This is a genomic window from Frankia sp. R43 (assembly GCF_001306465.1).
Classification (GTDB): Bacteria; Actinomycetota; Actinomycetes; order Frankiales; family Frankiaceae; genus Parafrankia; species Parafrankia irregularis.
The window spans coordinates 634,385-692,055 of record NZ_LFCW01000003.1 but is presented as its reverse complement, the minus strand read 5'-3'; the positions used below and the strand labels follow the sequence as shown (position 1 = coordinate 692,055).

At 70.8% G+C, this 57,671-nt stretch carries 45 protein-coding genes and 1 pseudogene (2 of these 46 running past the window's edge); 20 read left to right on the top strand and 26 right to left on the bottom strand.

Translation table 11 applies throughout. From position 1 onward, the window contains the following. On the top strand, window positions 1–915 hold the 3' portion of the coding sequence (lhgO, locus tag ACG83_RS16425) for an L-2-hydroxyglutarate oxidase (RefSeq protein ID WP_054567039.1). Its footprint begins 369 nt before the window's first position; 915 of the gene's 1,284 nt are visible here — the last part of the coding sequence; its start codon lies beyond the left edge, outside the window; it ends in the stop codon at window positions 913–915. 49 nt (window positions 916–964) lie between these two features. On the opposite strand, the gene ACG83_RS16420 is transcribed toward lhgO, so the two are convergent. Continuing rightward, on the bottom strand, window positions 965–1,990 hold the full coding sequence (locus tag ACG83_RS16420; protein ID WP_083473288.1) for a 2-dehydropantoate 2-reductase: 1,026 nt from the start codon (window positions 1,988–1,990) through the stop codon (window positions 965–967). A 233-nt stretch (window positions 1,991–2,223) separates the two neighbouring features. Here ACG83_RS16420 and ACG83_RS16415 point away from each other — a divergent pair, with 233 nt between their 5' ends. Then, a complete protein-coding gene (locus ACG83_RS16415) occupies window positions 2,224–3,603 on the top strand; it encodes an aminotransferase class V-fold PLP-dependent enzyme (protein ID WP_083473287.1) in 1,380 nt (459 codons plus the stop codon). Between the two features lie 205 nt (window positions 3,604–3,808). Beyond that, window positions 3,809–4,450 (top strand): response regulator transcription factor, encoded by a 642-nt coding sequence (locus tag ACG83_RS16410; RefSeq protein ID WP_006539233.1) that lies wholly within the window; start codon window positions 3,809–3,811, stop codon window positions 4,448–4,450. Window positions 4,451–4,847: 397 nt separating this feature from the next. On the opposite strand, the gene ACG83_RS16405 is transcribed toward ACG83_RS16410, so the two are convergent. Beyond that, complete coding sequence (locus ACG83_RS16405; RefSeq protein WP_054567287.1) at window positions 4,848–5,630, bottom strand: hypothetical protein; 783 nt, start codon at window positions 5,628–5,630, stop codon at window positions 4,848–4,850. Between the two features lie 207 nt (window positions 5,631–5,837). Further along, window positions 5,838–6,791: a hypothetical protein gene (locus tag ACG83_RS16400; protein WP_152991398.1), complete on the bottom strand. Its 954-nt coding sequence runs from the start codon at window positions 6,789–6,791 to the stop codon at window positions 5,838–5,840. Window positions 6,792–9,631: 2,840 nt separating this feature from the next. Between ACG83_RS16400 and ACG83_RS16390 the strand changes: the two genes are divergently transcribed. Then, a complete protein-coding gene (locus ACG83_RS16390; protein WP_054567036.1) occupies window positions 9,632–10,138 on the top strand; it encodes a pyridoxamine 5'-phosphate oxidase family protein in 507 nt (168 codons plus the stop codon). 296 nt (window positions 10,139–10,434) lie between these two features. Here the strand turns inward: ACG83_RS16390 and pyk are convergent, their stop codons facing one another. Continuing rightward, window positions 10,435–11,850 (bottom strand): pyruvate kinase, encoded by a 1,416-nt coding sequence (gene pyk / locus ACG83_RS16385; protein WP_076825605.1) that lies wholly within the window; start codon window positions 11,848–11,850, stop codon window positions 10,435–10,437. Between the two features lie 287 nt (window positions 11,851–12,137). On the opposite strand from pyk, the gene ACG83_RS16380 reads away from it, so the two are divergent. Next, window positions 12,138–12,326, top strand: a complete 189-nt coding sequence (locus tag ACG83_RS16380) for a hypothetical protein (protein WP_054567034.1) — start codon at window positions 12,138–12,140, stop codon at window positions 12,324–12,326. Window positions 12,327–12,377: 51 nt separating this feature from the next. Here ACG83_RS16380 and ACG83_RS16375 read toward each other — a convergent pair whose 3' ends face one another. The 3 genes from ACG83_RS16375 to ACG83_RS42440 are packed head-to-tail and all read right to left on the bottom strand — an operon-like array spanning window position 12,378 to window position 15,295. Continuing rightward, window positions 12,378–14,264 carry an ABC transporter ATP-binding protein gene (locus ACG83_RS16375; RefSeq protein ID WP_054567033.1) on the bottom strand — a complete coding sequence of 629 codons (1,887 nt, stop codon included), beginning with the start codon at window positions 14,262–14,264 and terminating at the stop codon, window positions 12,378–12,380. 33 nt (window positions 14,265–14,297) lie between these two features. Next, window positions 14,298–15,074, bottom strand: a complete 777-nt coding sequence (locus ACG83_RS16370) for an enoyl-CoA hydratase/isomerase family protein (RefSeq protein WP_054567032.1) — start codon at window positions 15,072–15,074, stop codon at window positions 14,298–14,300. A gap of 2 nt (window positions 15,075–15,076) precedes the next feature. Beyond that, window positions 15,077–15,295 carry a helix-turn-helix domain-containing protein gene (locus ACG83_RS42440; RefSeq protein ID WP_006545344.1) on the bottom strand — a complete coding sequence of 73 codons (219 nt, stop codon included), beginning with the start codon at window positions 15,293–15,295 and terminating at the stop codon, window positions 15,077–15,079. Window positions 15,296–15,821: 526 nt separating this feature from the next. Between ACG83_RS42440 and ACG83_RS45800 the strand changes: the two genes are divergently transcribed. Then, window positions 15,822–17,258, top strand: a complete 1,437-nt coding sequence (locus ACG83_RS45800) for a hypothetical protein (RefSeq protein WP_054567031.1) — start codon at window positions 15,822–15,824, stop codon at window positions 17,256–17,258. A gap of 135 nt (window positions 17,259–17,393) precedes the next feature. Here ACG83_RS45800 and ACG83_RS16360 read toward each other — a convergent pair whose 3' ends face one another. Both ACG83_RS16360 and ACG83_RS16355 read right to left on the bottom strand, forming a co-directional pair. Continuing rightward, on the bottom strand, window positions 17,394–18,359 hold the full coding sequence (locus ACG83_RS16360) for a cation diffusion facilitator family transporter (protein WP_054567030.1): 966 nt from the start codon (window positions 18,357–18,359) through the stop codon (window positions 17,394–17,396). Between the two features lie 164 nt (window positions 18,360–18,523). Further along, window positions 18,524–20,137 (bottom strand): ABC-F family ATP-binding cassette domain-containing protein, encoded by a 1,614-nt coding sequence (locus ACG83_RS16355; RefSeq protein ID WP_006544811.1) that lies wholly within the window; start codon window positions 20,135–20,137, stop codon window positions 18,524–18,526. Window positions 20,138–20,451: 314 nt separating this feature from the next. On the opposite strand from ACG83_RS16355, the gene ACG83_RS16350 reads away from it, so the two are divergent. Further along, the gene (locus tag ACG83_RS16350; RefSeq protein WP_054567029.1) at window positions 20,452–21,006 is read left to right on the top strand and encodes an HdeD family acid-resistance protein; all 555 of its coding nucleotides are present in this window, start codon (window positions 20,452–20,454) and stop codon (window positions 21,004–21,006) included. 32 nt (window positions 21,007–21,038) lie between these two features. Here the strand turns inward: ACG83_RS16350 and ACG83_RS16345 are convergent, their stop codons facing one another. The 3 genes from ACG83_RS16345 to ACG83_RS16335 form a co-directional block, all read right to left on the bottom strand. Continuing rightward, on the bottom strand, window positions 21,039–21,737 hold the full coding sequence (locus ACG83_RS16345) for a tyrosine-protein phosphatase (RefSeq protein WP_255354752.1): 699 nt from the start codon (window positions 21,735–21,737) through the stop codon (window positions 21,039–21,041). A 117-nt stretch (window positions 21,738–21,854) separates the two neighbouring features. After that, complete coding sequence (locus ACG83_RS16340; RefSeq protein WP_054567028.1) at window positions 21,855–22,826, bottom strand: SOS response-associated peptidase; 972 nt, start codon at window positions 22,824–22,826, stop codon at window positions 21,855–21,857. 30 nt (window positions 22,827–22,856) lie between these two features. Next, entirely contained in the window at window positions 22,857–23,600 is a 744-nt protein-coding gene (locus ACG83_RS16335) for a M50 family metallopeptidase (protein WP_054567027.1), read from the bottom strand. Window positions 23,601–23,896: 296 nt separating this feature from the next. Between ACG83_RS16335 and ACG83_RS16330 the strand changes: the two genes are divergently transcribed. After that, complete coding sequence (locus ACG83_RS16330) at window positions 23,897–24,619, top strand: 1-acyl-sn-glycerol-3-phosphate acyltransferase (RefSeq protein ID WP_054567026.1); 723 nt, start codon at window positions 23,897–23,899, stop codon at window positions 24,617–24,619. Between the two features lie 103 nt (window positions 24,620–24,722). Beyond that, window positions 24,723–25,829 (top strand): annotated as a pseudogene (gene add, locus ACG83_RS16325) (adenosine deaminase); the annotation flags it as partial. Between the two features lie 12 nt (window positions 25,830–25,841). On the opposite strand, the gene ACG83_RS47955 reads toward add, so the two are convergent. The 3 genes from ACG83_RS47955 to ACG83_RS16315 all read right to left on the bottom strand — a co-directional run bounded on the left by ACG83_RS47955 (window position 25,842) and on the right by ACG83_RS16315 (window position 29,233). Continuing rightward, entirely contained in the window at window positions 25,842–25,892 is a 51-nt protein-coding gene (locus ACG83_RS47955) for a hypothetical protein (RefSeq protein ID WP_369812895.1), read from the bottom strand. A 99-nt stretch (window positions 25,893–25,991) separates the two neighbouring features. After that, entirely contained in the window at window positions 25,992–27,509 is a 1,518-nt protein-coding gene (locus ACG83_RS16320; protein ID WP_054567025.1) for a cation:proton antiporter, read from the bottom strand. A 392-nt stretch (window positions 27,510–27,901) separates the two neighbouring features. Then, entirely contained in the window at window positions 27,902–29,233 is a 1,332-nt protein-coding gene (locus tag ACG83_RS16315; RefSeq protein ID WP_076825533.1) for an alkane 1-monooxygenase, read from the bottom strand. Window positions 29,234–29,444: 211 nt separating this feature from the next. Between ACG83_RS16315 and ACG83_RS46725 the strand changes: the two genes are divergently transcribed. The 4 genes from ACG83_RS46725 to ACG83_RS16295 all read left to right on the top strand — a co-directional run bounded on the left by ACG83_RS46725 (window position 29,445) and on the right by ACG83_RS16295 (window position 33,097). Continuing rightward, window positions 29,445–29,801 carry a hypothetical protein gene (locus ACG83_RS46725; protein ID WP_235497947.1) on the top strand — a complete coding sequence of 119 codons (357 nt, stop codon included), beginning with the start codon at window positions 29,445–29,447 and terminating at the stop codon, window positions 29,799–29,801. A 57-nt stretch (window positions 29,802–29,858) separates the two neighbouring features. Continuing rightward, a complete protein-coding gene (locus ACG83_RS16305) occupies window positions 29,859–30,761 on the top strand; it encodes an AEC family transporter (protein WP_054567024.1) in 903 nt (300 codons plus the stop codon). A gap of 225 nt (window positions 30,762–30,986) precedes the next feature. After that, window positions 30,987–31,907 (top strand): 3-hydroxybutyryl-CoA dehydrogenase, encoded by a 921-nt coding sequence (locus tag ACG83_RS16300; RefSeq protein ID WP_369812891.1) that lies wholly within the window; start codon window positions 30,987–30,989, stop codon window positions 31,905–31,907. A 26-nt stretch (window positions 31,908–31,933) separates the two neighbouring features. Then, complete coding sequence (locus ACG83_RS16295; RefSeq protein WP_054567023.1) at window positions 31,934–33,097, top strand: acyl-CoA dehydrogenase family protein; 1,164 nt, start codon at window positions 31,934–31,936, stop codon at window positions 33,095–33,097. 106 nt (window positions 33,098–33,203) lie between these two features. Here ACG83_RS16295 and ACG83_RS46055 read toward each other — a convergent pair whose 3' ends face one another. The 3 genes from ACG83_RS46055 to ACG83_RS16275 all read right to left on the bottom strand — a co-directional run bounded on the left by ACG83_RS46055 (window position 33,204) and on the right by ACG83_RS16275 (window position 35,778). Then, entirely contained in the window at window positions 33,204–34,226 is a 1,023-nt protein-coding gene (locus ACG83_RS46055) for a hypothetical protein (protein ID WP_054567022.1), read from the bottom strand. A 649-nt stretch (window positions 34,227–34,875) separates the two neighbouring features. Then, window positions 34,876–35,373 (bottom strand): GNAT family N-acetyltransferase, encoded by a 498-nt coding sequence (locus ACG83_RS16280; RefSeq protein ID WP_054567020.1) that lies wholly within the window; start codon window positions 35,371–35,373, stop codon window positions 34,876–34,878. A gap of 102 nt (window positions 35,374–35,475) precedes the next feature. Beyond that, complete coding sequence (locus ACG83_RS16275; protein ID WP_054567019.1) at window positions 35,476–35,778, bottom strand: DUF1778 domain-containing protein; 303 nt, start codon at window positions 35,776–35,778, stop codon at window positions 35,476–35,478. A 176-nt stretch (window positions 35,779–35,954) separates the two neighbouring features. On the opposite strand from ACG83_RS16275, the gene ACG83_RS16270 reads away from it, so the two are divergent. Next, a complete protein-coding gene (locus tag ACG83_RS16270) occupies window positions 35,955–36,350 on the top strand; it encodes a YkvA family protein (RefSeq protein ID WP_083473286.1) in 396 nt (131 codons plus the stop codon). On the opposite strand, the gene ACG83_RS16265 is transcribed toward ACG83_RS16270, so the two are convergent. The 6 genes from ACG83_RS16265 to ACG83_RS16240 form a co-directional block, all read right to left on the bottom strand. Then, window positions 36,326–39,109 carry an aconitate hydratase gene (locus tag ACG83_RS16265; RefSeq protein WP_054567285.1) on the bottom strand — a complete coding sequence of 928 codons (2,784 nt, stop codon included), beginning with the start codon at window positions 39,107–39,109 and terminating at the stop codon, window positions 36,326–36,328. The genes ACG83_RS16270 and ACG83_RS16265 overlap by 25 nt on opposite strands. A gap of 428 nt (window positions 39,110–39,537) precedes the next feature. Beyond that, window positions 39,538–40,899, bottom strand: a complete 1,362-nt coding sequence (locus ACG83_RS16260) for a glycosyltransferase (RefSeq protein ID WP_054567018.1) — start codon at window positions 40,897–40,899, stop codon at window positions 39,538–39,540. Window positions 40,900–41,222: 323 nt separating this feature from the next. Further along, window positions 41,223–42,599, bottom strand: a complete 1,377-nt coding sequence (locus ACG83_RS16255) for a nucleotide sugar dehydrogenase (protein WP_054567017.1) — start codon at window positions 42,597–42,599, stop codon at window positions 41,223–41,225. A 27-nt stretch (window positions 42,600–42,626) separates the two neighbouring features. Further along, on the bottom strand, window positions 42,627–43,802 hold the full coding sequence (gene wecB, locus ACG83_RS16250; RefSeq protein ID WP_054567016.1) for a non-hydrolyzing UDP-N-acetylglucosamine 2-epimerase: 1,176 nt from the start codon (window positions 43,800–43,802) through the stop codon (window positions 42,627–42,629). After that, complete coding sequence (locus tag ACG83_RS16245; RefSeq protein WP_054567015.1) at window positions 43,799–43,999, bottom strand: hypothetical protein; 201 nt, start codon at window positions 43,997–43,999, stop codon at window positions 43,799–43,801. The genes wecB and ACG83_RS16245 overlap by 4 nt, the downstream gene beginning before the upstream one ends. Before the next feature lie 45 nt (window positions 44,000–44,044). Beyond that, window positions 44,045–46,525: a bi-domain-containing oxidoreductase gene (locus ACG83_RS16240; RefSeq protein ID WP_235497946.1), complete on the bottom strand. Its 2,481-nt coding sequence runs from the start codon at window positions 46,523–46,525 to the stop codon at window positions 44,045–44,047. A gap of 234 nt (window positions 46,526–46,759) precedes the next feature. Here ACG83_RS16240 and ACG83_RS16235 point away from each other — a divergent pair, with 234 nt between their 5' ends. The 6 genes from ACG83_RS16235 to ACG83_RS16210 all read left to right on the top strand — a co-directional run bounded on the left by ACG83_RS16235 (window position 46,760) and on the right by ACG83_RS16210 (window position 55,313). After that, complete coding sequence (locus tag ACG83_RS16235) at window positions 46,760–47,950, top strand: glycosyltransferase family 4 protein (protein WP_054567014.1); 1,191 nt, start codon at window positions 46,760–46,762, stop codon at window positions 47,948–47,950. Window positions 47,951–48,052: 102 nt separating this feature from the next. After that, complete coding sequence (locus ACG83_RS16230) at window positions 48,053–49,567, top strand: glycosyltransferase (protein ID WP_054567013.1); 1,515 nt, start codon at window positions 48,053–48,055, stop codon at window positions 49,565–49,567. Then, a complete protein-coding gene (locus tag ACG83_RS16225; RefSeq protein ID WP_054567012.1) occupies window positions 49,564–50,475 on the top strand; it encodes an NAD(P)-dependent oxidoreductase in 912 nt (303 codons plus the stop codon). The genes ACG83_RS16230 and ACG83_RS16225 overlap by 4 nt, the downstream gene beginning before the upstream one ends. Beyond that, window positions 50,472–52,439: a heparinase II/III family protein gene (locus tag ACG83_RS16220; protein ID WP_054567011.1), complete on the top strand. Its 1,968-nt coding sequence runs from the start codon at window positions 50,472–50,474 to the stop codon at window positions 52,437–52,439. Before ACG83_RS16225 ends, ACG83_RS16220 begins: the two co-directional genes overlap by 4 nt. Further along, window positions 52,432–53,961, top strand: a complete 1,530-nt coding sequence (locus ACG83_RS16215; RefSeq protein ID WP_054567010.1) for a DUF362 domain-containing protein — start codon at window positions 52,432–52,434, stop codon at window positions 53,959–53,961. Before ACG83_RS16220 ends, ACG83_RS16215 begins: the two co-directional genes overlap by 8 nt. Further along, window positions 53,913–55,313 (top strand): phenylacetate--CoA ligase family protein, encoded by a 1,401-nt coding sequence (locus ACG83_RS16210; RefSeq protein WP_235497945.1) that lies wholly within the window; start codon window positions 53,913–53,915, stop codon window positions 55,311–55,313. Before ACG83_RS16215 ends, ACG83_RS16210 begins: the two co-directional genes overlap by 49 nt. A gap of 448 nt (window positions 55,314–55,761) precedes the next feature. Here ACG83_RS16210 and ACG83_RS42430 read toward each other — a convergent pair whose 3' ends face one another. Next, window positions 55,762–56,652, bottom strand: coding sequence for a glycosyltransferase family 2 protein (locus tag ACG83_RS42430; protein WP_083473285.1), 891 nt, complete (start codon window positions 56,650–56,652; stop codon window positions 55,762–55,764). Window positions 56,653–56,860: 208 nt separating this feature from the next. Beyond that, a protein-coding gene (locus ACG83_RS16205) for a hypothetical protein (RefSeq protein ID WP_161934768.1) crosses the window boundary here: on the bottom strand, window positions 56,861–57,671 show its 3' portion. 614 nt of this gene lie beyond the right edge of the window; only the last 811 of its 1,425 coding nucleotides appear in the window; the start codon falls outside the window, past its right edge; its stop codon occupies window positions 56,861–56,863.

Here is a 57,671-nt window from a genome sequence, read left to right as displayed (position 1 = left end):
GCCGAGCTGCGCGCGATCGAGCCGCATGCCCGGGGCGTCGCCGCGCTGCACTCCCCCACCACCGCGATCGTCGACTACCCGGCCGTCGCGCGGGCCCTGCGCGCGGACATCGTCGACGCCGGTGGCACGGTCCGCACCGGTGCGGAGGTGATCGGCGTCGACGACGGCGCGGCCGGTGTGCGGCTGCGGGTGCGGGTCCGGGGCAAGGCATCGATCAGGCCGAACGGCACCCGGCACACGGCCACCAACGACAACGGCCTGGTGGAGACGGTCTCCGAGTCGGTCGGGCCGTTCGACCTGCTGATCTCGTGCGCGGGCCTGCACTCGGACGAGGTCGCCGCGCTCACCGGCGAGGACAGCTCGCCGCGGATCATTCCCTTCCGGGGTGACTACTGGCTGCTGCGGCCCGAGCGCCGTGGTCTGGTGCGTGGCCTGATCTACCCGGTGCCCGATCCGCGCTACCCGTTCCTGGGCATCCACCTGACCAAGCGGGTGGACGGGGAGATCCTGGTCGGCCCGAACGCCGTCCTCGCCACCGCCCGGGAGGGCTACACCCTGGGCACCTTCGACCGGGGCGACCTGCGCCAGACCCTGGCGTGGCCGGGCTTCCAGAAGATGGCGCGGACGCACTGGCGCACCGGCGCCAAGGAGATGCTGCGCACCGCGAGCAAGCGGGCGTTCGTCGCCGAAGCACGGCGGTATGTGCCCGAGCTGCGGTCCGCCGACGTGGTGCGCGGGCCGGCCGGCGTCCGCGCCCAGGCGGTCGCGCGGGACGGCAGCCTCGTCGACGACTTCGTGCTCGCGGTGCGCGGGCGCGTCGTCCACGTGCGCAACGCGCCGTCACCGGGCGCCACCGCGTCGCTGGCCATCGCCGAGCACATCGTCGCCGACGCCGTCCCCGAGCGCGCCTCCTGATGCTTCTCCCTGCCTGACGTCAGCCCTTCGGGCGTCGATGTTCCTGCCGTCACTCCTCGGGGCCGGCGGCCACGTTGATGGCGGCGAGCAGGGGCAGCAGCGCGGAGCAGGTCGGGGTCGCCACCCCGACCTGCGCACCGATGCGGACGACGGCGCCGATCAGCGCCTCATGTTCCAGCGGGCGCCCCGCCAGCCGGTCACGAAGCATCGAGGTCCCCGCGCCCGCCGGCTGGTTGCAGATCCGGTCCAGGGTGCGTTCGGGGGCGTCCGCGGGCAGCCGTGCGCCGTCCGACCGGCCCACCGCGGCGGTCTCCCGCATCACCGCCAGCGCGAGCGCGCCGACGTCGGGACGCCGCATCACCTCCAGGCCACGGCTGGTCAGGGCGGTCAGGGAGTTGGCCGCGCTGTTGCTGAGCAGCTTCGACCAGGCGGCGGTGACGACGTCGTCGACGAGGCGGACGTCACCCACCGGCAGGACCCGGGCGAACCGCTCACCGAGCGCGCAGTCGGGCACCTGGAGCACGCCGTATGCCAGATGCCGCACGACGCCCGGCCCGGCCAGCTCCGCGTTGATGTAGACCACGGCGGGCAACACGCTGTCGTGGGGCACCGGCGGGCTGACCTGATCGGCCTGGCGCACACCGTTCTGCGCGACGACCACGCCGACGTCGCGACGAAGCTCCAGGGCCGCGTGCAGCCAGCCCAGGGCGGCGGGGGTCTGGTGCGCCTTGGTGGCGACCACCACCCAGTCCACCGTCTGGCCCAGCTCGGCGGGATCCGTGATCACCCGCATCGGCCGCTCGGTGGCCGGGCCGTCCGGCGCGCTGACGACCTGGACCCGCTCGAAGCCACCGCGGCGGGCGCAGAGGACCACCTGGGCGCCGGCCTCGCTGGCGCGTGCGGCGAGGTAGGTGCCGACCGCACCGGCCCCGACGACCGCCACCCGCGCCGGCCGCGGGCGCTCCGCTTTCAGACGCTCATCCAGCAGGCGCTCCGGCCCGTTCCCCGGCCGGTCGCCCAGCACCACCCGCCCCTGGAACACGGCGGCGTCCCGCCCTGGCGCCGTCGCTGTCATACCGCCCGCCCCCGCCCGAGGAGCCCCGCCGGCGGCGTGGTGGTCTCCGCCCCGAGGCGGTACGGCGATCCGGGCCGGACACAGACAGACATCCGCGCAGAATAACGAAGCTCCGGGCTCCGATCCGCCCGCGCCGTCGCCCCGGGCGACCTGGGCGGCGCGCCCACCTGCCGCCATGGACAACTCCGACGACAGGGCTTTGCGGCCACACGGACGGCTGCGAGACTGACGGGGTGGATCAGACGCCACCCGAACCGGACGTCGTGGCAGCCCCGACCGGCCGGCCGGACAGCGCGACGCCGCTGGTGCCGCAGGCAGAGCTCGGCCGGCGATGGCGCGCCGCCCGGGCGCAGGATGGCGTTCTCCACCTGGATGCGGCGGCGGCCAGCCGGCCGAGCATCGCCACGATCACCGCCCAGGTGGACCATCTGCACCGGGAGGGCCTGGTCGGCGCGTATGTCGCCGAGATGGAGGCCGCCGAGGCCCTGGCGGAGGCACGCGGCCGGCTCGCCGCGCTGTTGGGACCCGGGCTCACTGCCGACGATGTGGCCTTCCAGTATTCGGCCACGACGGGTTTCGGGGCACTGCTCGCCGCGTGGCCGCTGCCGCCCGGATCACGGATCGGGGTCGTGCCCGGTGACTACGGCGCCAACCTGTTGCTGCTCGCGTCCCGGGCGGCTCGGGACGGGCTGGAGCTGCTCGAGCTGCCGGTCGACGAGCTGGGGCGGATCGACCTCGGCCGGCTCGACCGCGCGGGGCTGCGCCCGCCGGGCGGCGGTGCCGGCGGGCGCGGCGGTACCGGCCTCGAGGATCTTGACCTGGTGACGTTCCCGCAGGTTCCCAGCCAGCGTGGGGTGGTCCAGCCCGCGGTGGAGGTGGCAGCCCGCTGCGAGGCGGCCGGAGTCGATCTGGTTCTCGACGTCGCGCAGTCACTCGGCCAGGTCGACGTCACCGGGATCGCGGCGTCAGCCTGGACCGGCACCTCGCGCAAATGGCTGTGCGGCCCGCGTGGCGCGGGCTTCGTCGCGGTGCGACCCGAGGTCGTCGAGCGGCTGGGCGTCGGAGCCCCCAGCCTGTACTCCGCGCATCCGGTGGGCATGTGGGATCCCGGCGGGCGTCCCGAGTCAGCCGGGGCAGCCGGGCGTCCGTTGGCGGGCATGGCGAGGCTCTCGGTGGGGGAAGCCTCGGTGGCGAGCCGGGTCGGGCTGGCCACCGCGCTCTCGGAGCTGTTCGCCGAGGACCTCTCGGCGATGCGCACCCGGATCGCCGCACTCGCCCGGCACGCACGCCGGGCGCTGGACGGGGTCGCCGGCTGGCGGCTCGGGGAGGAGGCCGACTCCCCCAGCGGGATCGTCACGCTGCGGCCGCCGCCGCACGCGGACCCACTCGCCACCTCGCAGGCTCTGTACCGCCGGGCACGGATACTGACCAGCCCGATCCCGGTCGGCCGGGCGCCGGAGCTGACCGGGCCCGTGCTGCGGATCAGTGCCCACGTCGACACCATCCCCGCCGAGATCGATCAGCTCGCCGAGGCGCTCGACCGGTGGGGCCGCCCGGACGACGACCAGGAAGCCACCCCGGAGACAACCTCCGTGCGACAAATCTCCCCGTAGCATTTCAAACCGTCTCGGCAGCGATGGCACCCAGGAACCTGTTGGTGGCATCCAGCGGAGATCTGCTGAAATGACTCCCCTACGGACATGGTGTCCGGTGGCGGACCTCTGTGGGGGGCGGACACGTCATGCCTAATGCCGCGATCGGGTAGAACCATGGAGGGATCGTGATCGACAGAGCGGCGAAGCAGGAAGCGGCGGCGCGGTGAGCACGATCGTCCCCGTCGCAGCGGTCGACGATCACCCCATCGTGCTGCGGGGCCTCGCCGACGTCCTCGCGGGCGTCGAGGGCCTGGAGCTGGTGGCCACGGCGACGTCGATCCGCGCGCTGCTGGCGGGCCCTGGCCGCGACGCCGCCGTCGTCCTGCTCGACCTCGATCTGGGCGACGGGTCGCAGGCACCTGACAACATCCGGCGCCTCATCCAGGCTGGCACCGCGGTGATCGTCTTCAGCGCGCTGGCCGATCCGGACGGCGTCCGCGCCGCCATGCGCGCCGGCGCGTGCGGCTTCGTGACGAAGACCGATGACGTCGAGGAACTGGGCACGGCGATCCGCGCGGCCAGCGAGGGCAACGGCTGGGTCTCGCCCCAGCTGGCCTTCATGCTGCTCACCGACAAGGCACCCGATCGGCCGCAGCTCTCGCCGCAGGAGCTGGAGGCCCTCCGGCTCTACGCCACCGGGATGCCGCTCAAGACCGTCGCCCGCAAGATGGACGTCTCTCCGGAGACCGCCAAACAGTACATCGACCGGGTACGGATGAAGTATCGCCGGGCCGGACGCCACGCCGACACGAAGGTCGATCTCTATCGCCTCGCGGTAGAGGACGGTCACCTCGACGGAACCTGACCAGCCAGCCCCCAGCCTCAGCCGACCTCGCTGGCTCGGCATGTGAACGTACAGGTATGTGAACGTACAGGTGGATGTGTGCTGGGCACCGGCTCGGGCGGCCGGTGCCCACCACCTGGCGCACGCCGGATCCCCGCATCCGGCGCATGCCTCGCGCCCCTCTCTGCCCGACAGAGTGCGCGCCCGAGGCCCACGAGTGTGACCAGAGCCCGGATCCCCCCCCAGGCCCGAAACTCCGATTCCCCCGTCACCCGTGTGCCTTGTTACGAAGTCTTCCCGATCGGCCCCACGCCGTCATGACCCAAATCCGGCCCTCACCGGACCCCTGTTCGGGGGTCATGCGGGTGGGGGCAACCCCGGGTGCGCGGCCCTGGTTCTCCTGCGCGTACGCGGTCGGTCAGCTGTCCGTCGGCGGGTCGGCCCCGCGTACCAGCGTCGTGTAACGCACCAACACCCCCACGAGGACCAGCACCACCCCGCTGGCACCGACCACGAACAGACCCGGGCCCAGATCGACGGTGGCGTCGATCCCCGAGCCGACGAGCACCCCGCCCGCGCGCAGCCGGGCCACGTCGACGACGGCGGTGACCGCCAGCATCAGACCCGCGACCGCGGCCAGCATCCGCCCCCAGTCGACCCGCCGCCCGGCCAGCAACAGGCCCGCCGCCATCGCGAGGATGCCCAGCAGAATCGTGAGGTGGCCATGCTGGTCCGGATCCGTCCCCCGGACGGCGAACTCCATCAGGCCGAACGCGTGCACCGTCGCCCAGGTCATCGTCGAGCCGATGACCGCCGCACCACCGGCGACAACGACCAGCGGCGGGCACAGCGCCGCGAAGGTGTGTCTCGCCCGGTGAGCGGACCGGGCCGACGCCGGATCGGCCTCGTCCCCGACCGGTGCTCCGCGGACCGGTGCTCCACGCTCTCCTTCGGAAACGTACGCAGCGCCGGGGCGGTGGTCATCGCCCGCCGACTGCCACTCCCACTCAGGGAGCGAGAGCCCAGGGCCACAAGGTTGCTTCGCCCACCGGGGATCGGCCGTGGCGGCCGCCGCCGCCCGCCAGGCGGCCAGGCGACCGTCGCTCTCCGTCGCCTCCCCCACCTGAGCCGCCTCCATCGGGACCGCCCGCTGTGCCCCGGCCGGGCGGGCCCAGGGACTCGCCTGCTGCTGCTCACCCACCGTTCCTCCCCCATCGACGCGGAACCGGCGTGCCCGCCAGGCGGCCGTCTCAACCGGTCCCGACCCCGAATCACCCCGCGGCGCGGTGAGCGCCCGGGCGCGACCTGGATCGGCCGCGACCGGCCGACGCGACCGGCCGAGCGGCTCCACCATCCGCGATGGTGGTACCACGCGGCGCGACCAGTCCCCGGCGCGTTGGAAGAGTGGTCAGCGACGCTTCGCGCGCCCGCCTCGACCGCGGCGGGTCGACGCGAACAGTGCGACAAGACCGGCAACCAGCGTGACACCCACGCCCAGTTCCGGGCGGAGCTCGAACACATCCGCCGAAATCGCCCGGAAGGACGCCAACGGCGGCGGGCCGAACGCCAGGTCGAAACCGGACACAGCGACGATCAGCAGGGCCGCCAACCGGGCCATCGCGGTTCCGGCCGAACTCCCGTCGCCCAGCCATCCCACCCCCGGACGTCCCGTCCCCGGACGCGCAGCGCCGCGCAGCCAGCTGACACCGACGGCGATGAGCACAAGCCCCGCGACGAGGGACAGCCGGCCGTCACCGGCCGTCACACCGTCGAAGGTCCGCGTCTCGTCACCGCCCGTCAGGGTGCTCCACGGCAGAAACGCCGCCACGGCGGACGCGCCACCGGCGAGCAGCAGCAGGCCCCCTTCTCGCCGCCGGGACGGTGGTGGCGAGGTCCTGGCGTGGGCCGGACCCGGACGGGTCTGCTCGGAGCGCGGCTCCACCTCGGCGGACTCGGATGGACCATCGAAGTCGTCGGGGGTCTTCGTGGTCGGCTCGGGTCGCGTCCGAACCGCCGGCCGATCCGCCGGCCGCGGGTGCTCCACGGGCCGCAGTTGCTCCCCGGTCCGCGGCTGCTCCACGGGCCGCGGCTGCTCCACGGGCCGTGACGGGACGGGATCGGCCGCGGTCGCCTCGGTGTGATGCCACGAATGGGCGACAGCGTCCCGGCTGACGACGGCACGTGGAACGCCGGTCGTGGGCGGCGCGTCCGCACCCGTCTCGCCGGCGCCGCTCCCGCCCCCGTTGCCGGCGCCACCCCTGCTGGCGCCGATGCCGGGCTGTTCGGGTACCGGGACCGCACCCGGCTCGACAGCGGCGGGCGTGGCTTCCGGGCGGCGGGCACTGACGCGACGCAGGTCCACCCGCATCGTCGGAGGGTCGACCGCACTGGCCCCGGGCAGCGGCGCCGGCCCGGGTTCCGCCGCGGGCGCCGTCCTGCCGCCACCCGACGCCGCTGGCGGCCGATTATGTGCCGCACCCGCACCCGCACCCGCTGTCGCGCCGGGCGTGCCCGTACCGGTGCGCTCGAACCACGTCGGGCGCGCGTCCGGGGAGGAGCGGCGCGCGGCCTGGTCATCGCTCCGTCCGGGCCGCACCGGTGGCGCGCCGGTTCCGGTGGACGAGGTGGGCGCCGCTGAAGGCGGGCGTGCGCCCGCGGACGGCGCCGGCCCCGAGGGCGCGCGCGGCGGCGCTGCCGGCGCACCCGGCGCCGGCTTGGCACCGGCTGCGCCACCCGGGGTGGAGGCACGGTTGCCGGGTGACGCGTCGGCGTGGCCCGGTGGTTCGGGCCGGGCGCCCCTGGACGGCGTGGTGGGCGCCGCAGGGGTGGTGGCGGCCGGGGGTCTGGGGGCGAACAGGGACTGCCGCGAACTGTCGCCGCGCTCACCCTCTGGGCGCCTGACCGGCTCCTGCGGGGCGGATCCCGCCTGCGGGCCAGCAGCCGAGGACCCGCCTGGCGCAGGCCGCGCCCCCTGCCCTGGGCCCGCGGACCGCGCCGGTGGCCGGTCCGGTGTCGGCGCTGCGGGCGCCGCGGGCACACCGGGAGTGCGCCCGCCTGCCGGCGGAGTCTGTGTGGTCTGCGGCGGGCGCACCGGGTCCCGCATGCTCTGCCCGGATCGGGCGGGCGGCTCAGGGGCGGCCGCGGAGCCTGTGCCCGCCCCGGGGCGCAGCGAGTCGCTCCGACCTCCGTCGGCGGCCCGCTGCGTCGGCCGCAGCGGCGAGGGCCACGAGGCGCGGTCGGCCGCGCCGGGCGTCTCCGACGGCCTGTTCACCGGGGACTGCGCGGCGGCCCCCCTGCCGACCGATGTCGCCGGCGGTCGATCGGCCCCGGCCGGCTTCCCGGATTCGCCCTTGGAACGGGCAGGACGCGCGCCCGAGGCCCCGGATCCGCCACCCGCGCCAGGTGAGGCCGGTGCGGCGGTCCGCCGGTCGGGTGGCGTCGCCGACGCCGGCGGTTTGTTCGCGCCCGCGGCTCGGGTGGGCGCGGCCGAAGCGCCCGATGGCGATGCCCCCTGCTTCCCCACGCCCTCGGGCGCGGCAGGACGAGCCGGCGCGGCCGGCTGAGCGGGTGCAGCGGGGGCGGCCGGTGCGGCGGGACGAGCGGGTGCGGCCGGTGCGGCCGGTGCGGCGGGACGAGCCGGCGCAGCGGGGGCGGCCGGAGGCTTGCCCCCCTGCGCACGCCCAGCCGGCCTGGACGGATCCGCCGAACGAGGCGGCACCCCGGCCTGACCGGGGGGCGCCGGCTGAGGAGGCGGCACCTGCTGAGGAGAACGTGGCGGCACGCGGCCAGCCGGCGCGGACGGACCGGGAGCGGCGGGACGCGTCGGCCCGGCCAGGCCATCTCCGCCCGCAGGGGCCGTGGAGGCCGCAGGGGTGCCACTTCCGGGCGCGGCGCGAGTTCCAGGCGGCGCGGCGGGGCCGGCGGGGCGCGGCTGGGTACCGCCCCGCGTCTGCCCGCGAGGCGGCGGAAGCACACCGGGCCTGGTGGGCGCCACCGGGCGACCGGCCGCGGCGGTGGCTCCCGGACCGACCCGGCTGCCGCCCGATGCTCCCGAGGAACCCGGCGCTCCCGAGCCGGCCGGTGCTCCCGAGGAACCTGGCGCTCTGGAGCCACCTGAAGCAGCGGAGCCACCTGCGGCGCCCGCGGCCGCGGGGGCACCTGGTGTGGCGGATCTCCCCGTCGGCGGCCCAGATCCGGACGTCTTGCGTTCCGTGGCACCGCCCTGGGCCGCCCCGCGCTCACCGCCTCCGGTTCTGGCGGCCTCACCTTCCGGCGTGGCTCTGTTCGTTCGTGTGCTCCCACCGGAGGGCGTGGGCCCGCCGGTTGACGTGGGCCCGCCGGTGGCCGCGGGTTCAGGCGGAGCGGCCGGGCTGGGACGGCCGGAACCGTCGTGGTCACCCGTCTCGGGGCCGGGCAGGGGCTGCTTCGCTCGGTCACCCTGGTCGGCCATGCACTCACTCCTGACGCGCGGCGCTTCCATCCGGCTGTCCTCGCGGGTAACCGGAGAACCCGGGCGACGGTATCCGGCCTGTCCGGCCCGTCCGCAGGCGGGCCGGACAAAACCGTCCAATTACCCGGACACCCACCGCGGAGCCCCAACCCGCCGCCCCGGCCCGACAGCCACGGTAGACCAACAGGCCGACTCAGGGTCACGATCAACGGACACAGCGAAACGGCGGACGAGCCCGAGATCCTCCGCCGCCCGCCTGAAGCTCGGGGCGCCCTCCGGGGACTTCGGGTGACCGGCACGAGGGGCAGGGCCGGCGGGACCGGACGGCCAGGTCGGCGATCGAGTACCACCAAGCCCTAACGGCCTGAAGTACAGGACCAATTACACAGAGCACTACCATCAGGCCGGCGGTTACCATACCCGCACAGCGCGCTCCGGATACGTGACGGACGTTCGGCCCGTACCGCCGGACATCCGCCACTCCCGGAGGTCCCGCGCCAATTCCCGCCTTCGATCCGCGAGTGCCGCCTCATCGAGAAGCGAGGAGTGAACACACAGACCAGGCAACCATGTGACGAACGACACGTTGCCCTTTATTGTAGGCCGATATCGCCTCGCCATCCGCAGAACAAAGATCTGACCAATTTCAGAATCCGGCGGCCAGCCGGTTACCCCGTCGGCGAAACTTCCGAAGTCCGACGGGGGCACTGTTCACGTTGCAGGGCCCACACCCGACGATTGGGAGGATTCCTGTGTCAACGTCAACCTCCGACACCGTCTCCGCCGACCTGACCCTGACCCGGAACTACGTCCGCGACGGAAAGGTGATGCAGATCGCGACGCTGGCGGAGAGCGGCGAGCCGGTTGTGTGCAACCTCTGGTACGCGAGTTCGTTCGATCCGGACCGGCTCCTGTTCATCTCCCGTCCCGATCGCGCGCACTGCCGGAACATCCGGGCCGACCGGCGGGTGGCCGGCGCCGTGCTCACCATCGAGCTCGACGGGCTGGGCCAGGAGGTCCAGGGGGTGAGCTTCGCGGGAACGGCGCGGCAGGTGCCGGACGAATCCGCGCCCGCGCTGCTCCCGATCTACCACGGGCGCTGGCCGGCAGGCGGTGAACTGGCCAACCGCGAGCTGATGAGGGCCGACGCCAACGCCCACCGGCTGTACGAGATCCAGATTCACCGCTGGATCCTGTTCGACGAGGTCAACCATCCGGACGACCCGCGGCGCGTCATCGAGCTCGCCACCACGATCTGACCCGCGCGCAGCCCCGGGCACCGACCTTCCCCGACCCGGTCCACATCAGACCGCGGCTACCTGGCAGGTCCTACTCACTGGACAGTTCTCGTCGTGCGCGCCGCCGAAGCTGCAGATCGCCAGCCGCTCGTCCCGCTTCGCCGGGCGGTGCGAGGCGGGCCCAGGCTCAGCCGCTGTCAGCACCGCCACGGCTGTCGCCACCACGATCGTGGTGGCGACAGCCGTGGCGGCACCGGTCGTACGGGTGGCCGTGGCGGTGGTCCGGCGCGGCCCCGGGCCGGACCACCGCCGGACGGTCAGACCGCCTCACCGATCCGGTGCACCCGCATCGTGTTGGTCATACCGGCGACGCCGGGCGGGGTGCCCGCGACGACCACGACCAGCTCACCGGGCTGGAGATAGCCGTTCTTGCGCAGCGCCGTGTCCACCTGCCGGACCATCTCGTCCGTGCTGTCGGCGAAGGGCACGATGATCGTCTCGACGCCCCACAGCAGCGACATCTGGTTGCGCACCGCGGGCAGCGGCGAGAAGGCCAGCACGGGGACCGAGCTGCGGTAACGGATCAGCCGGCGAGCGGTGTCGCCGCTGAGGGTGTGGGCGACCAGGTAACGGGCGCCCACCGCCTCCCCGACGCTGACCGCCGCCTGGGCGATGGCACCGCCCAGTGTCCGCGGCTGCGTGCGCAGCGGTGGGATCCGGGCCAGGTCCGCCTCGGCGACCTCGATGATCCGCCCCATGGTGGCGGCGGCCTCGACCGGATACGAACCGACGCTCGTCTCGGCCGAGAGCATGATCGCGTCCGCACCGTCGAGCACGGCGTTGGCGCAGTCACTCGCCTCCGCCCGGGTCGGGCGCGGGGCGCTGACCATGGATTCGAGTACCTGGGTGGCGACGATGACCGGCTTCGCCCGCTCGCGTGCCTGGCTGACGGCACGCTTCTGGACCAGCGGGACGTCCTCGAGTGGCAGCTCGACGCCCAGGTCACCGCGGGCGATCATGAGGCCGTCGAAGGCCTCGATGATGCCTTCCAGCTCATCGACCGCCTGCGGCTTCTCGATCTTCGCCAGGACGGGGACACGCAGGCCGACCTCGTCCATGATCGTCCGGACCGCCTGGTAGTCCTCGGCGGACCGGACGAACGACAACGCGATCATGTCGACGCCGAGCTCGAGGGCGAACCGCAGGTCGGAGCCATCCTTCTCGGACAGCGCCGGGACGGTCAGCGCGGCACTCGGGATGTTCATCCCCTTGTGGTCGCTGACCTTGCCGCCGATCACGACGGTGGTCCGGACGTCGGTGTCCTCGACACCGTCGATGCGCAGGTTGAGCCGGCCGTCGTCGACGAGGATCGTGTCGCCGGCGGCGACGTCCCGGGGCAGGCCGGTGTAGGTCGTGCCGACCTGCTCCTGGTCTCCCAGGACGTCGCGGATCGTGACGGTGAAGTGCTGACCGGGCAGCAGGGTCACTCCACCGTCGGCGAACTTGCCGAGGCGGATCTTGGGCCCCTGCAGGTCCGCCAGGATGCCCACATTGCGGCCGGCGGCCTCGGCGGCGTCCCGAACCAGCTTGTAGCTGGCAGCGTGTTGCTCGTGCGTCCCATGCGAGAAGTTGAGCCGGGCAATGTCCATTCCGGCGTCTACGAGGGCCCGGACCATCTCAGGCGAGTTGGTGGCCGGGCCGAGGGTGCAAACTATCTTGGCTCTTCGTGGCACGGTCAAAGCCTAAGTAACGATGAGGCGTCATTGACCACTGGGGGCTGGTGACACACCTCGATCCGCCGCTTGGGCGCCCAATGGTCCCAAGAGGTTCTGTGACCGTTTCCCCGCCGTGCGTCCTGATACCTGGTGCACGCAACGGCACAACAGGCGTACCTTCGCATGGTCCGCCCGCAAGAGCACGCGACAGACAGTTACGGGAAAGCTGGCAACGGCGCCGAACGATCCCGGACGTCCAGCCCCAGCGGTGGGTAGCCGCTGACGAACCAACCTGGAGCCCGGTTATGACCAACAATCCCGCAATTCACCGACGCGCCTCCGGTGACATCGACATCGCCGTCCCGCACGACGGCCCGGAGCACGTGGCCACCCCCCTCGGGTCCGGGCCGCTGAGCACCACGTCCGCGGCTGTGAGCGGCACGGCCACCATCGACGGCGGCGGTGACGTGCTCACCGTTCCGGCGGCAGCCTGAGACCGCTCAGCCTGAGACCGCTCAGTCCGAGCCCGTTCAGCCTGAGACCGTTCAGCCTGAGACCGGTGCCGGGCCCGCGGCGAACTGCGTGTGGTGGAGCTCGGCGTAGAGACCGCCAACCGCGATCAGTTCGTCGTGGGTGCCACTCTCGATGATCCGCCCGCGGTCGACCACCAGGATTCGGTCGGCCGCGCGGACGGTCGAGAGGCGGTGGGCGATGACCAGGGAGGTCCGTCCGACCAGCGCCGCGCTCAACGCACGCTGGACGGCCGCCTCCGACTCGCTGTCGAGGTGTGCGGTGGCCTCGTCGAGCACGACGACCGAAGGGCCGGCGAGCAGCAGGCGCGCGATGGCGAGCCGCTGTTTCTCACCGCCCGACAGCCGGTAACCACGATCGCCGACGACCGTCTCCAGTCCAGCCGGCAGAGCCCGGACCGACTCGCCGATGTGGGCCGCGTCCAGGGCGTCCCACATCTGCTCCTCGCTGGCTTCCGGCCGCGCGAACAGCAGGTTCGCCCGGATGGAGTCGTGGAACAGATGCGCGTCCTGGGTGACGATGCCGATCCTGGCCCGCAGCGATCGCCCGGTGGCATCGCGGACGTCGACACCCCCCACTCGGACGGTGCCCTCGGTGGCGTCGTAGATCCGTCCGACGAGATGGCTGACAGTCGTCTTGCCCGCGCCTGACGGGCCGACGAGCGCGACCAGCTCACCGGGGGCGACCCGAAACGTGATGCCGTGCAGCACCGGTTCGGGAACCTCGTCGTCGAGCGCCGTGGTCGCGGCCAGCGAGGCAGGCGACACCTCTCCCGGAGCCGGATACCGGAAGCCGACCTGGTCGAACTCGACGGACAGCGGCCCCGCGGGCAGGTCGACGGCGTTCTCCGCGTCCTGGATGGCCGGGGGCAGGTCGAGGACCTCGAAGACCCGCTCGAAGGACACCAGCGCCGTCATCACGTCCACATGCACGTTGGAGAGCTGGGTCAGCGGGCCGTACAGGCGCGCCAGGTAGGCGGTCAGCGCGACGATCGTGCCGACCTGCAGGCCTCCCCGCGCCGCGAGGGTCCCGCCCACGCCATAGACGATCGCCGTCGCGAGCGAGGCCACCAGCGTGAGGCAGACGAAGAAGATCCGCCCGTACATGGCCTTGGTGACGCCGATGTCACGGACCCGGCTCGCGCGCCGCCGGAAGGTCGCGGCCTCCCGGGCGGGATCGCCGTGCAGCTTCGTCAGCAGGGCGCCACCGACGTTGAAGTGCTCCGTCATCATCGTGTTCATGTCCGCGTTCAGCCCGTAGCTCTCCCGGGTCAGCGCGGCCAGCCGGGGCGCGAGCATCCGCGCCGGAACGACGAACACCGGCAGCAGCACGAGCGCGACCACCGTGATCTGCCAGGACAGGCTGAGCATCGCCGCCAGCACGAAGACCAACGACGCGGCGTTGGAGAGCACGGCGGAGAGTGTGTTCGTGAAGGCCGCCTGGGCCCCGAGAACGTCGTTGTTGAGCCTGGTGATCAGCGCCCCCGTCTGGGTACGGGTGAAGAACGCGAGCGGCTGGCGCTGCACGTGCTCGAAGACCGCGGAGCGCAGCTCGTAGATCAGGCCCTCGCCGATACGCGCGCTGAACCAGCGCTGGGCCAGCGCGAGCAGCGCCTCGACGACCGCAAGGGCGGCGACGACGGCGGCGAGCGTCTGAACGACCCCCGCCCGGCCGGGTACGACACCGTCATCGATGATCGCCTTGAGCAGCAGCGGAGTGACGGCTCCGGTCGCTGCGCCGATCATGATCAGGACGCCGAACCCCGCGAGCTGCCGCCGATGTGGTCGGGCGAACCCGCCGATACGCCGTATGGTCCCGGGCCGCAGCCGGGCCCGGGCAACGGAGCGATCACGCTGGTAGGACCGCAGGACGGACCAGTTGTCGCCGGCCGCTGTTCTCATCAGACCTCCGACGAAACCCGAACGCGCATCCGGCTAGCCGGCATTCCCCGCTTCCGCGGCGAGCAGGCGCGCAAGGGCCGCCGTGTCGGCCTCGGCCTCGGCGTCGGCGTCGTGGCGGGCGCCGGCCAGCAGCGCCTTCAGTTCCGTCGCGGCGTCGCGCGGCACCGCGAGTACGCGGTCGACCAGCCGGTCGACCTCGGCATCGAGCCGATCGCCGGGCACGACAACGGCCGCGAGACCGAGACCCGCGGCCTCGTGCGCTGGCACAGGCTGCCCGGTCAGGCAGAGGTGCAGTGCGCGGGAGTAGCCGATCGAGCCCTGCAGGGCCCGGGCCACGCCCAGGGCGGGGACGCGGCCGTGACCGGAATCGGTAAGCCGCAGTGCCGAGTCCTGCGCCATCACCCGCAGGTCGCAGGCCAGCGCGAGGGCGAGGCCCACGCCTGAGACCTGGCCTGCGAGGACGGCCACGCTGACCCGGTCCGGGCGCTCCGAAAGCCGGCGCACCACCCGTGACCACTGGTCGAACGAGCGGTCGAAGCCGGAACCGGAGCCCGCGGCGGGACTGGAACCGGTCTGCGGTGCGGGCAGCTGTGGGAGTCGCGCAAGCCCGCGAACGACCACAACACGGATGTCGCCCCGCAGATCGCGCAGAGCGTCGTCCATTGCCGCGGCCACGCCCGGAACGGAGGCGTTCACCCCCGCGCCGCCCGGCGTCTCGCTACTGACCGTAAGCGAGACACAGGGCCCGGACGTGACCGTGACCAGCCTGGTCGCCGCCGCAGCAGACACGGCGGCGACAGGCACGCTCATGGTCAGGAGCTTTTCTTCTTGGTACCCCGAGTCGCGCCACCACGTCCGCGCAGCGTCGTGCCGGATTCAGACAGGATGCGGTGGACAAACCCGTACGAACGACCCGACGACTCCGCGAGCAGACGAATGCTCTGTCCGGACTCGTACTTCTTCCGAAGTTCGGCAGCGAGCTTGTCTCGCTCCGCCCCGGTGATCCGGGTTCCTTTCCTAAGCTCGGCCAATGTGGCCCCCTCCGTGTTCGATGATCTGCGAACCGATCTTCACCCAGCTTCGGTGTCCGCGCCACTCGAAGCCCGTGTGATCCATCACACGCGGTTGGGCAGTCGCCAGGTCAGGCTCGCACCAGTCCGTGCCAGGACGCGGACCATGCCCTCACCCGACAGCGAGGCCGCCTGACCTGCAAACCGACGCTCGACAACCGGATCCATTACCTAATCCGTTGCCTGGACCGGACCAGGCCCGGGATCCCGGAGCCCTACCCGACCCAGGCTGCCGAGCGACGTGCCCAACATCGTTACCGACAGTACATCCGCATTGGCTCGCCCGCGCGGATCCACGGCCCGCAAAGACTGGTTACCGTGCATGCATGGTCAACGGCCGGCCGGCGCGGACGGCATCCCCACCGGAGCCCCCGATCTCCGGCTCACCCGCCGGAAACCGCGCGCAACGCCCAGGCGCAGGCGCGGAGGGTGACGCGGAGGGTGACCGGGGTGCGGGCCCAGGCCCGAGCCCGAGAAGCGGGACCTCATGAGCATGACCGACCTCGACGTGCCGCAACGATCCGGTGGCGGTCACCTCGGGCGGCGCAGCTCCCTGGCTCGACCGGTGATCCGGGCCCAGGCCGTCGACCTCGGGTTCTGGTGCGCCACCGCGGCCGCCGGCCTGCTGCTGGCCGCCCTCCTGCGCCGGGCCGACCTGCTCGAGGCGACGTCGTTCCCGCTGGTCTGGCGAACCCCCCGGCTGGGGCCGTCCGTGCTCCTGCCGGTGCTGGTGGCCGTCATCACCCTGGCCCTCGCCCGTCGGAGTACCCGCGTTCGCTGGCCCGTCCTGCTGCTTCTCGGCTTCGTCGGCTCCCTGCTCTGGAGCGCCGCGCTCGCCACCGCGGCCGGCCCCGACCTGTCCAGCGGCCTTCGCCCGCCGACGGCCTACCTCGCTGTCGCGGACGCCGTCGACGACGATCCACTCGCCTATCTCGCGCACTGGACGACCCCGCTCCTCGACGGGTCGCCGTCCACGGCCGCGGACGGCTCCGCCAGGCCCGCGGCGCCGGCGGCCGGCATGCCCGCGGCGGAGCAGGTGGCCAGACAGCCGCCTGGGCCGGTGCTGCTGGTCTGGGCGCTTGGCCGGCTCGGACTCGGCGCCGCACCGGGCGGTGGCGGCGGCCTCGCACTCGGGCTGGTCCTCACGGCGCTGGCCGCGGCGAGCGTGCCACTGATCGCGGTCGCGGTGCGATCGCTGTGCCACGAGACGGCGGCCCGCCGGGCGATACCCGTGCTGGTTCTGACACCGTGGGCATTGTGGGCGGCGGCCTCACCGCGCGCGGTCACCGTCCTGCCCGCCGCGGCGGCGCTGGCCGTCGGCGTGGTGGGATGCGAGCCGGGCCGGCGCTGGCGGCTGCTGTGGGCCCTGCTGTCCGGCCTGCTACTGGGCGTCACCAGCCTGTTCGACTACGGTGCCGTCTGGCTCGGCGTGGGCGTCGCGGCGGCGTACTTCGTCCGGCGCCGGCCGCTCATGAACGTCTTCACGGGCCTTGGTGCGCTGCTGCCCTTCTGGCTGTACTTCGCGTGGGGCTTCTCCTGGCCGGACGGCCTGGCCCAGGCCCGGGCGGACGTCGGCATCGGCACCGCACTGGCCTGGCTGGCCCTGGACGCCGTCGTCGTGCTGCTCGCCGGCGGGCCGGTGGTCGTCCGCGCCCTGCGCCGCATCCGGCTCACCCCGGGCTGGCCATTTCTGGTCGGGGCCGGCGCGGCCGCGTTGTTCGGTCTCTGCGCGGGGCTTGCCTGGGGCGGGGTGGAGCACACCTGGCTGCCGCTGGCGCCCTGGCTTGCGGTCGCCGCGCTGGCACCCCGGCCGCGCCCGGACGGACCCGGTGACACCGTGCGAGCCGGTGATCTCCCACTGCTGCTGATCGGCGCCGGCGCCCTCGGTGCCGTGGCTCTACGGGTGCTCCTCAGCAGCGGCTGAGGCTGCGAGGGTCAGAGCACCCGAGTGCCGGGCGCCGCGGGCCACCTGAACGCCGGGACATCTGAAGGCCGGGGCACCTGAACGCCGGGACATCTGAAGGCCGGGGCACCGGGTGTCCGGGTCGGGTGCCAGGCGTCAGGCGCTGGCCTCCGGCGACGCGACCACCTCGGGTGCGGCGGGCTCGGCCGCCGGCTCGCGGGGGATGTCGGGCTCGAGGTAGACCCGACGTGCGATGGGCACCACCGCCCGCAGACGGGCCTCGGCATCGTCGATCGCCGCGGCGACCTGGGCCGTCGTCAGGTCGGGGTCAAGCCCGATCTTGGCCGCGACCAGCAGCTCGTCGGGGCCCAGGTGCAGCGTCCTCATGTGGATCACGGTGGTGACCGCGGGCGTGGCGGCGAGTGCGCGCCGGATCGCCTCCACTGTCTGCGGTGTGGCGGCCTCACCGACGAGCATGCCGTAGGTCTCCATCGCGACGATCACCGCGACGACCAGCAGCAGCACGCCGATGGCGACCGTGCCCGCAGCGTCCCAGAGCGGCTCGTCGAGCAGCAGGGTCAGGCCGACTCCGGCGAGCGCGAACACCAGGCCGCACAACGCGGCGAGGTCCTCGAGCAGCACGACGGGCAGCTCGGGTGAGCGCGCCTCCCGGACGAAACCCCACCAGGACATGCCGCCCTTGACGTGGCGCGACTCCTTGATCGCGGTCCGGAAGGAGAAGCTCTCCAGAACGATCGCGATCCCGAGGACGACAACGGCGACGAGCCCGCTTTCCAGCTCATGGGGGTGGCGCAGCTTCTCGATGCCCTCGTAGACGGAGAACAGGCCACCGACGCTGAAAAGCACGATGCCGACCAGGAACCCGGCGATGTAGCGGGACCGCCCGTAGCCGAAGGGGTGCTCCTCGTCGGCCGGCTGAGCTGCCCGCCGCTGCCCGATCAGCAACAGTGCCTGGTTACTGGAGTCCGCGACGGAGTGAATCGACTCGGCGAGCATCGAGGACGACCTGGTGAAGAGAAACGCCACGAACTTCGCCACCGCGATGCCCAGATTCGCGAGCAGCGCCGCCACGACGGCCCTGGTGCCACCTTCCGCGCTCACACGCCCCCGCTTTCATAGTCACGTTGCCTGGTTCGTCCGTGCGCTCCGCAGACACCGGACTGATCGCCCAGTCTGTCAAGACGCCCCCACCAACGCGCCGCCGGGTACCCGGGGCACCGATGGTTCGGTGACCACCGGGTCGCGTCGGTGCGGATGCGCCGCGATCAGGCCAGGGTGACGAGGTCGGCCAGGTCGGGCGACCAGGTGTCCTCGACACCGTCCGGCAGCATGAGGACCTTGTCGGGGCTCAGCGCCTCGACCGCTCCCGGGTCGTGGGTGACCAGGACGACCGCGCCGCGATAGGTGCGCAGCGCGCTGAGAACCTCGTCCCGCGAGGCCGGGTCGAGGTTGTTGGTCGGCTCGTCCAGCAGCAGCACGTTCGCCGAGCTGCACACCAGGCCGGCGAGCGCCAGCCGCGTCTTCTCCCCGCCGGAGAGCGTCTCGGCGAGCTGCTCGACCGTGTCGCCGCTGAACAGGAACGCGCCCAGGATTCGGCGCAGCTCCACATCGGAGGATGTGGGTGCGGCCGCCCGCATGTTGTCGAGCACGGAACGGGAGGTGTCCAGCGTCTCGTGCTCCTGGGCGTAGTAGCCCAGCCGCAGGCCATGCCCCGGGTGCACCTCACCGGCATCGGGCGGCTCCTGGCCGGCGAGCATCCGCAGCAGCGTGGTCTTGCCCGCGCCGTTCAGGCCGAGGACCACCACCCTCGTCCCGCGGTCGATTGCCAGGTCGACGCCGGTGAAGACCTCCAGCGAGCCGTACGACTTCGACAGGCCGGTCGCCGTGAGCGGCGTGCGCCCGCAGGCAGCCGGGTCGGGGAAGCGGAGCTTGGCGACCCGGTCGGACACCCGGACCTCCGCCAGGCCGGCGGCCAGCCGCTCGGCGCGGCGGTCCATCTGGTGTGCGGCACGCGCCTTGGTCGCCTTCGCCCGCATCTTGTCCGCCTGCGCCCGCAGCGAGTCGATCTTCTTCTCGGCGTTGGCCCGCTCCCGCCGGCGCCGACGCTCATCCTGCTCACGCTGGGTGAGATAGGTCTTCCAGGCGACGTTGTAGACGTCGAGGGCCGCACGGTTCGCGTCGAGGTGGAAGACCTTGTTCACGCTCTTGTCGAGCAGGTCCACGTCGTGGCTGATCACGATGAGCCCGCCGCTGTGGGCGCGCAGGAAGTCCCGCAGCCAGGTGATCGAGTCCGCGTCGAGGTGGTTGGTGGGCTCGTCCAGCAGCAGTGTCGCGTCGGAGTTGCCCGACCCGGCGAAGAGGATGCGGGCCAGTTCGACCCGGCGCCGCTGCCCACCGGAGAGCGTCCCGATCTGCTGGCCGAGCACACGGTCCGGCAGGCCGAGCGACGAACAGATCCGGGCCGCCTCCGCCTCGGCCGCGTAGCCACCGAGGGTGCCGAACCGCTCCTCCAGCCGGCCGTAGCGGCGGACCGCGGCGTCACGGGCGGACTCGTCGACCAGCTCCGCCATCTCGACGTGGAGCTTCTCCATCTCGCGCAGGATCACGTCCAGCCCGCGGGCGGCGAGCACCCTGTCCCTCGCGGTGTCGGCGAGGTCGCCGGTGCGCGGGTCCTGCGGCAGATAGCCGAGCTCGCCGCGGATGTCGACCTTGCCGGCGAACGGCAGGTTCTCTCCGGCCAGCGTCTTCAGCAGCGTCGTCTTGCCGGCTCCGTTGCGACCCACGAGCCCGATGCGATCACCGGCCTGCACCCGGAAGGAAACCGGCTCGATCAGTGTTCGGGCTCCGGCGCGGAGCTCGAGCTCGGACACGATGATCATGCGAGTCGGCCTCTTTCGTACATCGGATTCGTGCGTGCAGCAGGTGTCACGTGCAGGCAGGTGTCAGCGGGATGGCCACCGCGGGCACCGGGTATCAGGGACGCCGTATCGGGGACGCCCGCGTCACGACGCGGCAGAGGTCATGTCCTCCAGGGTACGGGCCGCGGGCGCGGGTACCGCGGGCGTCCGGAACGGCCGACCTGTGAGCGCGGCCAAAAACGTGCGGCGCCGATCCGTCCCGGGTACGCCCTTCCCAGGTCGTGGGCCCGGCCGTCACCCGTGACGGCCGATGCCGGTGGATACAGGAGGACACAATGACGACGACGTACCGGCAGCAGCGGCAGACCCAGCGTCCGAGCTCGCTGTGGTCGAGCCTGGTCGTTCTGGGAGTCGCCGTCACAGTCCTGGGGGTGCTGCTGATCGCCAACCCGTTCAGCACCGCCGGGGGGCTGGCGGTGCTCGCCGGGGTGGCCCTGCTCGTGTCCGGCATCGCTGAGATCGTTTCGGCCGTGCGCGCCGAGCACGGCGGAACGGCCATCCTCTACGGGGTGCTCACCGCCGCCGCCGGTGTGGTGATCCTGCTCTGGCCGCATGTGACCCTGCATGCCATCGCGATCGTCGTCGGAGCCGTGCTGATCGTCGCGGGAGTGATCCGAGCGTTGCTGATCCTGGCGGGCAGGCACTCGGGTGCCGGCCACGGCGCCGGGCGCCGCCGGAGCCTGCTGGTCGCCTGCCTCGCCGTGGTCCTCGGGATCCTGGCGGTCACCTGGCCGGCTGCGACGGTCTCGGTGCTGGCTGTCCTGTTCGGGATCCAGCTCGTCGTCACCGGGGTGACCGAGGTGCTGGTCGGGCTCGCGCTACGGCCCTGATCAGCTACGACCTGACCGGCGGGGGTCTGGGCTCAGTCCAGGATGCGCTTGCGCCACAGCGCGATGGAGTCCTGGCTGCCGCCACGTTCGAGCAGCCACGCCTCGGGCCCGCCCGGCACCCCGTCGATGACCCCGAGCACGTGCTCGACGGCCTCCTGGGAGACCTCGGTCACCGCGCGGGCCGTCGGCCCCGACCGTGCCCCGGGCAGGAGCGAATGGCCCTTGAGCCGCCGCAGCACCCCCGGCATGTTGGCGCCGGTCGCCAGATAGTCGGCGATCACCTGCTCGTGGCCGACGCCGGCCAGGCGCAGCAGCAGCGCGGTCACGATCCCGGTGCGGTCCTTGCCGGCCGCGCAGTGCACCAGCAGTGGGCCGGGTGCCTCGGCCGCCAGGTCCACGATCTCCACCAGCCGGGGCGCCGCTATGTCGAGGATCGTGTTGTAGAGCGCGCGCAGGCCGCCCGCGAGCACGTCCGGGCCGAGCGAGTTGCTGGCCCGGCCGGTCTCCTCGCCCAGCAGCGGCTTGATGTGCACCTCGGAACCGAGCAGGGACAGCGGGTGCGGGGAGCTCCCCCGCTCGACCGCGGACCGCAGGTCGACGACGGTCGGCGGCGGCCAGATGAAGGTGACCGCCGGCCGCTCATCGCCCACCCGCGGCATGTCGCTGCGGTAGAGCACGCCGGCCCGAAGGACCTGCCCGGCCGCGGTCGTCATGCCGCCGACATCGCGCAGGTTGGCCAGCGCTTCCCTGAGCGGCTATTCCGTTCCCATGCACAGTCCTCCCGAAAACCCGGCGTCGCACGGTCAGAACACCTCGGACGAGCATCGATCTGACGAACCCGTCATCCGTCAACGCGGCGCGTGCGGCCTCGCACCATCCTCGCCGAAAAGGGTGCCCTCATGCGCGGGCATGCCGTCGATGCGGCTCATGGTGGCCCTGCCGTCGATGTCGTTGATGCCCCCGGTGTCGCCGATGCCGTCAAGCGCAGTCGCCGCGATACCGGTCGCCTCGATGCCGGTGGACTCGCCCTCCCGCACCAGCACGACCGGGTCGATCAGGTGAGGGGAGTCGTTGCGGACGCTGCCGACCGCGGACGAGACAGGGTGGGCAGCGAAGACCCCGGCCGGTACGGGGCGCAGGACACCGGCGAGGTCGGCGCGGTCTCGCACCTCCGGATCGATCCACCGCGACCAGGCGGAGCGTGGCACCACGACCGGAGACCGGTCATGGAGGAACTCCAGGCCCGTGGCCGCCTCGGTCGTGATGATCGCGAACGTCGCCAGCGGTTTGCCGTGATGCCACCCGCTCTCGTAGATACCAGCGAAGGCGAACAGGCCATCCGCACCCGGATGCCCGGCGGGATGGATGTAGTAGGGCTGACCGCGGCGCTGCCCGGCGACCCGCTGCCACTCGTAGAAACCGGTGGCGGGGACGAGACACCGCCTGGCGGCGAACGCCGAGCGGAACGCCGGTCTGGACGCCACCGTCTCGGCCCGAGCATTGATCATGCGGTTGCCGGACTGCCGGGCGTTCCCCCACCGCGGCTCCAGCCCCCAGGTGGCCAGGCGAAGCACCCGACCCGGGACGGCGGCGGCCTGGGCCTGCGCGCCGTACGCGCCAGCAGCGGCCCTGTCGGCATCAGCAGCGGCCCTGTCGGCGCCAGCCACGGCGGCGGGCTGCGCGGATGCCATCACGATCGGCATCGCGGTCGTCGGTGCGACGTTGTAGCTCTCGCGGAGCGCGCCGTGCGTCTCGTCCACCGCCGACATGGCCGCCGCGAGCTCGTCCGCGCTGAGCGTCTGGGTGTACCTCCCGCACATGGGCCCAGTCTCGCAGCCACCTACGACGTCTCAGACGATGAGCGCCGCCGCGGCACCCGCCAGGCAACCCAGCGACAGCACACCGAAGACACCGACCCAGAAGGTCCCCGGCAGGCCGGTCAGGCGGGCCAGCTGATCGGGATCGGAGTCCCGTGCCCGGCGGCGCCGCCGCTGGCGCTGCACCTCGACGATCGGTCGCAGCGCCCCCAGCAGCAGGAACCAGGTGGCGTACGCGGCGAAGCCCGCCTGGACGTCATCTGTGGCGAACCAGGAGACCCCGAGCACGACGGCGGTGCTGACCAGCACGGTCGCCACTCCGAACCCGTTGCGGACGACCACCAGCAGGACCAGCAGCAGGGCGACGATGACCTGGAGCAACAGGCTGACCCGGCCGGTCGCGAGCAGGCCTGCCGCGCCCAGCCCGAGCAACGACGGGGCCGTGTACCCGGCGGCCACGGTGAGGACCACACCCGGCCCGGTCGGCCGGCCGGAGGAGACCGTGACTCCCGAGGTGTCGGAATGCAGGCGCACTCCGGCGAGCCGGCGACCGGTGGCCACCGCGACGAGCGCGTGGCCGCCCTCGTGCGCGATCGTGACCACGTGTCGGGCCCTCGGCCAGAGACGGTCACTCGCCACCGTCAGCAGCGCGGCGATGCCGGTGACGACGAGGATCCAGTGCGCGGGTGCCGGCTGTGCCCCGAAGCTCCGGCTGAGCAGGTCGGACGTGGCTGCTCCTCTCCTCGTTGCCGCACCGGCGCGACCTCGTCGCCGCACCCGCGCGACCGCACTGCCGCGACCGCGCCATCACACCGCGCCGGGAACACGCCCGGTCGGACCGGCGACGGTTCGGCGTACGTCCTCCCGATAATCGCGCATGGCGGGTTCCGCCCCCAGAGTGCGGTGCTCCCCGCATCCGCGACGGGGCGTCGTGTTCCCGACAGCAGGTACCCTTCGGCGCGCGAGGGGGACTGTCAGGACACGCATCAGGCCAGCGCTTCCCGCGCTGGGGCGACGGCACGGGGCGGGCCGGCGAGGCACCCAGATGGGCCGAATGGGGAGGAACCCGGGCAATGGCTGAATACGTGTATCGACCGGTCATCCACACGGTGCTCGGGCTCTTCCGCGCGTTGCGGCTGCAACTGGACGTCCGCGGTGAGGAGCATGTGCCGGCGGACGGCGGAGCGGTCGTGCTGATCAACCATGTGTCGTACCTGGACTTCGCCCTGGCCGGCGTGCCCTTCTGGTGGTCGCAGCGGCGGCTGGTCCGGTTCATGGCGAAGAAGCAGGTCTTCGATCACCGGGTGAGCGGGCCACTGATGCGAGGCATGCATCACATTCCGGTCGACCGGTCGGCCGGTGCGGGGTCGCTGCGGGAGGCGGTGCGTGCCCTGGGCGCCGGCGAGCTGGTCGGTGTGTTCCCGGAAGCCACGATCAGTCCGAGCTACTGCCTGGCGCCGTTCAAGTCCGGCGCGGCCCGGATGGCCGCCGAGGCTGACGTACCCGTCATCCCGCTGGTGCTGTGGGGCAGCCAGCGGATCCTGACCAAGGGGCGGCCCCGCAACCTGCGCGCCGCGGTCGGGACACCCGTCTCCATCACCGTGGGCAAGCCCGTGCCGGCCTCGGAGCTGCGGGACTCCCGGGCGGGAACCGAGCTGTTGCAGCTGACGATGGCGGAGATCCTCGACGACGCGCAACGCCGCTATCCCGCGCCGCCCCCCGGCGAATCACCCTGGTGGCTTCCCGCTCATCTCGGCGGATCCGCGCCGGAGCCGCCGAAGCCGCCGACGCCATAGCGCCGTCGTCCGGACCGGTTGCCTCACCACCGGCCGGCGGCAGGTTGACTGAAGCCTCGGAACGGCTATCGACGGAGCGGAGAACACCGTGGCGGACCACGTGATGGACCGGCCTGGCCCAGCGGAACACGACCACGAGGCGCGAGGTCAAGGAGCCATCGGGCAGATCACGGACGAGCAGTTCGTCGACACGCTGCCCAAGGTCGAGCTGCACGTCCACCTCGAGGGGTCGATGCGGCCCGGCACGCTGCTCCAGCTGGCCCGCAGGCACGACGTCGACCATCTGCCGACCGACCTGGACGCCCTGCGGGCCTTCTACCGGTTCCGCGACTTCGACCATTTCATCGAGGTCTACCTGGCCGCCGTCCAGGTGCTGCGGGACGAGGAGGACTTCCGCCTGCTCGCGCGCGAGACCGCGCTCGGCCTGGCCGAGCAGCGGGTCCGCTATGCGGAGATCACCTTCACCCCCTGGCTGCACGTCCAGCGTGGTGTCGATCCGGCGGCGGTGTTCGCCGGGGTGGAGGCGGGGCGCCTCGACGCCGAGCGGGAGACCGGCATCCAGGTCCGCTGGATCACCGATATTCCCGGTCTGCCGGGAACCGACAGCGTGCACTCCGGCGAGCGCACGCTGGAGCTCGCCCTCGAACACGGCGGGGAAGGTGTGATCGCGCTCGGCCTGGGCGGGCCCGAGGTCGGCGTCGGGCGCCCCCAGTTCGGCCCGGTGTTCACCGCGGCCCGGGACGCGGGCCTGCACTGCATCCCGCACGCGGGCGAGACGACCGGTGCGCGCACGATCTGGGACGCCCTGGAGTTCCTGCACGCGGAGCGGATCGGGCACGGCACCAGTGCCCTCGAGGACCCCGCGCTCGTGGAGCACCTGCGCCGCCACCACATCCCGCTGGAGGTCTCCCCCACCTCCAACCTGTGCACCGGTGCCGTGGCGAGCTACGCGGCCCATCCGCTGCCGCGGATGATCGCCGAGGGCCTCGACGTCAACCTGAACAGCGACGACCCGCCCATGTTCAACACCACGCTTCGCCAGGAGTACCTGCACGCCCTGCGTTCGCTTTCGCTCACCCGGCAGCAGGTCTTCGACCTGGCGGCGGCGGCCGTCGAGCACTCGTTCCTGCCCGAGCCCGGAAAGGCGCGGCTGCGGGCGGAGTTCGCGGTCGCCGCCGTCGAGCTCGGCGTGACCACACCAGCCGTGGCCACGCCAGCTCGGTCAGCGTCGGCGTCGGCTCAGCCGGCATCGGCTCAGCCGGCATCGGCTCAGCCGGCATCGGCTCAGCCGGCATCGGCTCAGCCGGCGTCGGCATCGGCGTCGGCGTCGGCGTCAACAACGCTGGCACCGACGGAGCGCTGAGCCGGCCCGTCACCTCAGCCCGGCCGGCTGGCCGACGAGGTCGAGCTCGCGCAGGCGCTCCTGCGCGGTCTGCTCGACCCGGCGCATCGTCGCCCGCAGAATGGGCGGCGTCATGATCGACGTGACGATCGCGACCAGCACGATGACCGTGTACATGGCTGTGGAGAGCACACCGAGGCGCAGGCCGGTGCCGGCCACGACGATCTCGATGACGCCACGGGCGTTGAGGCCGGCCCCGAGCGACAGCGCCTCCCAGTGCCCGAGCCTGCTGATCCGCGCGCCGAGGTAGGCACCGGCGAACTTGCCGATGACGGCGAGGCTGAGGATCACGACGGCAGCGAGCGCGACCTTGGCCTCGGCCAGCGCGGTGAGGTCGATGCGCAGCCCGGCCGACGCGAAGAAGATGGGCGCGAGCACGCCCATGACCACCAGCCGGAGCGGTTCGAGCCGACGCGAGTCCAGATTCGGTGCCGAGCCGAGCAGGATGCCTGCGACGAAGGCGCCGAGAATGGCTTCCAGCCTGAGGGCGTGGGTTCCCGCCGCCGCGGCGAAGATGAACAGGACGACGACGGCGATCCCGGACGCGCCACCACCGGACCCGGCCGGGATCGGGATCCGCGGCACCGCCGGGGGCCCGGCGGCGGACGCCGATGCGGTGCCGTGCTCCGCTGACGTCGACGCGGCCGGCGGGGCAGCGGCGGACGGTCCCGCCGCGGGATCCACCCGGTCCGAGACACCGGCGGCCGCCGGACCTGGCCCGGCCGCGCTGCCGGTCTCCTCCCGGGCCAGGCCACCCGCAGCGATGGCGATCCGGGCCAGCGGGCGCCCCAGGAGGAAGGCAACCAGCACGACGCTGAGCAGGCTTATCACCGGCCAGGCGATATCCCCACCGCGCACGCCGGTCGTGGCCATCGCGGAGACCACCGAAAGCAACGACCAGCCGACCGCGTCGTCAACCGTCGCGGAAGCGAGGATGAGCTGGCCGACGTTGCGATGCAGCAAGCGCATGTCCAGGAGAATCTTCGCCGCGACCGGGATGGCACTCACGCCCATGGCCACCCCGAGGAACAGGGCGAAGACATGGCGATCGGCATCCTCGCCAAGCAGCGAACCGGGCAGGAGCAGGCCCGCTCCGATGCCGAGGCCGACCGGCAGCAGCAGACCCGCGGCGCTGATCCGGGCAGCGGTCGCCCCACGGCGCCGCACCATCCGCATGTCCATCTCCAGGCCGGTCAGGCCGACCAGAAGAATCACACCCATCTGACCCACGGCATCCAGCAGATGCATCTGGTCCGGTGCGGTGGGCAGGAGCCAGCCGGAGAAATCAGGGGCGATGTCGCCCAGCAATGACGGGCCCAGGAGAACACCGGCGAGAAGCTCGCCGACCACCGAGGGCAGGCCGATTCTCACCGCCAGTTTTCCGAGCGCCAGCGCCAGCGCAAGGAGTACCGTCAGCTGAAGTAGAAAGATCAACAAAGAATGGTGCGACAGCGGGGCCGTCGCCACAAATGCTTCCGCCACGTTCACGTTCGTCCGCTCCCACCACCGTGCCTGCGTTCAGCCCGCCGACCGGGCCGTTGTTCGCCGCACGCACCAGTACCGTCCGGGCACGGCGCGCGCGAGCGCGGTGTACGCGGACCCGACCCGGCGGTTCTTCTGACGACCACCAGGCCCCCGAAACACCGCCCGGCCTTCGAGCGGTGTTTGTGGGCACGCCTCGCCGCATCTCGCCCGCGGCGCGTGAAGGGCCACCGCGACAACAATAGCCAGCTCGCACGCCATCGGGGCCCGGCCGCGGAGAATCACCGGCCACGCCGACCGGACGAGGCTCCTCGGTCGCGCAGACCCGCAGACACGTACGGGGCCCCCGCACCGATCGCACCGGTGCGGGGACGGCTCCTTCTCGGCCTGCCCGGGCTTCAGCCGATACCGGGGCCAGTGCCGGACCGGGAACGGTCGGCCGGCACCCCCACGCTCGGCACGTCGCCGCCCGCACCCGCCCCGCCATTGGCACCCGCCGTACCACCGACACCCGCCCTGCCACCGGTATCCGTCGTATGGCCGACATCCGTCGCGCGACCGGCGTCCATACCACCGAATCGCGCGACGAGATCGGCCCGCCGGCGCGGGTCGAGATTCGCCCGGGTTACGTCCCCGTCGTAGTGGGCGACCACCCGGGGATCCATCACCTGGAACCAGAGACGCGGGACCAGCGAGGCCAGGATCATTGTTCCGTAACCGGTTGGCAGCTGCGGAGCAAAGGAAAACGATCGGAGCGACTGGTAGCGCACGGTCGGGTTGGCGTGATGGTCGCTGTGCCGAGGCAGATGATAGAGCGCGAGATTGCTGATGACGTCGTCACTGTTCCAGCTGTGCCGCGGATCGACCTTCTCGTATCTGCCGGTCGCGGTCCGTTGCCGGGCCAGCCCGTAGTGCTCGACGTAGTTCACCGCCTCCAGCAGGGAGAATCCCACCACGGCCTGCAGAACGAGGAAGACGAGAACGGACGGTCCGAAGACACCGGCGAGGGCTCCGAAGAGAACCACCGTGTACACCCACGAGGTCAGCACCTCGTTGCGCACGGACCACGGCGAGCGCCCGCGCAGGCGCAGCCGGCGCGCCTCCAGCTCCCACGCCGAGCGCAGGCTGCCGAGGACGGTGCGCGGCCAGAACCGCCAGAAGCTCTCGCCGAGCCGGGCGCTGGCCGGGTCCGCGGGGGTCGCGACCCGCACGTGGTGACCGCGGTTGTGCTCGACGTAGAAGTGGCCGTAGGCGGTGGTGGCGAGCATGACCTTCGCCAGGACCCGCTCCAGCCGGTCGCGCTTGTGGCCCAGTTCGTGGGCGGTGTTGATACCGACCCCGGTGACGGTCCCGATCGCGCCGACCACGGCGACGCGTTCGACGGCGGACAGCTCGCCGTGCACCCACGCCCAGCATCCGAGCACCAGGCAGACGCCGGTGAGCGGCAGATAGAGGAAGGTGCACCACCGGTAGTAGCGGTCGGCGTCCAGGGCAGGACGGGCCCAATCCGGCGCGGCCACCGGATCCTTCGGCGTGGTCGCGTCGAGCAGCGGCAACAGGCCGAAGACGAACATCACGGTGAGCCACCACGGAAGGCCCGAGCCCGTCCGATGCCACAGCCCGAAGGACACGATCGGGAGAACCGGGGGGACCAGCGCGGTCAGCCACATGTACCGCTTGCCGTCGCGCCACCGCGTTCCGTCCTGGTCGACCAGCACCGGTGCCGCCATGCGTGTCACCTTCCGCCCACCCGACGCACGCGGAAACGGGCCCCGAACACCGAACACCGCAGGCCGCCGCTCGTCACCGCACCGTCACATCTCGAAGTCTCACATCCGCCGCGTACCGGAACAACCGCCCGCACGAACAACGACCCCGTTCCGTCCCTCCCGTCCGGCCTTCGAGCCCGGTCAGGCGCCGCGGCGGTGCACACTTGCGCCCATGACCGCGCAGACCAGGCCGCACGGCTCGATGACGAACGCGCCCCCGTGGATCGGCGGCGCCACGATCAGCGCCCTCTTTCTCTCCGCCGCCGTCCTGATCACCTACACGCTCCTCCCGCTACCCGGCCAGCGCTCGCTCGGCGGCGTGAACTATCTCGTCGCCGCGCTGCTCTTCGGCGTCCACATCACCTTCAGCCGTCTCTACCGGAGCTTCTACCGGCGCGGCCGGGCACGACGGGCCAGGTCCGGGGGCATGGCAGCGGCCGGGCCGCACCCGGACGAGCCAGGTGACGACGCTCCGGCAGACATCGTCCAGCCGGACGGCCCGGCGCACCCGGATCCCCTGCACAAGTGACATAGCCGACGCCGCACGGCGCGCCCCGCAGCCACCCCGGGCTGAAACGATGCCCCGGTGTCCGCCCTGGTCGTAGTGTTTGTCGGCCTTGTCGCGGGCGCCGCGGTCGCGCACACCGGTCATCTCGGCGGTGACGCGGCACACACCCTCAACATCTGGCTGCTCGACATCGCGCTGCCCGCGCTCACCCTGCACGTCCTGCACGACGTCCAGATCCCGTCGAACATCGTGCTGGTCGTGGCGGCTCCGTACGCCCTGTGTGCGACGACCATGGTGATCTACCTGGTGGCCGCCCGGGTGCTGGGGCTGAGCCGGGAGGTGGTGGCCGCGCTGATCGCCGCCACCGCGGTGGCGAACACCTCGTTCGTGGGCATCCCCATGGTCACCGCCTTCTTCGGCGAGTCCTGGGTGCCCGTCGCGCTGTTGACCGACCAGCTCGGTTCGTACCTGCTGCTGAACACGGTGGTGCTGGTGGTTGTCACCGCCGCCGCCGGAGCCACCGCGGCGCCGCTGGCCGTCGCCCGCGCGACGCTGACCCGGCCGTCGATGCTGGCCCTGGTGCTCGCGCTGGCGCTGCGCCCGGTGGAGTACCCGGCCTGGCTGGACGAGGCACTCGCCTCGATCGGCGCCACCCTGACGCCGCTGGCGCTGTTCTCGGTGGGCCTGCAACTGCGGGTCAACGCCGTCCGCCGCTGGTGGCGGGAACTGGTGCTGGGGCTGACGGTGAAGCTGGCGGTGGCCCCCGCCGCGGTTCTCGGGCTGTATGTCGCCACGGGTGTGTTCACCGATCCGGACGTCAAGGTGGCGCTGTTCGAGATCGCGATGCCGCCGATGGTGGCCGGCGCGATCCTCGCGGACCGGCACGGCCTGGCTCGCCCCCTGCCGAGCCTGCTGGTTGGTGTCGGCGTGCCGCTGTCCGTCGCGACACTCGCGATCTGGTCGATTCCCCTGCACCCCTGAGATACCCCACATCCGGCGACACCGGGCGCCGGACGATCCACGCACGCAAGTATGTGGGCGTCCTAAAGTTGGAGCGAGAGACAATCTCTGGGTCGCAAGCGCCAGCCCGATCGAGGAGACTCGGGGGCGGCATGGCGTGCCACCGGCGTGGCCTGTCGCGGCATGCCGCGAGCACCGCGCCGCGCGGAGGACCGGCACGAGCAGCATACGAACGGAGGCGGCCAGGTGGCCGAGACAGAGCAGGTCGGGACAGAGCAGGTTCCGGCGACCCCGGGCACGGCGGCCAGCGCGCCGATCCAGCGGGTCGGTGTGGTCGGGTGCGGTCTGATGGGCTCCGGCATCGCCGAGACCTGTGCGCGGGCAGGCCTTGACGTGCTGGTCCGGGAGGTGGACGTCGCGGCGGTCGAGGCCGGCCGGAAACGGATCACCGCCTCGCTCGACCGCGGAACCCGCAGCGGCAAGCTCAGCGAGGCCGACCGGGACGCGGCCCTGGCCCGGCTCGCCTTCACCACCGACCTCGGCGACTTCGGCGACCGCCAGTTCACCGTCGAGGCCATCGCGGAGAACGAACAGGCCAAGACCGAGATCTTCAAGGCGCTCGACAAGGTCGTGGCCGACCCGTCGGCGATCTTCGCCTCCAACACCTCCTCCATCCCGATCATGAAGCTCGGGATGGCCACCGGCCGCCCGGACCAGGTCCTGGGTGTGCACTTCTTCAACCCGGTTCCGGTGATGAAGCTGGTCGAGCTCGTCCCGTCGCTGCTGACCTCGGACGAGACCCTCACCCGCATCCAGGAGTTCGTCACCTCTGGTCTACGCAAGGAGGTGATCCGCTCCAAGGACCGCGCCGGGTTCGTGGTCAACGCGCTGCTCGTTCCCTACCTGCTCTCCGCGATCCGGATGCAGGAGTCGGGCTTCGCCTCCGCCGACGACATCGACCTCGGCATGGTCCTCGGCTGCGCCCACCCGATGGGCCCGCTGCGGCTGATCGACCTCATCGGGCTCGACACCATCAAGGCGGTGGCCGAGTCGCTGTACGACGAGTTCAAGGAACCGCTCTACTCCCCGCCGCCGCTGCTGCTGCGCATGGTGGACGCCGGTCTGCTCGGCAAGAAGAGCGGCCGCGGCTTCCACCAGTACTCCTGAACCCACCACACGAGAACGGCACCGACGTGGATCCGAACTTCGACACCTACAGCCTCAGCGACACCCATACCGCCGTCCGTGAGGCCGTCCGCGATCTCGCGGAGAAGGAGATCGCACCGTTCGCGGCCGACGTCGACGAACAGGAGCGCTACCCGACCGAGGCCCGGGACGCGCTGATCCGTTCGGGGTTCAGTGCCGTGCACATCCCGGAGAGCTACGACGGCCAGGGCGCCGACTCGGTGGCGACCTGCATCGTCATCGAGGAGGTCGCCCGAGCCTGCGCCTCCTCGTCCCTCATCCCAGCCGTCAACAAGCTCGGCACGATGCCGATCCTGCTGTCGGGGTCGGAGGAGCTGAAGAAGCAGGTCCTGCCCTCGATCGCCAGCGGTGAGGCGAGCGCGTCCTACGCGCTCTCCGAGCGGGAGGCGGGATCGGACACCGCCTCGATGCGGACCCGGGCCAGGCTCGACGGCGACCACTGGGTCCTCAACGGCACCAAGACCTGGATCACCAACGCGGGCGAGTCCACCTGGTACACCGTCATGGCCGTCACCGACCCCGACGCGGCGAAGCCCGCCGACGGCATCTCCGCGTTCGTCGTCCGGGCCGACGACCCCGGCTTCGAGGTCGGCTCCAAGGAGCGCAAGCTCGGCATCAAGGGCTCACCCACCCGCGAGATCCACTTCGTCAACTGCACGATCCCCGCCGACCGGATCATCGGCGAGCCCGGCACGGGTCTGCGCACCGCGCTGCGCACCCTCGACCACACCCGGCCGACGATCGGCGCGCAGGCCGTCGGCATCGCCCAGGGCGCGTTGGACGCGGCGATCGGCTACGTGAAGGAACGCCGCCAGTTCGGCCGCCCGATCGCGGACAACCAGGGCGTCCAGTTCATGCTCGCGGACATGGCGATGAAGATCGAGGCGGCCCGGCACATGGTGTACGTCGCGGCGGCCCGCGCCGAACGCGGCGAGCCGAACCTCGGCTTCATCACCGCCGCCGCCAAGTGCTTCGCCTCGGACGTCGCCATGGAGGTCACCACCGACGCCGTCCAGCTCTTCGGGGGCGCCGGCTACACCCGCGACTTCCCGGTCGAACGGATGATGCGCGACGCGAAGATCACGCAGATCTACGAGGGCACCAACCAGATCCAGCGGATGGTCATGTCCCGGGCCCTGCTCCGGGGCTGAGACCGTCCCGTCCCACGGTGAGGCGCCGCCGATACGGGCGGCGGCGCCTCACCACCTGCGTGGCCCGGCCCAACCCGCGCCGGGCTCCCGCCGGATTACCCGCTGACTACAGACCGCCCACAAGTGCGGACGTCTCCGACGGACCGTCGACAGAGTCGCCGTAGTCGCCGTAGTCGCCCCACTGGTAGTCATCCTTGCCGGGCTTGTCGTACTTCTCGTGGTGCTTCTTCTTGTCGTGCTTCTTCTCGAACCAGAGAACCTTCTCGAAGGTGATCCGGATCTTCTTCTTCACCAGGTTCTTCTTCTCGTGGTGCTTGTAGTCCCCGCCCGGCCTCGGGCTGTAGGCCACCGGCTCCTCGACAGCACCCGGGGTCCCCCAGTCGCCGGGGTCGCCGTAGGAGTCGTCACCGTACGAGTCGCCGCCGTAGTAGGGGTCGTCGTCACCGTAGGAGTCATCGCCGTAGGAGTCATCGCCGTACGACTCCTCGCCGTACTCCTTCTTGTCGTGCTTCTTGTGGTGCTTCTTCTTCTCGTTCTCGAACCAGAGAACGCGCTCGTAGCTGATGGCGTCCTTGCGCTTCGAGATGTCGTCACGCTTCTTCTTGTGGTGCTTCTTGTCGTACGGACCAGCCAGCGCCTCCTCGCCGGCAACCGGCCCGTCCACGGCCGTCGGGTCCACGACGGGAGCAGCCGGGTCCACGACGGCGGCCGTCGGGTCCACGACCGGAGCCGCCGGGTCGTCAAAGCCGCCGGGGGGCGGGAGAAGCGCCGAGTCGTCGAAGCCGCCCCAGCCCTCATCGCCGCCCGGGCCCTCGAAACCGGTGCCCGGCTCGTCGCCCGTCGGGTCGACGGCCTCGTCGTCGTAGCCGGGCCACTTCTTCTTGTGGTCCTTCTCGTCCTTGCCGTGGTGGTCCTTCTTCTTGTGCTCCTTCTTGTCCTTGTGGTCGAACCAGAGAACGCGCTCGTAGCTGACGGCGACGCGCTCCTTCTTGACCTGCTGCTTGCCGTGGTGCTCGCCGCCGTACGGAGCGGCCTGCGCGACACCGGCGCCCGCGCCGAGCGTCACCGCGACGGAAACCAAACCGGAGGTCGCGAGAATCGCGGTACGACGCCCAATTCTGCTCGCCATTTCCAACCTTTCAAAAAAGATCTGTTGCATCGGCTCGTCGGGCGACAACATAGCCGCTGGTCAGCGGGCGGACGGAGGCTCAAAACAGACGTGTCGCCGGGACCTTCGGACCTTCAGTTCCGACCCATTTAGCCGAATGCGTAGGCGACGGGAGGCTGACCCGAAACAACGATCCTTTTCCATCTCACGGTGTACGGTCAGGGATGCCACGGGTCCGAGTCGAGACGGAAAAGGCCCTTGATCCCCACCCCGAGATCAGGCCACAGGAGCGCAGAAATCACGGCGAATCCACCCGGCACCAGACTCCGGAACGGGGAAATAGGCGTATGCGGCGCCGACCAGGCATGACACCCGGAACAATAGCCGGCCGTGACGGGTCGCCGTCGACCTGTTTACCTGCACTGTTGCGCGACCGAAACACGGCAGGAAAGGTGCGCCGCCTTCCGGAGCCGGCAGAAATTGTGTCGACCGCGAAATCAGGCGCCGGCGGAGAACCCACACCGGCACCCGGCGCCGACACAGGGCCTGGCTCTCCCGCGGCGCCACCCGGCCTCGGCGCGGCCCTGGTCGTGTTCATGGCCGCGTTCGCGGCCGGAGAGCGGAGCCCGGCCGCGTTCGCGGCCGGAGAGCGGAGCCCGGCGGCCGGCGGCTAGCTCGGGAGGCTGGCGGCGTCCTGCAGGGGCAGGAGCAGCAGGTGCGGGTCCATCCCGGTGGGCGCGAAGCCGAAGTGCCGGTAGAAGGCTCGGCCGGCGGAGGCGATGGCGTGGGCGCCCAGCAACGGGGTTCCCACCATCCGGCGCACCGTCAACGCCCGCATCGTCGCGTCCCGCAGCAGCCGGGCACCGACACCGCGCCCCTGATAACGGACGTCCACGGCCAGCCGACCGACGAGCATCAGCGGCACGGGGTCGGCGGGGCGGCGGGACCGCCACCGCGACGGTGGCGCCACCCGCTCGGCGGCGGCTGTCGCCAGGCAGTAGAACCCCGCGATGGTGGTGCCGTCGAGGATCACGAAGGTGTTGGTGATCCGTTCCTTCTGGTGGTCCTTGGCGTGATGGCGCAGCCAGCCGTCGACGGCCGGGTCACCACAGCCGAACGCGACCGTGTCATGGTCCTCCAGCAGGGCCGACGGCTTCGTGAACGACACGGAACAAGCTCCCATCCAGCCAGGAACGATCTCGATGCGCTGACATCCGGTACCGACGCGGAACGCGGCGTGGCGGGCCCGCGGGCCGGCGCCGGCGTCCGACTAGGCGTCCGGCTGGCCGGACTGCTGGCCAGGTGGCTGCTCACCCGGTTCCTCGTCGAGCAGGCGTCGCATCCGCGGGTTGTCCGCCGGCGGTGCCTGCAGCATCGCCTCCAGCTCGGCCCAGGCGGACTCGGCGACCCGGAACAGGCGGCGGTCGGCGAGCACGTCCCGGGCGTGGCGCCGCATGCTCTCGACCGCGAACATCGCCAGGCTGAGACCCTCTGCCTCGGCAGCGGACCGGATGATCTCCGCGTCGTCCTCGGGCAGGTCACACGTGATCTTCTCGTCGCCAGCAGAGGTCATACCGGCAGTCTGCCGTTCCGACCCGGGCGAGGGGAAGCCGGGGTACCGCGACGTCCAGCGATCCTGGCCGCGTGCGAGCGCGGAACGTTGGTGCCGCCGGGAACGTTCGCAATGGCGTCGGAGCGGGCATTCGGAGTGCGATCACTCCGACTGCCGAAGGAACGGTGGGCATCACTATGAGCGACGATCTCGGCACCGCCCTGGTGGTGATCCTCGGCGTGATCGCCGTGGCCGGCGTGCTGCTGGCCGGTGGCGCCTGGTACCTGCTGCGGCGCTACCGGCTGCCGTTGCACGCCGTGGCCACGACGATCGCCAGCCTGCTCTACGTCATCTCGCCGGTGGACGCCGTGCCGGAGGTTCCGCTCGGGCCGGTCGGCCTGGTCGACGACCTCACAGTGATCATCGCAGCAGCGCTGTACCTGCGCAGGCTCGTCGGCGCGAGGAGCACCGCGGCGGGGAGCACTGCGGCGGGGTCCGCCCGGAAGGCCTCGGGAGGCCATCCCGGACGAACCCCGACCTCGACTCCTACTCCGATTCCGACCCAGGATCAGATCAGGGAGCGCAGGACGTAAAGCAGGATGCCGCCGTGGCGGTAGTACTCCGCCTCACCGGGGGTGTCGATCCGGACCACGGCCTCGAACGACTTGTCCCCCGCCTGGACGGTGATGGTGGGGGTCTTCTCGTCGATGGTGGCCAGGCCCGTGATGGTGAAGGTCTCCTCACCGGTGAGCCCGAGCGACTCGGCCGACTCGCCGACCGGGAACTGCAGCGGCAGCACGCCCATCCCGATCAGGTTCGACCGGTGGATCCGCTCGTAGGACTCGGCGATGACCGCCCGCACGCCGAGCAGGGCCGTGCCCTTCGCGGCCCAGTCACGCGAGGAGCCGGAACCGTACTCCTTGCCCGCGAGCACCACCAGCGGGACGTTCTCGGCCGCGTACTTCTGCGCCGCGTCGTAGATCGCCACCTGCTCGCCGTCGGGCAGGTGGCGGGTGACGCCACCCTCGACGCCGGGCACCAGCTTGTTGCGCAGCCGGATGTTGGCGAAGGTCCCCCGGATCATCACCTCGTGGTTGCCGCGCCGCGACCCGTAGGAGTTGAAGTCGGACGGGGCCACCCCGTGCTCGGTGAGATACCGCCCCGCCGGGGAGTCCTTCTTGATGGAGCTGGCCGGGGAGATGTGGTCGGTGGTGACCGAGTCCCCCAGGTAGGCCAGCACCCGGGCGCCGACGATGTCGGTGCGCGGCGTCGGCTTGGCGGACATCCCCTCGAAGTACGGTGGGTGGCGCACGTAGGTGGAGTCCTCCACCCAGCCGAAGGTCTGCGAGACCTCGCCGCCGTCACCGATGGGCAGCGCCTGCCAGCGGGCGTCGCCGGAGAGGTCGGCGTAGCCACCCGAGAACATCTCGGACGCGATCGAGCTGGCCACGACCTCGGCGACCTCGGCCTCGCTCGGCCAGATGTCACGCAGGTAGACCGGCTCGCCGGCGGTGTCGGTGCCCAGCGGGTCGGTGTCGAGGTTGATGTCCATCGTGCCGGCCAGCGCGTAGGCGACCACCAGCGGCGGGGAGGCCAGGTAGTTCATCTTGATGTCCGGGCTGATCCGGCCCTCGAAGTTCCGGTTGCCCGACAGCACGCTGACGACCGCCAGGTCCGCCTTGTTGATCTCGGCCGAGATCTCGTCGGCGAGCGGGCCCGAGTTGCCGATGCAGGTGGTGCAGCCGTAGCCCACCAGGTTGAATCCGACCTTCTCCAGGTAAGGGACGAGGCCCGCGCGCTCGTAGTAATCCATGACCACCTTGGAACCGGGAGCCAAGGTGGTCTTCACCCACGGCTTGCGGGTCAGGCCCTTCTCCACCGCGTTCCGCGCGAGCAGCGCCGCGCCCAGCATGACCTGCGGGTTCGAGGTGTTGGTGCAGGAGGTGATCGCGGCGATGGCGACCGCGCCATGGTCGATCTCGAAGGTGGTGCCGTCGGCCAGGGTCACCCGCGTCGGCTTCGACGGACGGCCGCTGACGTCACCGGCGACCGCGTTGACCGAGACCGGCGCGTCGGACGGCTTGTCCGCGAACGGCGCGGCCGGGTCGGAGGCGGGGAAGGACTCGGCGTCGGCCTCGTCCACGCCGCCGTTGACCAGCTCCGTGACACCGGCGTAGGTGCCGAGCGCCTTGCGGAAGGCCGGCTTCGCCGTCGACAGCGGCACCCTGTCCTGCGGGCGCTTCGGGCCGGCGAGGGAGGGGACCACAGTCGAAAGGTCCAGCTCAAGAGTGGTGGTGTAGTCGGCCTCGTGGCTCGGGTCGTGCCACAGGCCCTGCTCCTTGGCGTAGGCCTCAACCAGCGCGACGAGCTCGTCCGGGCGGCCGGTGAGCCGCAGGTAGGACAGGGTCTCGGCGTCGATCGGGAAGATCGCGCAGGTGGAGCCGTACTCGGGGCTCATGTTGCCGATGGTGGTGCGGTTCGCCAGCGGGACGTTCGCCACGCCCTCGCCGTAGAACTCGACGAACCGGCCGACCACGCCGTGCTTGCGGAGCTGCTCGGTGATGGTGAGCACCATGTCGGTGGCGGTGGTGCCCGGCGGGAGCTCGCCGGTGAGCTTGAAGCCGACGACGGTCGGGATCAGCATGCTGACCGGCTGGCCGAGCATCGCCGCCTCGGCCTCGATGCCGCCGACGCCCCAGCCGAGCACGCCGAGGCCGTTGACCATCGTGGTGTGGCTGTCCGTCCCGACGAGGGTGTCGGGGTAGGCCAGCGTGCCCTCGGCGGTCTCCTTCGTGAAGACGACCCGGGCGAGGTGCTCGACGTTGACCTGGTGCACGATGCCGGTGTTCGGCGGCACCACGGTGAAGTTGTCGAACGCGGCCTGGCCCCAGCGCAGGAACTGGTAGCGCTCGCGGTTGCGCTCGAACTCCAGGGTCGCGTTCAGCTCGAACGCGTCCGGCCGCCCGAAGTGGTCGGCGATGATCGAGTGGTCGATCACCATCTCGGCCGGCGCCAGCGGGTTGATCTTCGACGAGTCGCCGCCGAGCGCGACCATCGCCTCCCGCATCGCGGCGAGGTCGACCACACAGGGGACACCGGTGAAGTCCTGCATGATGACCCGCGCCGGGGTGAACTGGATCTCCTGGCTCGGCTCCGCCGCCGGGTCCCAGTTGGCGAGCGCACGTACATGGTCGGCGGTGATGTTCGCGCCGTCCTCGGTACGCAGCAGGTTCTCGAGCAGAACACGGAGGCTGTACGGCAGGCGGTCCGCCCCGGGCACCGCGTCCAACCGCCTGATCGTGTAGGTGCGATCACCTACCGCGAGTCTGCCGGTGCTGCCGAAGCTGTCCATGGCCTTCGTCTCCTCCTCGTCACCTCCCCGCTTCTGGTCAGCGGGAAGGTTCGACACAAGCGCCGATCGCTGTGGCCGACCCTGAGTTCGCCACGGTCGTCCACTCGTCCCATCCTGGCACTGTCAGGGGTGACGGCGACGCCGAGAGCCGTTGGTCACATTCCCACAGGGCTCGACGTGGCTGTGACCGCCGCCTCCCGGGCACGTGCCCCCGGTCCCGGCGGTCCACGCCGTTTTTCCCTCGCAGAGGCTACAAATATCAGGTGGTCCGTCCGGACGTGTACCGCATGCCCCCTGGTCAGGCCGGACGAGACGGCCGGGATCACGACGACGGGGGGTGCGTGGCCCGCTGGCCATGACGCCGGAAGGTGGGATGTCCCACCCAGGCCGGACCCACCTTGGACGGGCCGTGCCGGAGCAGGCCGCGGTTACGACCACACGGCCGTGATGTCGCGCTGCCAGTTCTCCATCGTGAACGGAGATCGCCGCAGCCGGCGCATCGCTTCCCGACGCTCGTCCAGCGTCGGCGGCACGACCGCCAGGTCCGCGGCGGTACTGGCCCAGATCTCGTTCGGCGTTCCCAGCGGAAGCATGGTGATCCCGGGCAGCACCCGGGCGATCTCCGCGACACCCGGCAGATCCGACGACAGCACCGGGGTACCGACCGCGCACGCCTCGAGCACGACGCTCGGTAGCCCCTCGTGCAGCGACGTCACCAGCAGCAGCGACGAGTTCACCAGGAGCTTGGGCACATCGCCCCGCTCGCCGAGGAACTCGACCCGGTCCGACACCCCCAGGCCGCTGGCGAGGGTCATCAGCCGCTCGGTCTCCTCCGGGCTCTGCCGGCCCACGAACCGCAGCCGCACGTCGAGCCCGCGGGTGCACATCGCCGCGACGATCTCGATCGCGCGCGACCGGTTCTTCACCGGATCCGGGCGGGCGATGTGCAGGACCGTCAGCGGCGGCGGTGCGACGTCCCCCAGCTCGTCGAGCTCCGGCAGGGAGGGCATCGGCCGCTGGCCGGCGATGGCCACCCCGAAGGGCTCGAGCTCGACGCCGTTGTAGATGACCCGGCACCGGGGATCCAGCCGCCAGGACTCGCGCCAGAGGCCACGCATGGCCGCCTCGCTGACCGCGATCAGATCGGTGGCGAACGCATCCAGCAGGACCCGGCCCAGCGCCCGCTGGAGCCGGCCGCGGACGCTGTCGCCACGGCGATCCGTACTGGTGAAGAAGTGAGCCACCCGGCGGCGCACACCGGCGGCCCGGGCAACCGTCAGCACCACCCCCGAGAACGTCGCCACCCCGGAGTGGACGATGTCGGGCCGGACCCGGCGCAGCAGCCGGTGGAACGCGAACGGAAAGCTCGGATCCGCGCGGCAGTAGTACACCTCGCCCCCGAGCGACCGGATCTCCTCGTCCAGCGATCCGGGCGCCCCCGAGGTGACGCAGAACAGCAGCCGGAACTCGGCCGGGTCCAATCGTCGCAGCAGGTTGACGGCACGGATCGTCTCACCGGCCAGGTCCATCCTCGGCAGCACCTCGAGCACCGTCACCGGGTTGGCACGGCTGGACGGGGCGGGAGCCGGGCTCACCTGCCCGGCCGGCGGGGGGAGCAACCGGTCGCCGGCCGCCGCGCCGCGCGCGTCCCCCGCCTCGCGTGCCGGCCCGTCGACGACACTCGGCCCGTCGACCACCGCGAGCCCGTCGACCTTCACCGGCCCGCCGGACCGGTCGGCGCCCGCAGGCCATCGATCGGTCCGAGCGCCACCCGTGCCCCTGCCACCCATGCGCATGCCACCTGCCGGTCCGCCGCCGCTTCGTATGCCCTTGGCCCGTTCGTCACCGATATCCGCCCCACTGCCGCAACGATGACCACCCTCCAAACTCGGATGTGGACGCTCAGCACTCGGCCAGGACATCTGGCAACCTTCGCCAACCTACAGAGAGAGTTCTACTACACAGAGTTATGACACTCGGCAACGTGAGACGAAAAGGCGGGGCGTCGCCCGCGCGACGCCCCGCGCCGAACCTGCGATTCGGGCCAGGCCGACGGGTGACCGCTCGGCCGCGGACCCCAGGTCGGGTGGCGGCGTACGGTCCCAGCGCGGCGTCACATGGACTCGACCATGGCCCGCCCCGGCGCGGAGCGCTGCGCGGGAACGAACGCTCTCGCCGAGCCGCTCAGAGCACCCCCGCCGGCCGCTGCGGTCGCTGCGGTCGGCACCGCCGCCGACCCCGCGGACGGCTGCAGCCAGTGGCGGGTGTCCAGCACGGCCCGGGCGTGGCTCAACACGATGTCGCGCCGGAACGCGTCGTGATCGACCAGCACGACAACCAGGTCCGCTGCCGCCGTCTGCTCCTCGTCGGCATCGACCAGCTCGATCCGCCCCGGAACCCGCGCGGGATCGACGTGCGGGTCCGCCGCAAAGACCTCCGCTCCGCGATCAGCCAGCAGCGCCGCCACCCGGGCCGCTGGCGACTCCCGCGAGTCCCCGGTGTTCCTCTTGTAGGCGAGCCCCAGCAGCAGAATACGACTTCCCCGCACAGAACATCCTCGTCGGCCAAGTATCTCGGACACCCTGCTCACCACATGGTCCGGCATGTGGTGATTGATATCGTTGGCCAGTTCGACAAACCTGAAGCTGCGACCGAGCCGCGACCGGACGCGCCATGACAGGTAGGACGGGTCGATCGGAAGACAATGACCTCCGACGCCGGGACCCGGCCGGAACGGCATGAAGCCGAAAGGTTTGGTCGAGGCGGCGTCGATCGCCGCCCAGACGTCCGCGCCGAGCTCGTGCGCAAACATGGCGAGCTCGTTGACCAGAGCGATGTTGACATGACGGAAGGTGTTTTCCAGGAGCTTGGTGAGTTCCGCGGTCCTCGTCGAGGCCACCGGAACGGTGCTGTCCACCAGCGAGTCGTAGAAGGCGGTCACGGCCCTGAGCGAGGCCTCGTCGACACCGGAAACGACTTTCGGAGTGTTCTCCAGCCGCCAGACCTTGTTCCCCGGATCGATACGTTCCGGGGAGTAGCCAAGCCGGAAGTCGGTGCCGGCCGTGAGACCGGACAGCTCTTCCAGCAACGGCCCGAACAGTTCCTCGGTCGTGCCCGGGTAGGTGGTTGACTCCAGCACCACGGTCGACCCGGGTCTCACGAAGGGCGCCAGGCTCCGCGCCGCGTCCGTCACGAAACTGAGGTCAGGTACGCCCTCCCGCAGCGGGGTGGGCACGGTGACGACCGCGACATCGAAGGCCGCCGCCGCGGCGTAGTCGGTCGTCGCCTCGTACCTGCCAGAGGCGAGCGCCGCTGCCAGCTGACCGTCAGCGATGTCCTCGACATAGGACTCACCAACCACAAGTCTTTTGACCCTACTGATGTCGACGTCGACGCCCACCACCCGCCAGCCGACCTCCACCGCGCGCATCGCGAGCGGGAGACCGACATACCCCTGGCCGACAACTACCAGCTTTCCCGTTGAAGTCATGAGCCCAGTGTGGCGCCATAACCACTCTCAGCTACGCATCGGCAAGTTCGTGTCACGTTCCGTTATCACTCGGGGCCTCGGGGGTTCCCAAACTCCGTCGCGCGGGCCTTTCCCGACGCCGCCGGCGAAAGTCCGGACCAGCACGGCGGAGATCCGTTGACCGGCACGCCCATCCCACAGCTCCGGACAACGCGGCGGAGGCGGCCGCTCCAGCCATTCGAGCGCCGCGGCGACCACCGCATCCGGGGAACGGCCCACCACCCGGTTGGTCCCCTCGGTGACAGTGATCGGACGTTCGGTGTTGTCCCGCAACGTCAGGCACGGAACTCCGAGAACCGTCGACTCCTCCTGCACCCCGCCCGAGTCGGTGAGGACCAGTCGCGCTCCCATCTGCAACGCGAGGCAGTCGAGGTACCCCACCGGCCCGAGTATCCGTAGACCAGCCGGGAGCCGACCGGCGAGGCGGTCGGCGGTACGTGGGTGGACGGGGAACACCAGCGGGCATCGGCCGGCGATCTCCCCCAGTGCCGCGACCAGGCCGTCGAGCACCGCGGGGTCGTCGACATTGCTCGGCCGGTGCAGGGTCACCAGGCCATACCCACCCGAGTGCAAGCCCAGCTCGGCGAGCATGGGCCGAGCACGGGCCCGCTCCCGGCACGCCAGCAGCGTGTCGACCATGACATTGCCGACCAGATGCACCGACTCCGGTGGCGCGCCCTCCGCGAGCAGGTGCGCCACCCCCTCGGGACTGGGCGCGAACAGCAGGTTCGACAGCCGGTCGGTGACGATCCGATTGATCTCCTCCGGCATCGCCCGGTCGCCGCTGCGCAGGCCGGCCTCGACGTGCGCCACCGCGATTCCCGCCTTCGCCGCGACCAGCGCACAGGCGAGTGTCGAGTTCACGTCCCCGACGACGACCACCACATCGGGGGCCAGTCGCATCAGCAACGGCTCGAAGGCGGTCATCACCGCAGCCGTCTGCACGGCATGGGACCCGGAGCCGGCCTCCAGGTGGTGATCCGGTGGGCGCAGACCGAGATCGGTGAAGAAGACACCGCTCATCGCGTCGTCGTAGTGCTGCCCCGTGTGCACGAGGGTGGTGCGGACGCCGTCAGCCGTCAGCGCGTCGAGCACGGGCTTCACCTTGATGAAGTTCGGCCGGGCCCCGGCCACGACGACCGCGTGTGGCGCGGCCGTGGTCATGGCGTGGCCGTCCCGTCGCGGCCCAGCCGTTCCGGCGCCCGGCGCACCGCCGGCACGCCCAGCACATCCGGAGCACCCGGCGGGCCGGGCACGCCCGGCGCTTCGGCCCGCTCGGCGGCGAGGTCGGCGTCGACCATCATCTCAACCGGGTACGAGCCGTCCTGGCCGGTGATTCCCGTAATCAGTGCGCGAGGCACGTTCGTCCTCCTCCCTGTCTGCAGTCGACCTCGACTGACCCTCGGTCAGCGGGTTGGCTCGCCTTCTTCTCGCAGCACGGGAGAGGCCTGGCCCTCCGGCGGCACGCTGTCCGCGCCCACCCCCCGCGCTGCCGGCACCGCTGGCTGGCCCACCTGCTCCGTCCCCGCACGGCGAGCATCCGCGAGGTCGATGCCAGCCGGCTCCTTCGCCACCGCCACCGCCACCGGCGCCGTCGCCACCACCGGCACCGTCGCCGTTGCCGTCGCCGTCGCCACCACCGGCACCGTCGCCGTTGCCACCGACCGCGGAGAGCCTGTCGGCTGTGGGAGGCTGGTGCCGAGGCTCGCGGCGGCGGCGAGCGTTGCCCGGGACGACGCGATCAGTTCCGCCGTCACGTCCGTCGCGCCGCCGCGGCACATCCGCAGGAACGCGCCGACCGCGGCCCGATGCCCCTTGTCCTGCGCGCCTTTCCACTCCGAGACACCATCGATCACCAGCTCCCGGAAGTCGTCGATTCGCAGGTGGCTCCTGCCGGCGAGAGCCTCGACCAGCTCCTTCCGGCAGGCCCGGGGCCGGGCGGAGCTGTACGCGACGGTCGACAGGGTGCCGTCGACATGCCGCATGGTCACAGCCAGGTCCTCGGCAAGCAGCACCTCGCCACCGCGGCCGGGCACGGCTGTCGCCGTCTCGACCCGACTACCTGCCAGCGCCACGCAGGTGTCGATGAAATGGCAGACCTCGCCGAGAAGCCGGCCGCCCTCGACCCGGTCGCCATACCAGTGGTCGGCGGGTACGGGACCGGCGGCGACCCGGTAGATCAGGCTCAACGGGCCGTCCCGCTCCGCCAGCCGCCGACGGGCCGCGACGACCGCCGGGGAGAACCGACGGTTGAGGCCCACCATCAGGACCCCGCCGCCCACGTCCGCCGCCCGCTCGACCATCTCGAGCTCGGCCAGGTCGAGGGCCAACGGTTTCTCGCACCACACATGCCGGCCCCGTTCGAGGGCCGCCGCCGCCAGCCGGGCGTGCGTCGAGTGCGGTGTCGCGATCACCACGACATCGATGTCGTCGTCATCGAGCAGTTCCTCAACCCCAGCCGCGGCCCCCTGGAAGCCATGCCGGTCGGCGAAGGCGCGAGCTGATCGCCCACTCGCCGAAGCGACACTGGTGAAACGGTCGAAACCGGCGGCTCTGAAGGCCGGCAGCAGCACCGAGCTGGAGAAGTTCCCCGCACCGATCCAGCCGATCCGATCACCGCGGCGCCCAGGTGAACCAGCCCCACGTGCCACCGGTCGCGGGTAGCCGACCTGCCGGGCCTTCCCCGCCAGGGAGTACTCGGTCGATGTGGCACTTTCCGCGGGCGGACCGTCGTCCGCCGCCTCGGCGTCTTCCACCGGCCCGGTGCGGCGCGGGTAGTCGAACCGGATGGCCAGGTACGGCTCCCGTCGCGTCGCCACCAGGTCATAGGCCGCCGGGGCCCGCTCAAGCGGAAAGGCGTGGGTGACCAGGTCGGCCACGGACAGCCGGCCGGCGGCGAGCAGGTCGAGCACCGCTTCCTGGTTGCGGCCCTCCGTCCAGCGGACCTGGCCAGCCGGGTAGTCCACACCCCATTCCTCGTAGCCACGCTCGTACCGACCGGGTCCGTAGGAACGCGCGAAGCGAAGGACGAGCTCCTTCTCGTAGAACGGCGCGCGCGCCAGCCCCAACGGGACGTCCCCGACGACGACAAGCTGCGCCCGGTCGCGGGCGAACTCCGTCGCACGCATCACCGGATCACCGGACCGGCCCGCCGCGCAGATCAGCACCGCGTCCGCCCCGCGCCCGCGGCTCCACTGCCGCACTGCGGCCGTGGTCGCCTCGCCGGACTCCCGCAAGGCCCGCACGCCGGTCGCGGCAGCGGTCTGCAGCGGCAGGTCCGCGAGGTCGACGCCGGCCACGTCACATCCGCTGGCCAGCGCGATACGGGAGGCGAGCTGGCCGATGAGGCCCAGTCCGACGACGACCACCTTGGCTCCCGGGCCGACCTCGGCCAACCGGAGCCCGTGGAGCGCGATCGCGGCGATGGTCGTGAAGGCGGCGTCCGCGTCGGGGACCCCGGCCGGCACCCGCGCGCACAACAGCCCGGGCACCGCCTGGAACTCGGCATGGTTGGCCCATCCGGCACCGCCGGTGGCCACCAGGTCGCCGGGCCGGATGCCCTCGACGGCGTCACCGACGCGGATCGCGCGGCCGGCCCCGCTGTAACCGAGTGGCAGCTCGGAGGCGAGGCGGTCGCGGACCGAGCGGACCGCCTCGCCGATGCCGTCCGCTCGGGCCTTCTCCGCCACCCGGCGGACCAGGTCGGGGCGTGCCCGTGCCTTGGCCAGCAGCCCCGACCGGGCGAGCGTGGTCACCGCCCGCTCGGTGCCGGCGGACACGATGGTGGCGGTCGTCTCCACGAGGACCTCGGTCGCCTCGATGGACGGGATCGGGGTCTCGACGACCCGGACCTCCCCACCGCCCGCGGCTTGGACCACCTGCCTCACCGGAGATCCCGGCCTGTCGCTGGGACCCGTCGGGCCGAAGAGCCGCGGCGCCGCGACCGGTCAGACACTCGCACTCGCGTCATGCGACAGAGGGTAGTTGATGACTTACATTCAGCCACGAACAGCGGCCTGTCGTGCCGTTGGAGTGTCACCAACCTGTGAGCAAGCCGCAGCCGCGACGCCAGCATGCCCCACGCGGGTCATCGCCTGCCGAGCCGAGCCGTAAGGAGTGACATGATCGCAGCGGGTGCGGCGGCACTACTGGTAACCGTCGTCGCCATGCCGGTCGTGGTCAGCGCGATGCGGCGCCTGGCCGCCATCGACGACGTCAACGAACGCTCCTCGCACCGGGTGCCGACCCCTCGGGGCGGCGGCATCGCCGTAGCCCTCGGCATCTTCGCGGGCGTGGTGGTGCTCCAGGTCACCAGCGGTCACGGCGACTCCCCCGGCCTGCTCCCGATGATCGTCGGGGTGACACTGTTCGGTCTCGTCGGTCTCGCCGAGGATGTGGGTGCAGACGCGGGCGGCATCTCCCCGCTGCGCCGCCTGGCACTGCAACTGCTCGCCGGCCTGGTGGTGTCGGCCGTGCTTCTCACCAGCGTGTCCCTCGATGCCGCGCCGATCCCACCCGTGGTGGCGGTGTCCGCCGCCGCGCTGATCGGCCCACTGTGGATTACCGGTTTCGTCAACGCGTTCAACTTCATGGATGGGGTCAACGGCATCTCGTCCGCGCAGGCCGCCGTCGCCGGCGGCAGCCTCATCGTGGTGGGACATCTGTACGAGGCGTCGGCGCTGGCCGCGGGCGGAACCGTTCTGGTCGGGTCGGCGATCGGCTTCGCGCCGTTCAACTTCCCCCGCGCGCGGATCTTTCTGGGTGACGTCGGCAGCTACACCCTCGGCACCAGCCTCGCTGTGCTCGCGTTGCAGGGCATCCTGTCCGGCATCCCGGTGGAGGCGGTGCTGGCGCCGCTGCTGCTGTACCTCGCCGACACCGGCGCCACGCTGGTGCGCCGGGTACTACGGGGCGAGCGCTGGTACCTGCCCCACCGCACCCACACCTACCAGCGGCTCACCGACGTGGGCTGGACGCACACCCGGGTCACGGTCACGGTCGCCAGCCTCGTCGCGGCGAGCTCAGGCCTGGGACTGCTGGCCGCACGGGGTGACCCGGGCATCCGGGTGACGGCCGACCTCGCGCTGCTCGTGCTGGTCGTGGGTTATCTGAACGCACCTCGGCTGATCACACTGGCCCATGCACGGGGATGCGCCGAGCGGCCGGCTCCTGCCGATCCCGCCCATCCAGGGGGTGGCTCCCGGGAGCTCGTCCTGCCGCACCAACGACAGGGCGACAGCCCACAGCTCACCCCTGATCGGGCTGAACCCAGCCGGCCGGCCCGGGTACCCGACCCGGCCGACACCCGGTGACGACAGCAATCCAAGTTATTCGACAACCATGCGAATACAGTTGACTACTAATAGCGACAAGGCGCGGTCCGATCGCCGGGTTCCCCAGAAGAGGTCGATGTCGTGAGGCGTGGCGCTGGTCCCCCGCGGGTACTGCTCGTTACCCACTACTTCCCCCCCGAGGTGGGCGCCCCCCAGGCACGCCTGTCGGAGACAGCGCGGGCCTGGGCCGCCGCCGGCCTCGACGTCACCGTGCTGACCGGCATGCCGAACCATCCGACCGGTGTGGTGCCCCCCGGTTACCGTGGGGCACTCAGGCGGATCGAGCACACCGACGGATACCGGGTGGTCCGCACCTGGCTCTATGCGACCCCGAACGAAGGCGTGCTGCGCAAGACCCTCAGCCACCTGTCGTTCATGGTGACGTCGGTGCTGCTGGGCGGCCGGGCCGCTGGCCCCGTTGACGTCGTGGTCGTTTCCTCGCCCACCTTCTTCGCTCTCGGCTCGGCCTGGGTCCTGGCGCGGCTGCGGCGCGCGCGGCTGGTGGTCGAGATACGCGACCTGTGGCCGGCGATCTTCGTTCAGTTGGGTCTGATCACGAACCGCAGGGTCATCGCGGTTCTGGAAAAGCTGGAGCTGGCCGCCTACCGGGCCGCGGACGCCGTTGTCACCGTTACCGAAGGCTTCCGAGAGGACATCATCCGCCGGGGCATACCCGCGGAGAAGGTGCACGTGATCCCGAACGGCGTCGACCTCGATCGATTCAGGCCGGACGAACCCGCGTCCGCGGAGGTACGGGCCCAGCTGGGAGCCGGGCCCGCCGACACGCTCGTGCTCTACGTCGGCGCACACGGCATCTCGCAGGGCCTGACCTCCGTCGCCGACGCCGCCGCGCTGCTGGCCGAGGAAACTCCCTCGATCCGATTCGCCTTCGTGGGCGAGGGCGCCGACAAGCGGCGGCTCACCGAGCACATCAGGCGGCTCGGCCTCACGAACACCACCCTTGCGCCCGCGGTCCCCCGCTCGGACATGGCCGCGCTGGTCGCCTCCGCCGACATCTGCCTGGTTCCGCTGCGGGACGTACCACTGTTCGAGACCTTCATCCCGTCAAAGATGTTCGAGCTGCTGGCCGCGGGCCGCCCGCTGATCGGCTCGGTACGCGGCGAGGCAGCCCGCATCCTGACCGACGCCGGCGCCGTGGTCGTCTCGCCGGAGAACCCGGAGGCCCTCGCCGGCGCCGTACTGGAGCTGGCGACGGATCCGGACCGCAACGTGGCCATGGGCCTGGCCGCACGCGAGCATGTCGAGCGGCACTTCGACCGATCAGCGCTGGCCGCTCGCTACCGTCACCTACTCCTGCGGGTCCTGGCCGGGCAACCTCAGGAGGAACAGCCTCACCACGGGCCGCCCCCACCCGACCAGCGGGAGGGCGGGCAGCGGGAGGGCGGGCAGCACCAGCCGGCACCGGATGGCCCGAGGCCCGAGGACGAGCTACCGGCGACGGCCTCGGCAGACCGGCCGGCCGTCCAGGGAAAGCCGCGCAACAGCGCCCAACCAGTACCGCGCCCCCGCCAGCCTGCTCCTGAGAACCCTCGACCCGTCACCCACCATGCGGACGGACGAGGGAGCGGGCGATGAGGCTATTCGTCGTCGGGGGCAGCGGATTCCTCGGATCCCGGACCGTACGGCACGCCCTGGCCGCGGGCCACCAGGTCACCGGCCTCGCTCGAGGCGGGTCAGGCGCGGGCCGCCTGACCGCCCTCGGCGCCAAGGTGGTCCGGGGTGACCTGGATGACGCCGCCGCACTGCGCGGCGCCTTCGCGGAGACGAAGGCCGACGCACTGCTCAACATCGCCTCACTCGGCTTCGGGCACGCCGACACGATTGTCGAGACCGCGGTGCGGGCTCACCTCACCCGCGCCCTCTTCGTCTCCACGACCGGAATCTTCACCGCACTGGACCCGCCGTCGAAGCAGACGCGGCTGGCCGCCGAGAACACGATCCGCACCAGTGGGCTCGACTGGACGATCATCCGACCGACCATGATCTACGGAGGGCCGGACGACCGCAACATGGCGCGGCTCCTCAACCTGCTGCAGCACTGGCCGATGCTGCCCATACCGCTGCCCGCTGGCGGTCACCAGCTCCACCAGCCCGTACACGTCGACGACCTCGCCGAGCTGCTCGTTCGCGCGGTCGAGCTCGACATCACGATCGGCCGCACCTACAACGCCGCCGGACCCGCCCCGCTGACGCTGCGCCAGGTCGTCGAGCAGGCCGGCGCCGCCGCGGGCCGCCGCCCGAGGTGCCTGCCCATCCCGGTCAGGCCGGTGGCGGCGCTCATCGGCTCCTACGAACGTCGATCGGCCCGCCCACGGCTGAAAAGGGAGCAGATCAGCCGGCTGACCGAGGACAAGGCGTTCTCGATTGCGGATGCCGTGCGGGACCTCGGTTTCGCTCCTCGGCCGTTCGCCACCGGCATCCGGCAGGAGGCGGCGCTCTGCCGGAGCCAGAAGGCGGCAAGGAGAGGTCGAACGGGCAGATGACGGCCTCCTTCTTCTCCGACGTGGCGAACGAACGGCCTGCCTGGGCCGGCGGCACCGTGACACCCGTCCGGCTCGACGGGCTCAATGGGCTCGACGGGATCGGCGGGATCGGCGGGATCGGCGAAGAAGCCGATCAGGGTGAACTCGACGGAACCTCATCGACCTCCCCGACCGCTCGGTCCGTAATGGCCCGCCGAGCCCACCTGGCTGGTCGATACCTGCGAACGGTAGCGCTGCTCCGGCCGGAACAGGCCGTCGCGCGTGTTCGTCTCCGCGCGCAACGTGCCATGCCCATGTACTTCCCCATCACCTCGCGCCGGATCGTGGATGCACTCGCGCGGCCGGTCCTGCGATCTGGAGGTCACGCTCGTTGGCCGGCTTCCTTCGTTCCGTTCGACGCCCGCCTCGGCGAGGTGTGGCCGCGCGCCACCGATCTCGCCGATGGGCACTTCACCCTGCTGGGGACCACCCGCCACCTCGGCGAACCGGCCGACTGGGCCCAGCACGACGCGCCGCTGCTCTGGCGGTACCACCTGCATTACTGGGACTGGGCCTGGTCGTTTGCCCTGCATCCAGAGCGCGAGTGGGCCCGGGCGGAGTTCGACCGGCTTCACCGCTCCTGGCACCGGGCCACAACGTTTGGACGCGGCCCAGCCTGGTCGCCCTACGTGGTCTCGCTGCGGATCTGGTCATGGTGCGGGCTGCTCGGCTCACTCGCCGACGACGCACTCGCTTCCGCACTGACCACCGACCTCGCCGAACACGGAGCTTTCCTGCGCCTGCACCTGGAGACCGATGTCGGCGGAAACCATCTTCTGAAGAACATCAAGGCGCTGCTGGGGATCGCCGTCGCGTTCGATGACGCAGCCGCGAGGAAGCGCTGGACCGCGCATCTGCTTCGCGAGATCGAGCGTCAGGTACTGCCCGACGGCGGCCATGTCGAGCGCGCACCCGCCTATCACTGCCAGGTACTGGCGGACCTGGATGATCTGGCAGGCCTGCTCGACTCGGCCGGCGAGCGGGTCCCCGACGAGCTGACCGCGGCCCGACTACGCATGCGGAGCTGGCTCGACGACATCCTGGCACCGGATGGCACGGTGCCGATGACGAACGACGGCTACCCCGTCCCTCCGGCCGCGGTCGGCGTTCTGCTTCCGCACCAGGCCAGAACGCGCAGCGTGCGGAATCCGGACCGCCCGGCTGGCACCGGTCTCGCCCTCTTCAGTGATTCGGGCCTGGCCGTCCTGCGCGCCGGGCCCTGGCGGGTACTCGCCGATGTCGGCCTGCCCTGTCCGGACGATCTTCCGGCGCACGCCCACGCCGATTCCCTGTCCTTTCTCCTCTGGTACGACGGCACACCGGTGCTGGTCGACAAGGGGACCTCGACCTATGCACCGGGTGCGACCCGCACCGCCGAACGCGCGACCGCGGCGCACAACACGGTTGTCGTGGACGAAGCCGATTCCACCGAGGTCTGGGGTGCGTTTCGGGCCGGCCGACGGGCCAGGGTCACGTTTGGCCCGGTCCGCCACGACGAGGCCGCCGACCGGTTGAGTCTGACCGCCATGCACAACGGCTACCGATGGATGACCGGCCGGCCGGATCATCTCCGGACCTGGACGATGGACCCGAGCTCGCTACTCGTCGTTGACCGAATCGCAGGCGGTCATCGCCACCGTGTAGACGTGCTGTTCCACCTGGCTGCCGGATGGCAGGCGAAGTATGACGAGGCCGGAGTGATAATCGAACGAAACACCGCACCCGGACCCTTCCGGCTGACGACGTGTTTCGACGCGCACCGGGACGAGCGAGTCAGGTTGGGCCGCTGGCGAATCTGGACGGACACGCTCGCGGTTGGGTGGCAACGGCAGATCCCAGCCGTGGTCGTCGCCTACACAGTGACCGCGGAGCTTCCACTCGAGCTGCATACCCGCCTGACCGCCGTGGAGAGCACCGATGTCTGAGTCGCCGGTTTCCAGGTCGCCCTACCAGGTCGCGCTGACCCGCACGAGGCAGGCGGCCTACCCTTCGGCGCCCCCATTCTCTCCGCATACGGCCTATGCGGAATACGGTTTCGGCCACCTGAGCCGCGAGCCGAATCATGTCTATGCGGCGGTTCGACGGGTTCTCGCCCTGGCCGGCCTCGACAAGGGCGGAGTCGATACCTCACAGTGGAATCCGCTTGGCGAGTATGTCGGGCCCGGAGGAACGGTGGTCCTCAAGCCGAACCTCGTACGCGAGTTCCACCCTCGGGATCCCGATGGCTGGCAATGGGTCCTCACCCATGGCGCTGTCATCCGTGCCGCGGCCGACTACGCACTGCGAGCGGTCGGGCCCACCGGCCGGGTGGTGATCGCCGATGCACCGCAGACCGACTCCTCGTTCATCGGCATCGTCACCGCTCTCGGCCTCGATCAGCTGCGCCACTTCTACCAGGAGCGGGGGTTCAGCGTCGACCTGCTCGATCTACGCCAGGAGGAATGGACCACCCGCGGCGGCGTCGTGACAGCGCGACGTCGTCTCCCCGGCGACCCGGCCGGTACCGTCGCCTTCGATCTGGGCGACCGGAGCGAGTTCGTCGGCCATCCTGGCGCCGGCCGCTACTACGGAGCCGACTACGACTCCCGGGTGGTGAACCACCACCACACCGACGGGCGCCACGAGTATCTGCTGTCCGCAACGGTGATGCAGGCGGATCTGATCATAAATCTGCCCAAGCTGAAAAGCCACAAAAAGGCCGGCATCACGCTCGGGATGAAGAACCTGGTCGGTGTGAACGCCGACAAGAACTGGCTTCCGCACCACACCGAGGGATGGCCGGGAAACCGCGGAGACGAGCATCCGCGGCCAAGCGCCCGGCACCGCGCAGAGCGCGCGGTCGTCGGGGGCCTGCGGCGCGCCGCGCTCGCCTGGCCCGGAGTCGGCACACGTACCTTGCGGATCGCGCGCCGCGGCGGCACTCCGATATTCGGCGACGGGGACACCACCATCCGGAGCGGAAACTGGTGGGGAAACGACACCGTCTGGAGGATGTCGCTGGATCTGAACAAGATTATTCACTATGGCAGTCCGGACGGGACTCTGACGGAAACCCCACAACCCACTCGGCACATCGTGCTCGTGGACGGCGTCATCGCGGGACATCGCAACGGGCCGATGAGCCCCGATGCGCTCCCCGGCCGGCTGGTCGCCTTCGGGACGACACCGGCCGCCGTGGACGCTGCCGTCACCGTGCTGTTCGGCTTCGATCCTGAACGAGTGCCAACCGTTCGCCAGGGATTTCGCTGCCACCGGCTCCCACTCGCCAACGGCGACTGGCGCGAGGTTGAACTCGTCGGCGACGACACGGACTGGAACGGACCGATTGGAAACATTCATCCAACGGCCACTCTCCAAGCTGAGCCTCACTTCGCCTGGAAAGGCAGGGTGGAACTATCGTGGGGCGATGTTCGGACGACAGCCAGCAACAGATCGGGCTCACCATGAAAGGCTCCACAATAGGCCGCTCGCGGGTCGCGGCAGCGGCCTTCCGTACCGCTTGCGACAGCCCGCTGGTCACGGCGCACCTGAAAACTCTGGCTCAGCTCGAACTGGCTGAGCCGAACGAGGTCGTTCAATGGCAGGAGAGACGCCTTCGACGTTTCGTCGACAGATGGGCGTCGGCGGTGCCCTACTACCGGGAGAATCCGGAGTACCTGCGATCCTCCGACAGGACGGCGGCGGTGCTGGACAAGGAGACCGTCCGGCGGTCGTCCGCCGCGTTCGCCAATCCGAAGGTGCCCGCGCGGCAAGTCACAACCGGAGGGACCGGGGGCCGCCCACTGAACCTCCGGATCTCATATTCGTCCTTCTTTTCCGAATGGGCACACATCGCCTACGTCTGGTCACGCGCCGGAGTCAGGCTGAACGACCCGAAAATAACCTTTCGTGGCAGCAGCCTCGGGACCGGCTTCCATGGCCGCCCAATGATCTATCAGAGAACCTACAACCATATGGCCGTCTCGCCGTTCCACCTGTCCGAAGCAACCTTCACAGAGTTGCTCAGCAGTATCCGTGATCTACGCCCGGTCGCGATCTGGGGGTATCCCTCCTCCATAACCCCGTTCGCTCTCTGGGCAGCGCGGACCGGCCCGCATCCGGAGCTCGCCCGACTTCGAGCAGTGCTTCTTGCCAGCGAAGGCGCCCTCGACTGGCAACTGGACCTGTTCCGCGAGGTGTTCGACGCACCGCCGATTCGCTGGTACGGGCAGAGCGAGAAAGTCGTCTTCGGTGCCGAGTGCCCACGCTTTCCCGGCCATTACCACGTTACACCCACCTACGGAGTGGCCCAGGTCATCAATGACCGGATCATCGGCAGCGGGATGACGAACGCCGCCATGCCGCTCCTACGCTATGACACCGAGGACGGCGGCGCCCTCACACCTCCTGGGCTCATGGGAGGGCGCTGCGCATGCGGCTCTCCTTTCGCCGTTCTTCGCGACGTGGCAGGCCGCTGGGACCAGTCGCTGGTGTATGGAACGCACGACGAACCCATCTCGTCCGCGGCGCTCAATTTTCACGACGAGGCCTTCGCCCGATTCGATCGCTTCCAGTTCCGCCAGGAGCGGCGCGGAGAGGTCGAGCTGCGGGTGGCCTCGGCGGGTCGAGTTCCCGATTCCGCGGAGCTTGAGAAAGCGCGCTGCCTGCTTCAACATCGCGTAGGTGACCGTCTCGTCATCTCGGTCACCGTGGCGGCTGCCGACGACCTGTTGAGTCGGCGCGGAAAGATACTCATGATCGATCAACGCTACCGCCCAGGTCAGGCTGATTTCTCAGCCATGCCGGCACAGCCGACATAGAAGAAAGTGTTCCGTCAGGCCCCGTGGGTATTCATTCTACGGGGCCTGACCCACGCCCAATAGGGCCTGAGCGTGGTCCCCGGTGTGGCTTGATGCCGGATCCGTTCGGGGTCTGACGACACGGTGTGGGCGGTGACCGCGAGCGGGTCCGGCTACGGGTTCGAGTATCCAAGAGAGCCGGTGCCCTGGCCACGGGTTGCGGAACTGTGACAACCCCGCTCCGCCGGCCGCTCCCGCCGAGCGAGCTGCCGCGCGCGCAGCGTCGACGACCGCGTGCCGCATCGCCGCCGCCGGCAGGCCACCGCCCAGCCATCGATGCCGCCCTTCCCGTGGCCAACCGCAACCGCGGCACCGACCGGCTGGTTCAGCGGACCCGTCGGCGGACACCCGACGGCGTCAACTTCGGGACCACATATCTTCCCGCCGCAGGCCCCGCGGCGAACTTCCGTCATGTTCCAGCGCTGGCCCAGGCCCCCCAGAGCCTCGGACGAGGCTCGTTCGACATCAGTTCGTCGGATCTCGGTTGCGTCGCCAGCCCGTCCCGAATTCCGTGAACAATCATTCTTGAATGTTCGAACGACCGCCGGGAGACTGTCTCTTTGAGAGCGACGCGGGGTGCCACGGCCAAGGCGAGCCAAGCTCCGGTCAGGGCAACCGTCGAGGCATTCCGATGCGACCGGGCAAACCAGAGCCTGTTCCTCGCGAGATAGTAGGAGAATCCAGCTGAAGGAAGCGTTCCACCACCACTGTGCCAGGCCTGCGCCGGACTGACTACGACTCGCCAACCGGCAGCTCTCGCCCGGTAGCAGTAGTCAGTGTCCTCATATCCCAGGAAGTACTTCACCGGCATCGGAACCCGGCGAAGACAGTCCCCCCTGACGAACATGATCGCACCATTGATCCAGTCCACGTCATCAATCTCGGTCGACGGGACCCTCCGCTTCCTCGGAATCGATGCCACCGGAGTCATCCTGCCGCATCCGGTGTGGATCCCGTCGGCGTTCAGCTGCGTCGGCCCAACAATTCCCACACGCGGATCAGCGAATACATCCAGGCATTCCCTGACCGTACTTCCGGTGAGCCGGACATCGTTGTTGAGGAGAAGATAGATGTCCGCATCAGGTGCCTCCTCGTATCCTGCCATAAAGCCGCCACCGAATCCGCGGTTGGAATCCGGGGTGAGCCACATGGAACCAGGGAGGAAAGACTGAGGCCGCGGTTTCCCGTCGTTCGCGACCACGATCACACGAGAAACCAGCGAGATCTCGTCGAGCTGCCTCGCGAGCTCGACCGTCGGCTCGACCCGGCCCCAGTGAACGATGACTGCGACAACATTCATGATCGATTCTCCGGATTGAAGGACGGTCGGCCCACTCCGCGGAACCGCCCGCCAGTTGGCCGCAATGACACCAGGTCAGCGACGAAACATCCCGCCCCAGTCTAGCTTCCTCTCACGCCAAGCTTTCGCACCGTTCGTCGTGTCTCCGACCGGCCCGCGAAGAACCAGTGCGAGCCGAACCAGGCCGCAGTCGTCAGCCTGCGGACCGTCAGTGAGATTTTCTCGCCAACCCACCGAAAGCGAATCGACTCACCACAAGTGCCGCACAGAACTGGAGCGGGAGACTTGCGAGGACATCCGAGTACGGCCTCTCGTGACTGACGAGCAGCAGCATGACCGGGACGAAGATCACCACATATCGAGGATCCGAGAAGGGGTGCAGTGCATCGTCGATCAACCTACAGAAGCCACCGAGGACGAACATGCCGGCGGCGACCACGATAATTCCTCCGTAACGGTAGAGGTCGGCTATCGGTGAGATCGCGGCGGCGGTGTACAGGCTCGCGTCGGTGCCATAGTACTCCTGATTGAAGGTGTAACCATCCACCACTATCGGCTTATCGGGCCACAGTGCACGTGGTATCGCCGTGAGTATCGGCGCGAGCATGAGGTCCTTGATGTCACGGTCTGGCACTATTGCTGGCGTCCGCTGAACCACGATCGCTATGCTGTCAATTCCACGAAGCCGCCCGGAGATGTACTTCGTCGGGCCATCCGACTCGGCGTCGTCCGACTTCCGGTCACTGACTGTTCTTGACAGCAGGTCAGGCGCCGAACGCAGCGCAGCGCTTGTTCCGAGGTGCGAGTCAGGGCCACGGACCAGGCCCCTGTATGCCATATTGAAAGGGATCACCACAAAGACAAAGACAACTGCGGCCAAGCAGAGCATGCGGACGGGAAGCCGTCTTCGCACCGCGACATAGGCGACGCAGGCGCCCGCGATGGTTATAACGAACTGCCCTTTCATGCCACTGATCAACGCGAACACGGTCTCGATGAGAGCGAGCACGGCTACGCAC

Excerpts from the sequence above, each read along its gene's own strand:
- ACG83_RS16420 (WP_083473288.1), bottom strand. The coding sequence starts at position 1,990 with ATGACAGCGACGGCGCCAGGGCGGGACGCCGCCGTGTTCCAGGGGCGG.
- ACG83_RS16380 (WP_054567034.1), top strand. The coding sequence starts at position 12,138 with ATGACCAACAATCCCGCAATTCACCGACGCGCCTCCGGTGACATCGAC.
- ACG83_RS16375 (WP_054567033.1), bottom strand. The coding sequence starts at position 14,264 with ATGAGAACAGCGGCCGGCGACAACTGGTCCGTCCTGCGGTCCTACCAG.
- ACG83_RS16370 (WP_054567032.1), bottom strand. The coding sequence starts at position 15,074 with ATGAGCGTGCCTGTCGCCGCCGTGTCTGCTGCGGCGGCGACCAGGCTG.
- ACG83_RS45800 (WP_054567031.1), top strand. The coding sequence starts at position 15,822 with ATGAGCATGACCGACCTCGACGTGCCGCAACGATCCGGTGGCGGTCAC.
- ACG83_RS16355 (WP_006544811.1), bottom strand. The coding sequence starts at position 20,137 with ATGATCATCGTGTCCGAGCTCGAGCTCCGCGCCGGAGCCCGAACACTG.
- ACG83_RS16350 (WP_054567029.1), top strand. The coding sequence starts at position 20,452 with ATGACGACGACGTACCGGCAGCAGCGGCAGACCCAGCGTCCGAGCTCG.
- ACG83_RS16340 (WP_054567028.1), bottom strand. The coding sequence starts at position 22,826 with ATGTGCGGGAGGTACACCCAGACGCTCAGCGCGGACGAGCTCGCGGCG.
- ACG83_RS16330 (WP_054567026.1), top strand. The coding sequence starts at position 23,897 with ATGGCTGAATACGTGTATCGACCGGTCATCCACACGGTGCTCGGGCTC.
- ACG83_RS16315 (WP_076825533.1), bottom strand. The coding sequence starts at position 29,233 with ATGGCGGCACCGGTGCTGGTCGACCAGGACGGAACGCGGTGGCGCGAC.
- ACG83_RS46725 (WP_235497947.1), top strand. The coding sequence starts at position 29,445 with ATGACCGCGCAGACCAGGCCGCACGGCTCGATGACGAACGCGCCCCCG.
- ACG83_RS46055 (WP_054567022.1), bottom strand. The coding sequence starts at position 34,226 with ATGGCGAGCAGAATTGGGCGTCGTACCGCGATTCTCGCGACCTCCGGT.
- ACG83_RS16275 (WP_054567019.1), bottom strand. The coding sequence starts at position 35,778 with ATGACCTCTGCTGGCGACGAGAAGATCACGTGTGACCTGCCCGAGGAC.
- ACG83_RS16270 (WP_083473286.1), top strand. The coding sequence starts at position 35,955 with ATGAGCGACGATCTCGGCACCGCCCTGGTGGTGATCCTCGGCGTGATC.
- ACG83_RS16265 (WP_054567285.1), bottom strand. The coding sequence starts at position 39,109 with ATGGACAGCTTCGGCAGCACCGGCAGACTCGCGGTAGGTGATCGCACC.
- ACG83_RS16260 (WP_054567018.1), bottom strand. The coding sequence starts at position 40,899 with ATGGGTGGCAGGGGCACGGGTGGCGCTCGGACCGATCGATGGCCTGCG.
- ACG83_RS16255 (WP_054567017.1), bottom strand. The coding sequence starts at position 42,599 with ATGACTTCAACGGGAAAGCTGGTAGTTGTCGGCCAGGGGTATGTCGGT.
- wecB (WP_054567016.1), bottom strand. The coding sequence starts at position 43,802 with ATGACCACGGCCGCGCCACACGCGGTCGTCGTGGCCGGGGCCCGGCCG.
- ACG83_RS16235 (WP_054567014.1), top strand. The coding sequence starts at position 46,760 with ATGATCGCAGCGGGTGCGGCGGCACTACTGGTAACCGTCGTCGCCATG.
- ACG83_RS16225 (WP_054567012.1), top strand. The coding sequence starts at position 49,564 with ATGAGGCTATTCGTCGTCGGGGGCAGCGGATTCCTCGGATCCCGGACC.
- ACG83_RS16220 (WP_054567011.1), top strand. The coding sequence starts at position 50,472 with ATGACGGCCTCCTTCTTCTCCGACGTGGCGAACGAACGGCCTGCCTGG.
- ACG83_RS16215 (WP_054567010.1), top strand. The coding sequence starts at position 52,432 with ATGTCTGAGTCGCCGGTTTCCAGGTCGCCCTACCAGGTCGCGCTGACC.
- ACG83_RS42430 (WP_083473285.1), bottom strand. The coding sequence starts at position 56,652 with ATGAATGTTGTCGCAGTCATCGTTCACTGGGGCCGGGTCGAGCCGACG.